General features: G+C 58.4%; 49 protein-coding genes (2 of these 49 only partly in view). 32 read left to right on the forward strand and 17 right to left on the reverse strand.

The features are described from left to right. The 20 genes from U9R25_07630 to U9R25_07725 form a co-directional block, all read left to right on the forward strand. Positions 1 to 348 carry the 3' portion of a four helix bundle protein gene (locus tag U9R25_07630; GenBank protein MEA3335766.1) on the forward strand. It extends 6 nt beyond the left edge of the window, so the window shows 348 of its 354 coding nt (coding positions 7-354); its start codon lies off the left edge, out of view; it ends in the stop codon at positions 346 to 348. Between the two features lie 60 nt (positions 349 to 408). Continuing rightward, entirely contained in the window at positions 409 to 2,652 is a 2,244-nt protein-coding gene (acsB, locus tag U9R25_07635) for an acetyl-CoA decarbonylase/synthase complex subunit alpha/beta (GenBank protein MEA3335767.1), read from the forward strand. A gap of 127 nt (positions 2,653 to 2,779) precedes the next feature. Continuing rightward, complete coding sequence (locus tag U9R25_07640; GenBank protein MEA3335768.1) at positions 2,780 to 3,250, forward strand: CBS domain-containing protein; 471 nt, start codon at positions 2,780 to 2,782, stop codon at positions 3,248 to 3,250. A 79-nt stretch (positions 3,251 to 3,329) separates the two neighbouring features. Next, on the forward strand, positions 3,330 to 4,313 hold the full coding sequence (locus U9R25_07645) for an acetyl-CoA decarbonylase/synthase complex subunit delta (protein MEA3335769.1): 984 nt from the start codon (positions 3,330 to 3,332) through the stop codon (positions 4,311 to 4,313). 111 nt (positions 4,314 to 4,424) lie between these two features. Continuing rightward, a complete protein-coding gene (locus tag U9R25_07650) occupies positions 4,425 to 4,673 on the forward strand; it encodes a NifU family protein (protein ID MEA3335770.1) in 249 nt (82 codons plus the stop codon). 122 nt (positions 4,674 to 4,795) lie between these two features. Then, a complete protein-coding gene (gene acsC / locus U9R25_07655; GenBank protein ID MEA3335771.1) occupies positions 4,796 to 6,142 on the forward strand; it encodes an acetyl-CoA decarbonylase/synthase complex subunit gamma in 1,347 nt (448 codons plus the stop codon). A gap of 58 nt (positions 6,143 to 6,200) precedes the next feature. Next, a complete protein-coding gene (locus U9R25_07660; GenBank protein MEA3335772.1) occupies positions 6,201 to 8,273 on the forward strand; it encodes an ASKHA domain-containing protein in 2,073 nt (690 codons plus the stop codon). A 342-nt stretch (positions 8,274 to 8,615) separates the two neighbouring features. Beyond that, positions 8,616 to 9,398, forward strand: coding sequence for an AAA family ATPase (locus U9R25_07665; GenBank protein ID MEA3335773.1), 783 nt, complete (start codon positions 8,616 to 8,618; stop codon positions 9,396 to 9,398). A gap of 75 nt (positions 9,399 to 9,473) precedes the next feature. Then, the gene (locus tag U9R25_07670) at positions 9,474 to 9,986 is read left to right on the forward strand and encodes a DinB family protein (protein MEA3335774.1); all 513 of its coding nucleotides are present in this window, start codon (positions 9,474 to 9,476) and stop codon (positions 9,984 to 9,986) included. Positions 9,987 to 10,052: 66 nt separating this feature from the next. Continuing rightward, positions 10,053 to 10,979, forward strand: coding sequence for a dihydropteroate synthase (locus tag U9R25_07675; protein ID MEA3335775.1), 927 nt, complete (start codon positions 10,053 to 10,055; stop codon positions 10,977 to 10,979). A gap of 88 nt (positions 10,980 to 11,067) precedes the next feature. After that, positions 11,068 to 11,469, forward strand: coding sequence for a four helix bundle protein (locus tag U9R25_07680; protein ID MEA3335776.1), 402 nt, complete (start codon positions 11,068 to 11,070; stop codon positions 11,467 to 11,469). A 77-nt stretch (positions 11,470 to 11,546) separates the two neighbouring features. Continuing rightward, positions 11,547 to 16,292 (forward strand): FAD-dependent oxidoreductase, encoded by a 4,746-nt coding sequence (locus U9R25_07685; GenBank protein MEA3335777.1) that lies wholly within the window; start codon positions 11,547 to 11,549, stop codon positions 16,290 to 16,292. 42 nt (positions 16,293 to 16,334) lie between these two features. Then, entirely contained in the window at positions 16,335 to 16,835 is a 501-nt protein-coding gene (locus U9R25_07690) for a hydrogenase iron-sulfur subunit (protein ID MEA3335778.1), read from the forward strand. 102 nt (positions 16,836 to 16,937) lie between these two features. Continuing rightward, on the forward strand, positions 16,938 to 17,633 hold the full coding sequence (locus U9R25_07695) for a methylenetetrahydrofolate reductase C-terminal domain-containing protein (GenBank protein ID MEA3335779.1): 696 nt from the start codon (positions 16,938 to 16,940) through the stop codon (positions 17,631 to 17,633). Positions 17,634 to 17,698: 65 nt separating this feature from the next. Further along, positions 17,699 to 18,724: a methylenetetrahydrofolate reductase gene (locus U9R25_07700; protein MEA3335780.1), complete on the forward strand. Its 1,026-nt coding sequence runs from the start codon at positions 17,699 to 17,701 to the stop codon at positions 18,722 to 18,724. A 359-nt stretch (positions 18,725 to 19,083) separates the two neighbouring features. Continuing rightward, complete coding sequence (locus tag U9R25_07705) at positions 19,084 to 19,872, forward strand: carbon monoxide dehydrogenase accessory protein CooC (GenBank protein ID MEA3335781.1); 789 nt, start codon at positions 19,084 to 19,086, stop codon at positions 19,870 to 19,872. 136 nt (positions 19,873 to 20,008) lie between these two features. After that, entirely contained in the window at positions 20,009 to 21,424 is a 1,416-nt protein-coding gene (locus U9R25_07710; GenBank protein ID MEA3335782.1) for a heterodisulfide reductase-related iron-sulfur binding cluster, read from the forward strand. 1 nt (position 21,425) lies between these two features. Next, positions 21,426 to 22,073, forward strand: a complete 648-nt coding sequence (locus U9R25_07715; protein MEA3335783.1) for a CBS and ACT domain-containing protein — start codon at positions 21,426 to 21,428, stop codon at positions 22,071 to 22,073. A gap of 129 nt (positions 22,074 to 22,202) precedes the next feature. Next, complete coding sequence (locus U9R25_07720) at positions 22,203 to 25,352, forward strand: FAD-dependent oxidoreductase (protein ID MEA3335784.1); 3,150 nt, start codon at positions 22,203 to 22,205, stop codon at positions 25,350 to 25,352. Between the two features lie 94 nt (positions 25,353 to 25,446). Beyond that, positions 25,447 to 25,881, forward strand: a complete 435-nt coding sequence (locus tag U9R25_07725) for a hydrogenase iron-sulfur subunit (protein MEA3335785.1) — start codon at positions 25,447 to 25,449, stop codon at positions 25,879 to 25,881. A gap of 83 nt (positions 25,882 to 25,964) precedes the next feature. Here U9R25_07725 and U9R25_07730 read toward each other — a convergent pair whose 3' ends face one another. Then, positions 25,965 to 26,423, reverse strand: a complete 459-nt coding sequence (locus U9R25_07730; protein MEA3335786.1) for a type II toxin-antitoxin system VapC family toxin — start codon at positions 26,421 to 26,423, stop codon at positions 25,965 to 25,967. Beyond that, positions 26,401 to 26,718, reverse strand: a complete 318-nt coding sequence (locus tag U9R25_07735) for a hypothetical protein (protein ID MEA3335787.1) — start codon at positions 26,716 to 26,718, stop codon at positions 26,401 to 26,403. Before U9R25_07735 ends, U9R25_07730 begins: the two co-directional genes overlap by 23 nt. 345 nt (positions 26,719 to 27,063) lie before the next feature. Here U9R25_07735 and U9R25_07740 point away from each other — a divergent pair, with 345 nt between their 5' ends. After that, positions 27,064 to 27,555 carry a hypothetical protein gene (locus U9R25_07740; GenBank protein ID MEA3335788.1) on the forward strand — a complete coding sequence of 164 codons (492 nt, stop codon included), beginning with the start codon at positions 27,064 to 27,066 and terminating at the stop codon, positions 27,553 to 27,555. A 99-nt stretch (positions 27,556 to 27,654) separates the two neighbouring features. Here the strand turns inward: U9R25_07740 and mgrA are convergent, their stop codons facing one another. From mgrA to U9R25_07755, 3 genes are all read right to left on the reverse strand, one after another. Continuing rightward, positions 27,655 to 28,650, reverse strand: a complete 996-nt coding sequence (mgrA, locus tag U9R25_07745) for an L-glyceraldehyde 3-phosphate reductase (protein MEA3335789.1) — start codon at positions 28,648 to 28,650, stop codon at positions 27,655 to 27,657. Positions 28,651 to 28,710: 60 nt separating this feature from the next. Beyond that, the gene (locus U9R25_07750) at positions 28,711 to 28,947 is read right to left on the reverse strand and encodes a MarR family transcriptional regulator (protein ID MEA3335790.1); all 237 of its coding nucleotides are present in this window, start codon (positions 28,945 to 28,947) and stop codon (positions 28,711 to 28,713) included. 261 nt (positions 28,948 to 29,208) lie between these two features. Beyond that, positions 29,209 to 31,053, reverse strand: a complete 1,845-nt coding sequence (locus U9R25_07755; protein ID MEA3335791.1) for a MutS family DNA mismatch repair protein — start codon at positions 31,051 to 31,053, stop codon at positions 29,209 to 29,211. Between the two features lie 165 nt (positions 31,054 to 31,218). Between U9R25_07755 and U9R25_07760 the strand changes: the two genes are divergently transcribed. The 6 genes from U9R25_07760 (at position 31,219) to U9R25_07785 (ending at position 35,760) form a co-directional block, all read left to right on the forward strand. Continuing rightward, a complete protein-coding gene (locus U9R25_07760) occupies positions 31,219 to 31,464 on the forward strand; it encodes a CopG family transcriptional regulator (GenBank protein MEA3335792.1) in 246 nt (81 codons plus the stop codon). Beyond that, entirely contained in the window at positions 31,451 to 31,876 is a 426-nt protein-coding gene (locus U9R25_07765) for a PIN domain-containing protein (protein MEA3335793.1), read from the forward strand. The genes U9R25_07760 and U9R25_07765 overlap by 14 nt, the downstream gene beginning before the upstream one ends. Positions 31,877 to 31,894: 18 nt before the next feature. Next, positions 31,895 to 32,821, forward strand: a complete 927-nt coding sequence (gene cysK, locus U9R25_07770) for a cysteine synthase A (protein ID MEA3335794.1) — start codon at positions 31,895 to 31,897, stop codon at positions 32,819 to 32,821. Positions 32,822 to 32,828: 7 nt separating this feature from the next. Continuing rightward, positions 32,829 to 33,797, forward strand: a complete 969-nt coding sequence (locus U9R25_07775; protein ID MEA3335795.1) for a threonine/serine dehydratase — start codon at positions 32,829 to 32,831, stop codon at positions 33,795 to 33,797. After that, on the forward strand, positions 33,794 to 34,579 hold the full coding sequence (locus tag U9R25_07780; protein MEA3335796.1) for a class I SAM-dependent methyltransferase: 786 nt from the start codon (positions 33,794 to 33,796) through the stop codon (positions 34,577 to 34,579). Before U9R25_07775 ends, U9R25_07780 begins: the two co-directional genes overlap by 4 nt. Positions 34,580 to 35,052: 473 nt before the next feature. Beyond that, positions 35,053 to 35,760: a metallophosphoesterase family protein gene (locus U9R25_07785; GenBank protein MEA3335797.1), complete on the forward strand. Its 708-nt coding sequence runs from the start codon at positions 35,053 to 35,055 to the stop codon at positions 35,758 to 35,760. A gap of 179 nt (positions 35,761 to 35,939) precedes the next feature. On the opposite strand, the gene U9R25_07790 is transcribed toward U9R25_07785, so the two are convergent. From U9R25_07790 to U9R25_07815, 6 genes are all read right to left on the reverse strand, one after another. Beyond that, positions 35,940 to 36,590: a hypothetical protein gene (locus tag U9R25_07790; protein MEA3335798.1), complete on the reverse strand. Its 651-nt coding sequence runs from the start codon at positions 36,588 to 36,590 to the stop codon at positions 35,940 to 35,942. A gap of 2 nt (positions 36,591 to 36,592) precedes the next feature. Further along, positions 36,593 to 38,404 carry a glycerol-3-phosphate dehydrogenase/oxidase gene (locus U9R25_07795; protein MEA3335799.1) on the reverse strand — a complete coding sequence of 604 codons (1,812 nt, stop codon included), beginning with the start codon at positions 38,402 to 38,404 and terminating at the stop codon, positions 36,593 to 36,595. Positions 38,405 to 38,414: 10 nt separating this feature from the next. Further along, a complete protein-coding gene (locus tag U9R25_07800) occupies positions 38,415 to 40,034 on the reverse strand; it encodes an FAD-binding oxidoreductase (GenBank protein MEA3335800.1) in 1,620 nt (539 codons plus the stop codon). Next, complete coding sequence (gene fadR, locus U9R25_07805) at positions 39,998 to 40,744, reverse strand: fatty acid metabolism transcriptional regulator FadR (protein MEA3335801.1); 747 nt, start codon at positions 40,742 to 40,744, stop codon at positions 39,998 to 40,000. Before fadR ends, U9R25_07800 begins: the two co-directional genes overlap by 37 nt. Before the next feature lie 98 nt (positions 40,745 to 40,842). Further along, a complete protein-coding gene (locus tag U9R25_07810; GenBank protein ID MEA3335802.1) occupies positions 40,843 to 42,114 on the reverse strand; it encodes an MFS transporter in 1,272 nt (423 codons plus the stop codon). A gap of 22 nt (positions 42,115 to 42,136) precedes the next feature. Then, positions 42,137 to 44,602 carry an endonuclease MutS2 gene (locus U9R25_07815; protein MEA3335803.1) on the reverse strand — a complete coding sequence of 822 codons (2,466 nt, stop codon included), beginning with the start codon at positions 44,600 to 44,602 and terminating at the stop codon, positions 42,137 to 42,139. 507 nt (positions 44,603 to 45,109) lie between these two features. On the opposite strand from U9R25_07815, the gene proB reads away from it, so the two are divergent. The 4 genes from proB to U9R25_07835 all read left to right on the forward strand — a co-directional run bounded on the left by proB (position 45,110) and on the right by U9R25_07835 (position 50,459). Further along, positions 45,110 to 46,234, forward strand: a complete 1,125-nt coding sequence (proB, locus tag U9R25_07820) for a glutamate 5-kinase (protein ID MEA3335804.1) — start codon at positions 45,110 to 45,112, stop codon at positions 46,232 to 46,234. 172 nt (positions 46,235 to 46,406) lie between these two features. Next, positions 46,407 to 47,684 carry a glutamate-5-semialdehyde dehydrogenase gene (locus U9R25_07825; protein ID MEA3335805.1) on the forward strand — a complete coding sequence of 426 codons (1,278 nt, stop codon included), beginning with the start codon at positions 46,407 to 46,409 and terminating at the stop codon, positions 47,682 to 47,684. Between the two features lie 37 nt (positions 47,685 to 47,721). After that, a complete protein-coding gene (locus U9R25_07830) occupies positions 47,722 to 48,711 on the forward strand; it encodes a metallophosphoesterase (GenBank protein ID MEA3335806.1) in 990 nt (329 codons plus the stop codon). 575 nt (positions 48,712 to 49,286) lie between these two features. After that, positions 49,287 to 50,459, forward strand: coding sequence for an N-acetyltransferase (locus U9R25_07835; protein MEA3335807.1), 1,173 nt, complete (start codon positions 49,287 to 49,289; stop codon positions 50,457 to 50,459). 20 nt (positions 50,460 to 50,479) lie between these two features. On the opposite strand, the gene thpR is transcribed toward U9R25_07835, so the two are convergent. The 6 genes from thpR to U9R25_07865 all read right to left on the reverse strand — a co-directional run bounded on the left by thpR (position 50,480) and on the right by U9R25_07865 (position 56,621). Continuing rightward, entirely contained in the window at positions 50,480 to 51,079 is a 600-nt protein-coding gene (gene thpR / locus U9R25_07840; GenBank protein MEA3335808.1) for an RNA 2',3'-cyclic phosphodiesterase, read from the reverse strand. A 36-nt stretch (positions 51,080 to 51,115) separates the two neighbouring features. Then, a complete protein-coding gene (locus tag U9R25_07845) occupies positions 51,116 to 52,450 on the reverse strand; it encodes a UbiD family decarboxylase (protein MEA3335809.1) in 1,335 nt (444 codons plus the stop codon). Positions 52,451 to 52,462: 12 nt separating this feature from the next. Further along, positions 52,463 to 53,425, reverse strand: coding sequence for a mevalonate kinase (mvk, locus tag U9R25_07850; protein MEA3335810.1), 963 nt, complete (start codon positions 53,423 to 53,425; stop codon positions 52,463 to 52,465). A gap of 77 nt (positions 53,426 to 53,502) precedes the next feature. After that, positions 53,503 to 54,339 (reverse strand): hypothetical protein, encoded by an 837-nt coding sequence (locus U9R25_07855; GenBank protein ID MEA3335811.1) that lies wholly within the window; start codon positions 54,337 to 54,339, stop codon positions 53,503 to 53,505. A gap of 18 nt (positions 54,340 to 54,357) precedes the next feature. Next, positions 54,358 to 55,833, reverse strand: a complete 1,476-nt coding sequence (locus U9R25_07860) for a glycoside hydrolase family 13 protein (GenBank protein ID MEA3335812.1) — start codon at positions 55,831 to 55,833, stop codon at positions 54,358 to 54,360. Between the two features lie 17 nt (positions 55,834 to 55,850). Continuing rightward, positions 55,851 to 56,621 (reverse strand): alpha/beta fold hydrolase, encoded by a 771-nt coding sequence (locus U9R25_07865; protein ID MEA3335813.1) that lies wholly within the window; start codon positions 56,619 to 56,621, stop codon positions 55,851 to 55,853. A 249-nt stretch (positions 56,622 to 56,870) separates the two neighbouring features. On the opposite strand from U9R25_07865, the gene U9R25_07870 reads away from it, so the two are divergent. After that, positions 56,871 to 57,671, forward strand: the 5' portion of a protein-coding gene (locus U9R25_07870) for a hypothetical protein (protein MEA3335814.1). Its footprint extends 204 nt past the window's final position; 801 of the gene's 1,005 nt are visible here — the first part of the coding sequence; the start codon lies at positions 56,871 to 56,873; the stop codon falls past the right edge of the window.

Consider the following 57,671-nt stretch of genomic DNA (forward strand, 5'->3'; position numbering starts at 1 on the left):
AGGAAGGCGTACCAATTGGCAATGGAGATATTCGACATCAGCAAGCAGTGGCCACTCGATGAGTGCTATGCTTTGACCGGGCAGGTCCGACGATCATTCCGGTCAGTGTGCAGCAATATGCGAGAAGCCTGGGCAAAACGCTTTTACCCAGCGCATTTCGTTAGCAAGCTGACCGATGCTGATGGCGAAAATGCCGAGACAGAGACCTGGCTCGATTTCGCACAAGACAGTGGGTATCTGTCAGCAACTGATCATGATCGTCTGATCAGTGAAACCAGGCAGATCGGCGCAATGCTCGGATCGATGATTCACAAACCCGAGCCGTTTCTCCTGCGCAAACGTTTCTAGCCATTGCGCCACTCTGACACTCTGACACTCTGGTACTCCGGCAACAAGGAGAACAAACAAATGTCCCGATATATCGCAACCCGAGCGATCCGAGGCGCGAACCTGCTGGTTAACGAGGCCGATGAGTTGCTGGCGAAGACCATCGCCGAGTACGGCCCCGACGCGCCGGTTGCTTTTCCCAATACAGCCTACCACCTGCCCACCATCAACGGCATGCTGGACGTACAGGTAGAGACGCTGGGGCAGCTCGAGCCGGTGCTGAAACAAGCCCGCGGCCTGCTCCATCCCATGCCCGCCGACTGTCGCTGGATGCCTTACCTGGGCGAAACGCTGGACAGCGGCATGGCAACGCTGTTTGCTGCTGAGGCTATCGAAGCGATGCGCTTTGTCAAGGGTGAGGAACCCCAGCGCATCCCTGACTTCTCTGCCAATGGGGACAACGGCTATCTCAACGGCCCGATCGACGACGTGCAGCTACGCACATGGGGCATCGCTTTGGTGGATGGTCGTATGCCCGGCTTTGCAGCCATAGTTGGCTGCGCGAAAAGCAACGAGGTAGCGGTCAAGATCGTGCGCGAGCTGCAGCAGCGCAGCATCCTGATCTTCCTCAGCGGCAACGTCAACGGTCGTAGTATCATCCATCAGCTCCAGGAGGAAGGGGTGGAGATGGGCTACGACACCTACATCGTTCCCTTTGGCCTGGATACCCTGAGCGCTATCTACGCGCTGGGCTTTGCTACTCGCTCGGCGCTGACCTTTGGCGGCCTCAAACCAGGCCAGGCCCGCGAAATCCTTCTCTACAATCGGGCTCGCGTCTTTGCCTTCGTGCTTGCACTGGGCGAGGTGGACGATCTGAAGTACGCGGCCGCGGCCGGTGCCCTCAACTACGGCTTCCCGGTGATCGCCGACACGGTGATTCCCCAGATCTTGCCAACCGGTGTGACCCAGTACGAACATGTCATCTCAATGCCCTTCAACACTGTTCCGGGCAAGGATGACCTGGAGCGCGCCGAAAAAATCGTCCAGAAGGCCATCGAGACTCGTGGTGTTAAGATCCAGATCACCGAGGTACCGGTACCCGTGCCCTACGGCTCTGCGTTCGAGGGGGAGGTTGTGCGCAAAAAGGATATGCGCGTTGAGTTTGGCGGCAAGTACAGCCGGGCCTTCGAGTATCTGCGCATGGTCGACATGGATGAGGTTGAAGATGGAAAGATCGAGGTCATCGGCCCCGGCTTCGATGAGCTGGATGCAGGCAGCGCCACCGACCTGGCTATCATCGTCGAGGTGGCCGGCCGCAAGATGCAAACCGACTTCGAACCGGTGCTGGAACGCCAGGTGCACTATTTCGTCAATGGTGCCAGCGGAATCCAGCACATTGGCCAGCGGGATATCGCCTGGATTCGCATCAGCAAGACGGCTGCAGAAAAGGGCTTTGACCTGAAACACTTTGGCGACATCTTGTACGCGCGTCTCCACGGCGAGTTCGGTGCCATTGTAGACAAGGTACAGGTCAAGATCATCACCGATCCCGCACTGCACGCCGAGTGGCTCGATCGGGCCCGCACTGCCTATGTCGAGCGCAACGAGCGCATGGGCTCCCTCAAGGACGACAGTGTGGGTGAATTCTACACCTGCACCTTATGCCAGAGCTTCGCTCCCACCCATGTATGCATCGTTAGCCCGGAACGACTGGGCCTGTGTGGTGCCTACAACTGGCTGGACTGCAAAGCCAGCCACGAGATCAACCCCACCGGCCCCAACCAGCCTATCCCACTGGGCGATACCATCGACCCGGTCAAGGGCTACTGGACCGGCACCAATGATACAGCGGTATCGATGAGCCAGGGCACCGTCGATACCGTGGCCATGTACTCGATCATGGAGAATCCCATGACCGCCTGCGGTTGCTTCGAGTGCATCGTCATGCTCATTCCCGAGGCCAACGGCGTCATGGTCGTCAGCCGCGAGGATACCAGCATGACCCCGGCGGGTATGACCTTTAGCACCATGGCCGGCATGGCCGGCGGTGGCCTGCAGACGCCGGGTGTGATGGGCGTGGGCAAGTTCTACCTGACCAGCCCCAAGTTCATCTCTTCCGACGGCGGCTTCAAGCGGGTGGTGTGGATGAGCAGCGTGCTCAAAAAGACCATGGCCGATGAGTTCAAGGCCGTGGCCGAGCGCGAGGGTGAGCCCGATCTGATGGACAAGATCGCCGACGAAACCAAATGTTCCGAGGTGGACGGTCTGCTCGAGTGGATGGAAGAGGTCGAACACCCGGCCCTGTTCATGGATCCGATTTTCTAGGTCAGAGGATCGGAATATCAGAGTCTCAGAGCGTCAGATTACCAGGGAAACGCCGATAGCAAGGATATTCGACACTCTGAGACTCCGAAACTCTGACACTCCGGTCCCCGGTCAACCATGATCTAACATGCCTACACCCATCCTCGTTCGCGACATCATGCGAGTCGGCGTACCCACCTGTAGCGAGAAGTCGCCTCTGAGCGAGGCGGCCCGGCTGCTGGTGGCGCGCAACGTCAGCGCATTGATCGTGTTGGATGAGGATGGCAATATGGTCGGATGGGTTGGCGAGCAGCATGTGGCAGGGGCGATCGACCGTGACTACAGCACCCTGACAGCTGCCGATGTCATGGATGAAGCGATTCCTGAGGTGCCGCCCGACGTGCCGGCTGCTGCCGCGGCCCACTTCATGATGGACCGGGGCCTGCGCCAGGTCTTTCTGAGCCACAACGCCGCGGGCGTCCGCTATCCGGCAGCGGTGTTGACTCTGCAGGATGTGGTACGCATCGTGGGAGGCCTGGATCGGGCACCGGGCGTTGGTGTTGGCGCCGAGAGGCCCTCTCCCATCGATCTATTCAAACACCGCTATGGGTTGGCGTAACAATCCATTCAAGAATGATTGCGACACCACGCAACCATGAAAAATCCGCTGGTTCTCCCGAAAGGAGCTGTGCAGCAAGATGGCTGTGACTATTCCTAAACAGAAGTATACTGGTGCGGTGAGAGAAGTTGTCATCGGCGCTACAGAGGAGGAAGGTGGCACGCGCTCCCATACCGTCACCGTGGGTGGCGAGACGACGCTGCCCTTCCTGTTTCACGAGGGCGACATGCCCAATCCACCGCGCATCGCGGTTGAAATCGCCGATCGCCGGCCCAAGGATTGGTCCCCTCTTCTATTCGATGCCTGGGGCGACGTGGTCGATGATCTGGCTGCCTGGGCCAAGGCTGCCGAGGCCACCGGAGCCGACCTGATTCTGCTCAAATTGACCGGACCTGTGCAGCGCGCTGACGGCAGTACCCCCACAATCGACGAGGCCCGCGAGGCCGTTCGCACCGTCCTGGAGGCCACCGGACTGCCATTGATGGTATTTGGACCGGGCCAGGTGGACCTGGATAACGAATTGCTGGTGGCTGTGGCCGAGGAGGGGGATGGCGAACGGCTGGTTCTGGGTGTCTGCGAGGATAAAAACTATCGTACCATCGTGGCAGCGGCTATCGCCCACGGGCATCTGGTGGACAGCCGGACACCTATGGATGTCAACCTGTCCAAGCAGCTGGTGATCCTGGTCCGGGATGTGGGCCTTTCTCAGGAACGCATTTTGATGGATCCCAGTACCGGCGCTCTGGGCTATGGTATCGAGTATGGCTACAGCGTTATGGAACGCCTGCGCCTGGCTGCATTGAGCGGTGATGCCATGACCCAGCAGCCTATGCTGGTTACCCCGGGCGAAGAAGCCTGGAAGCTCAAGGAGTCCAAGGTTGGCGAGGGAGTTCCTGAAGCCTGGGGCGACTGGGCCGAACGGTCCGTCACCTGGGAGGTGCTCACCGCGACAACCTTACTGCAATCGGGTGCCGACATTGTGGTGCTACGGCATCCCGAAAGCGTGAAACAGGTTCATGCGACGATCGAGCGCCTGATGACACCGGCAGCCAATGGCACATGATCAGAGGATCAGAATGCCAGAGGGCAATCGTTCTTGTGAATTTCTGACATTCTGAGACTCCGACACCCTGAGACTCCGACACTCTGAAACCCTGCCCCAAGGAGAACCCACGTGACCGAAGAAACCACCCCCCAACCGGAATACACTGTCGAACAGATCGTTGCTGCCATTAGCCAGCAGATCGAAGTGAGTCATGGTGGGTGGGTTGAGTTCGTCGATTATGACGGCAAGGTATTAAGCGTACGCCTGCAAGGCAACTGCGTTGGATGTCCCATGTCCCAGTACACGCTGGCCATGGGCATCGGCGAGACCGTAAAACAGTTCTTTCCGGAACTGGAGTCGGTGCAGGCGGTCCCGTAGACAGAGGATCAGAAGCCAGAAAGTCAGAGGGCCAGAAATGGGCTCGATTTGAGACTCTGGGACTCTGGAACTCCGATACTCCGATACTCCGATACTCTGCACAGATTGAGAGGAGACCACCCATGGCCCTATCCGGCCTTCAGATTTACAAACTACTGCCCAGGACCAACTGCAAGGATTGTGGTTTTCCTACCTGTCTGGCCTTTTCTATGAAACTGGCCCAGAAGCAGGTGGAACTGGCTGCTTGCCCTCATGTGAGCGATGACGCCAAGGCTGCCCTTTCCGAGGCGGCAGCACCGCCTATTCGCCTGATCACGGTAAGCAGTAATGGCCACAAGTTGGAAGTGGGCAACGAGACGGCGCTTTTCCGCCATGAGAAAAGATTCTTCCACCAACCAGGTCTCTTTGTCCGGGTGAAGGATGGCGATCCGCTGGATGAGGTGAAATCGACGGTTGCCGAGGTGGATGATTACATGGTCGACTACGTTGGCATTGAGTTGAGATTCGACGGCATTGCTGTGGAATGCACTTCAGGGGATCCTGAAACCTACGGCAGTGTGGTGGGTGCCATTTGCGATGCAACCGACAAACTGCTGATCCTGATGGCGGACGATCCAAAGGTCATCAAAGCCGGACTGGCGGCTGCTGGTGAGGAGCGGAAACCGCTGATCTACAGTGCTGATGGCGACAACTGGCGGCGGATTGCCCTTCAGGCCAAAAAGGTTGGCGCGCCCCTGGTCGTGCGGGTTGACGACGGCGATCTCGATGCGCTGGCAGAGCTCACCGAGCAGGTCGTCAATTTTGGAGTCGACGACATCGTATTGGATCCCGGTGTACGCGATTTCAATGAGTCGCTGGCGACCCTGACGGCTGTGCGTCGTCTGGCCCTGAAGGAAAACTTCCGGCCGCTGGGATACCCGGTTATCACCTTCCCTGGCGAGGGAGCCAACGATGCCTCGAGCGAAGTGGTTCTGGCAAGCCAGCAGATTGCCAAGTACAGCGGCTTCGTGGTTGTGGATCACTTCACACCCGCGTCTGCTTATGCGCTTCTGGTGCTGCGGGCCAACATCTTCACCGATCCCCAGAAGCCGATCCAGGTTGAACCGGGCATCTACGAGATCAATAATCCCGGCCCCGATGATCCGGTGATGGTTACCACCAATTTCAGTATTACCTACTTCAGTGTGGCCAACGAGTTGGAGAGCAGCGGAAAGCCTGGCTGGCTGATGGTCGCCGACGCCGAGGGCATGAGCGTACTCACCGCCTGGGCCGCCGGTAAATTTGATGCAGAACGCATCGCCAAGGGTGTCAAGGAATTCGGCATCGAGGACAAGATCAATCACAACAGTTTGATCTTGCCCGGGCATGTGGCCGTACTTATGGGTGAACTGGAAGAAGAACTGCCCGGCTGGAAGATCATGGTCGGCCCGCGCGAGGCGGTTGATCTGCCGGGCTTCCTGAAGATGTAGCGACAGTAATCGGTGATCGGCTATCAGTAATCCGATTGCCGATCACCGGACCAACCATATGACACATACAATTCACACGGTTCAGTTCGAGCCGGCTGGAGCGACGATTGCTGTTCCGGCCGGTACGACGATCGTCGACGCGGCTCAAGCCGCCGGTATTGACCTGAACATCCCCTGCGGTGGGCAAGGTCGGTGCGGGCGATGCGCCGTTAACGTTCGCGCGAACAACGGTGGTGACCCGGTGCGACGCCGCTCTACCTTGCGGCTGTCGGCCGACGACATCGCGGCTGGCTACGCGCTGGCCTGCCAGACGGTGATCACCGGTGATGCGACGATCACGGTGCCTCCGCAAGAGCGCATCGCCCGCATTCTGACCACCGACAAGACGGTTCGCAAGATCGAACTGCCCTTCGATTACAGCATCGAGCGGCAGCCGCTGCGAGCCTGTTTCCTACAGCTCGACCCGCCCAGCCTGGAGGATCAAACCGATGACTGGAGTCGGGTGCAGGCAGCACTGCATCGGCAGACAGGTGGGGATGGCACCGGATTCCTGATCGATCTGCCAACATTGCGAAAACTGGGATCGGTCCTGCGCCAGGCCGACTGGCAAGTAACGGCGATCCTTGAGAACACCACATGGGATCGCCCCACAGGACCGCCGCGTGTCGTCGATGTTCTGCCGGGTGATCAGACCGGGCACCTTTGGGCAGCAGCGTTGGACATCGGCACAACAACCGTTTCCCTTTTTCTGGTGGACCTGGCGACCGGCCGGGTTGTGGCACAGGCTGCCGACTATAACGGACAGATCCGGCGGGGCGAGGATGTTATCAGCAGGATCATCTATGCCAACAAAAGAGGACGCGGCGACGAGGCGACACGGCGACACGGCGACACGGAAACGCGAAGGCGCGGGCAGGGCATGACGGGCGGGCAGGCTGAGTTGCAGCAGTTGGTATTGGAGACGATCAACGGCCTGATCGGGCAGGTGTGCGGCTTTCGGGGCATCGAGCCGGAACAGATCGTTAAAATGGTGGTCTCCGGAAATCCCACCATGCACCATCTGTTCCTGGGACTGCCTCCTGAACCCATTCGACTGGATCCATACATCCCGGCGGCCAACCACTATCCCGCCATCTCGGCCAGCGAACTGGGGCTCGCCATCAATGGGCAGGCAACCGTCGACTGTCTGCCGGGCGTGGCAAGCTACGTGGGTGCCGATATCAGTGCCGGCATTCTGGGATCAGGGCTCTGTCGGATCATCGAAAAGACCGGCGATGGCCTGCCCATTCTCTTTCTGGACATCGGTACCAACGGAGAGATGGTGCTGGGCGACTGCGACTGGCTTGTGACCTGTGCCTGCTCTGCTGGTCCTGCCTTCGAGGGGGCCGGCGTGCACAATGGCATGCGAGCCACCCTGGGTGCCATCGACGAGGTGTGGATTAACACCCAGACCTATGAGCCGACCATCAGCGTCATTGGTGAGGAGGAGGGGGAGAAGCCCAGAGGCCTCTGCGGCTCGGCGTTGATTTCGCTGGTTGCGGAGTTATTCATCACCGGCGTGATCGACAGAAGCGGCAACCTGAACTTTGATTTGTATGACCTGGACGCCGGGGACTCGGTCGGGGACCGTCCCCAGTTTCGTCCCAGGGTTCGTGAGGGAGAACACGGCGGCGAATATGTGGTGGTCTGGGCAGAAGAAAGTGGCACTGGCGAGGATATCGTCATCACCGCGGTCGATATCGACAACCTGTTGAGGGCCAAGGCCGCGATCTACGCCGGCTGTTCGGTTTTGGCGGGCAGCGTGGGACTCACGATGGATGTGGTGAGCCAGGTGCTGGTCGGCGGTTCCTTTGGCAAACATATCAATGTTGAGAAGGCGGTGCAGCTGGGCTTGTTACCCGATGTTCCCTGGGAGAAGTTCCGGTTCCTTGGCAACACGTCGATCCAGGGCGCCTACATGGCGCTGTTGGATAGCGACCTGCGCCAACGGGTGGCTGAGATCGCCGGAAACATGACCTATCTCGAGTTGTCCTGCGACAACCAGTTCTACGATCAATTCATGTCTGCACTGTTTCTGCCCCATACCGATATGAGCCAGTTTCCGTCGGTGGCGGCATTGCTGGCAGAATAGCCACGAATTACACGAATTTGATCAGAAAACAAATTGATAATGACACAGTACATCTGTCATTGCGAGGAAGCCGAGTGTTACGCTATCGAGAGATGCGAAAGCTGTATCAGCGAGGCTGACGTGGCAATCTCAATATGACTTTACTTCACGATGAACATAATTGACTTGTAGGCTACTCTGAGATTGCTTCGGCCCGATGGAGTGGCTGAGATTACGGGATTTCGGGACCGGGCCTCGCAATGACAAACTGCAATATCTGGAATAACTGAGCAGTAGTTCGGTGAGACACAGTTTCTGCCGAAAAACAATTTGTCAAATTCGTGGCAAAGATTGGAGCCTATATTGACCACAACAATCGCATTAGCCGGCAAGGGAGGTACGGGAAAAACCACCATTGCTGCTCTCTTGATCGATATACTGGCAGCTCGAGGCGCCGGGCCCATCATGGCGATCGATGCTGATCCCAGCAGCAACCTTAACCTGGCGCTGGGTATTCCCCTCAATCGGACCATCGGCGACATCCGAGAGGACCTGCTGGAGGATGTTCAGCGCACACAGATGGCTTTGGGAGTTTCCCAGCGGGAAGTACTCGACGTAGAAATTCGTATGGCCGTCGAGGAGGCAGAGGATTTCGACCTGTTGGTAATGGGTCGCCCCGAGGGGCCAGGCTGCTACTGCCCGGTCAACCATACGCTGCGTCAGGTAGTTGACCTGATGGAGGAAAGCTACAACTACGTGGTGATGGACAACGAGGCAGGAATGGAGCATCTGAGCCGCAGGACCACCCGGGACGTGGACTGGCTCCTTTTGGTCAGCGACCCCAGCGTGCGCGGCATGACTGCGATAGGTCACATGATCAAGATGGCTGATGCGCTGAACATCAACGTAAAGAACAAGGCCATCGTCATCAACCGGGTGCCCACTTCAAGCAATGGAAACAACGAGATTCCACCGGCCGTCCAGGCCATGATCGACGAGTTTGACGCACCTCTGTTGGGGGTGATAGCGGCCGACCTGATGGTGAACCAGTACGACGCCGAGGGCAAACCGTTGGTACAGTTGCCGCCAGATAGTCCAGCTCGCCAGGGAGTCGCGGCACTCGTGGATAGAATCGTGTTTGGATAGGTGAAGAAGGCACAAAGGTTGCACTTCGGTAACTCTGCGACTCTGCCCCTCTGTCACTCTTGAACTGGAACACTCATGACTCACCCACTGGTCACCCAACTCCGTTTCGCCCGCAGTGAGTTCGTGCGCTGTCTGGATGGCGTGTCCGATGAGGATTCCCGCAAGCGATACCTACCCATGAACGGCATCAGCTGGATGATCGGCCATCTGGCCAACCAGGAGCAGTGGTACTGGCTGATCCTGGCTGAAGGCAGGTCTGTTGTTCCAGGACTCAACGACCTGGTAGGCTATGGCAAGCCTGCCAGCACGCCACCCCTGGCAGAGATGTGGACCGCGTGGCGTGAGGTGACTGCCGCGGCCGACGAGTATCTGGACACGGTGACCGGCGAGACTCTGTTGTCCCATTTCGACTGGGAAGGAGAGCCGGTCGGGGAGAGCGTCGGCACCTTGTTGCAGCGCAACCTCTATCACTACTGGTTCCATACTGGTGAGGCCCACGCCGTGCGCCAGATGCTGGGCCATCCCGATCTGCCCCAGTTCGTAGGCGGGTTTGGCGAGGCGGTGTATCGTCCCGAAAGGCCTGCCTGATAAGGGTCTCTGCCGATCAATTGACACCACCCACCATACATTTGTTAGGAGAGGAGACACGCTCCAATGCAATTCAACATCATCGGCGAGAACATTCACATTATCTCGCCCAAGGTCAAGGCAGCAGTACGGGATCGTAACGTCAAGTTCTTCCAGGACCTGGCCGTCGCTCAGGTGGAAGCTGGCGCGGTAGCGCTGGACCTGAATATCGGGCCGCAGAAGAAACATGGTCATGAGATCATGCCATGGCTTGTGGAGATCGTCCAGGAAGTGGTGGATGTCCCTCTCAGTTTCGACACCATGAACCTGGCTGCCATCGAGGCAGGCTGCAAGGTGGCCAGGGTGCAGCCTATCATCAACTCCACCTCGGCCGACCCTGAGCGTCTGGAAACAGTAACGCCCCTGGCAAAAAAGTACAACACCAAGCTCGTCGCCCTCACCATGGGCACCGGCATGATCCCCGTTGGCGCCGACGAGCGGGTCAACATCGCGCTGGAGACCCTGATCCCCAAGGCGCTGGAACTTGAGATTCCCGTCGAGGACCTGATCATCGACCCGCTCTCCCTGACCGTGGTGGGCTGCCAGGAATACGCGCCCGAGTGCGTCGAGGCGGTGCGCATGCTCAAATTTGCCTGGGACCCGCCGCCGGCGGTATCGGTGGGCCTGTCCAACACATCCAACCGGGTGCCCCACGCCTTGCGCCCGCTGATCAACCAGACCTACCTGATCATGCTCATGGGCGCAGGCCTGGACACCGCCATTGCTGACCCTCTGGACGAGGGCGTGGTCGAAACGATCCGCATCGTCGAGCAGCGGGACGAAAGCACAGCGCTAAACCAGCTCAAGCTGCGCCTCTTCGACGCCACCATGGAGATGGACACCCTTCAGCCCGAGGATGTGGACTTCGACGATCCCGACCAGGTGGCATTCTGGAAGACGGTGCAGATCCTGCGGAACGACGTGATCTACACCGACTCGTATCTGGATTTGTAGCATGGTTGCTGAAGGCGCAGAGTCGCAGGGCTCCAAATGTCCCAATAGCACATAGGACGCAGGGGCGCAAAGTCTCAGTGTGCCTGCAATGAAAGGATTACCGGCATTGCCGGATTCTTGGGGGAACATGAACGGAAAGGATGAAAGGCAAAGAAGACCTCGCGGATACGAGAACACGGAAATCTTCAGGCTGAGCAAACGCCTGGCGGTTGAGATCCACAGGATGACGTTGGCGGAATTGCCAAAGTTCGAGCTGTACGAACAGGGTTCGCAGATCAGACGCTCCAGCAAATCTGTTGTCGCCAACTTCGTTGAAGGCTATGGCATGCGTCGATACAAAGGCCAGCACAGCGTATACGTCAACCGGTCAATTGCGTCCAATGACGAGACCAAGGCGCACCTGGAAATGCTCCACGAGACCGGCTCTCTCAACGCCAACCGCTACAGGCATTTCTACAACAACTACCGTCGCCTTGGTGCTATGCTCTAGAACTGCTTGAAGTCACTCGACGCCTAACCCGCGACCTTGCGACCTTGCGACCCTGCGACATCTGAAGGAGTTGTAACATGACCACAAACGGACAACGCAACGGACACAACGGCTCCGCCGCGCCCGTCGGTGCTGTCATGGTTGTCGGCGGCGGCATTGCCGGCATGCAATCGTCGCTGGACCTGGCCGATGCTGGCTACAAGGTCTACCTGGTGGAAACCCAGTCCGCCATTGGCGGGCACATGGCCCAGTTGGACAAAACCTTCCCCACCAACGACTGTGCCATGTGTACCATCAGCCCCAAACTGGTGGAGGTGGGTCGCCATCCCAATATCCATGTCATGGTGGACAGCGAAGTCACGGGCATCGACGGACAGGCCGGAAACTTTCATGTCGAGGTGAAACGCAAAGCACGCTACGTTGACGTGGACAAGTGCACCGGCTGTGGGGAGTGCCTGGACGTCTGTCCCGTAGTCCTGCCGCCACTGTCCAACGTCTTCGACGAGGCGCTGCTTGATCGCCGGGCTGTCTACCGGCTCTATCCCCAGGCCGTGCCCAGTGCGGTTACCATCGATAAGCTGGGCGTTTCACCCTGCCGGGATGCCTGCCCCATCAGCCAGCGGGCCCAGGGCTATATCGCCTTGATCCGGGAGGGACGCTACGCCGACGCTCTGCGGGTCATCCTGGAGGACAATCCCTTTCCGGGCATCTGTGGGCGCATATGCAACCACCGCTGCGAGGATGCCTGCAACCGCGGCCTGGTGGATGACCCCATCGCCATTGCCTCGCTAAAACGCTTCGTCACCGACATGGTTTATAAGGCGCCGCGGGAGCCGCTGCCGCGGCGCGAGCGCACGAAGCAGGAAGAGATCGCCATTATTGGCGCGGGGCCGTGCGGCCTCACCGCTGCCCGCGACCTGGTGCGCGATGGCTACGGCGTGACCGTGTTCGAGACGCTGCCCGTGGCCGGTGGCATGTTGCGCGTCGGCGTGCCCGAATACCGCCTGCCCTCCTGGATCATCGAGCGGGAGGTGCAGAACATCCTGGACGAGGGGGTGACGCTCAAGCTCAACCATCGGGTCGAGGACATCGACTCGCTGTTCGATCAGGGCTTTGACTCCGTGATCATCGCCGTGGGCGCGCACGTGGGTAAGAAGCTGCCGATCCCCGGCTCGGATCTGGAGGGTGTACTGCTCAACACCGTTTTTTTGCGGGATGTGCGCCTGGGCAACCTGCCAAAGCTGGGAAAAAGAGTCGTAGTGCTCGGCGGCGGCAACGTGGCTATTGATGTGGCGCGCACGGTCGTCCGGCTGGGCGTGCCCGAGGTGCACCTGGCCTGTCTGGAAAGCCGGGAAAAGATGCCCTCCCACCAGTGGGAGATCGAGGATGCCGAGGCGGAGGGGGTGATCATGCACCCCGCGCACGCCTTCAACCGCATCCTCGACGACGGCAGCGGGCACGTGGCCGGCATCGACGTCAGCGATGTCAGTTTCATGGAGTTCGACGCCGAAGGCCGGTTGGTTCTGGAGACAGTGCCCGACTCAGAACACGTCATCGACGGCGATACCATCATATTCTCCATCGGTCAGGCAGCAGGTTTGGCCTTCATTCCCGAGGATAGCGGCGTTGGCACCACGCGGCAGGGCCTGGTGGCGGTCAATCCCAATACGCTGGCGGCGACCCGACCGGGCGTCTTCGCCGCGGGCGATGCTGTGACCGGCACCGCATTCGTGGTGGACGGCATCGCAGCCGGCCACCAGGCCGCCGAGTCGGTGAAGAAGTTCCTGCAGGGTGAGGAGTTGGAGCCGAAGCCCAGGCCTGACCTGCCGGTGGTCACGTTGACGGAGGAGGAAGTTCAGGCCACGGTGGAGAGTGGCCTGGTGAGCCGCACGGGCCGCATCAAGATGCCCGAGCTGGACGTGGATGCCCGCCGCAACAGTTTCGCCGAGGTCGATCTGGGCTACAACGAGGCCCTTGCTCAGGAGGAGGCGGCCCGCTGCCTGGCCTGTGGCCATTGTTCCGAGTGTCTGAGCTGCTGGTACATCTGCGGTGTGGACGCCATCGACCACGACATGGTCGAGACCCACGAGCAGGTCAACGTCGGTGCCGTGATCCTGGCGCCTGGCTACACGGCCTACAATCCCGCCTTTGACGAGGAATATGGCTTCGGTCGTTATCCCAATGTGGTTACTTCGCTTCAGTTGGAGCGGTTATTAAGTGCCAGCGGACCCACCTTCGGTCATGTCAATCGCCCTTCCGATGGCAAACCGGCCCACAAGATTGCTTTTCTACAATGCATCGGTTCACGCGATCAGAATCACGACTACTGCTCTGCTGTATGTTGCATGTATGCTACCAAGGAAGCCATCATGTGCCGCGAGCACGATCCGGAGGTGGCGTGCCATGTGTTCATGATGGATATGCGGGCCTACAGCAAGGGCTATTACGAGTATTACAAACGAGCCGAGGATCGTTACGACATTCAATATACTCGCTGTCGTGTGTCGGAACTCAAACATGACCTGGCAACGGACGACCTGATCCTGCGCTATCAGACCGACGATGGCAAGCTGGTGGCTGAAGCATTCGACATGGTGGTGCTCTCGGTTGGCATGGAGATGTCGCAAGAAGTCAAAACGCTGGGACGCGACCTTGGCATTCAGCTTGACGATTACGGTTTTTGTACCACCGTGCCCTTCAAACCACTGGGAACCAGCAAGGCGGGCATTTTTGCCTGTGGACCCTTTGTGGAGCCCAAGGATATTCCCGAGACGGTGGTGGAGGCCAGTGGGGCTGCCGCCATGGCCGAACGATTGTTGGCTCCTGCCCGCGGCACGCTGATCACGCCGGTGGAATACCCACCCGAACGGGATATTGTCGAAGAAGAACCCCGGGTCGGCGTATTTGTTTGCCACTGCGGTTCCAATATTGGCGGCTTTCTGGACGTGCCTGATGTGGCTGAGTATGCAAAAGACCTGCCTGGTGTGGTCCACTCTGAGCACAACCTCTACACCTGCTCCCAGGACAGCATCGTTCACATCACCGAGCAGACCAAGGCGCTGGGGCTGAACCGAGTTGTGGTCGCCTCCTGCACGCCCCGTACCCACGAAGGGTTATTCCAGGACAGCATTCGCCAGGCCGGGCTCAACCCCTACCTGTTCGACATGGCCAACATCCGCAACCAGGTGTCGTGGGTGCACTCAGACAACTGGGGCGAGTCCACAGAGAAGGCCAAGGACCTGGTGCGCATGGCCGTGGCCCGGGCCACCCACCTGAACCCGCTGCACAAGGAAACGCTGCAGGTGCAGCAGAAAGCCCTGGTGGTCGGAGGCGGCGTGGCCGGCATGAGCGCTGCACTGACCCTCAGCGAGCAGGGCTTTCCTGTTGATCTGGTGGAGCGGACGGGGGAGTTGGGGGGGAATCTGCGGCATTTGCATTTCATGCCGGATGAAATGGCCAATGATCAACAATCAATGGTCAATGATCAATTGCCAATTGCTAATAGTCAACGGTCAGCGGTCAAGGATCAAACGTCGTCCGAAGCCTCGTTAACCATTGACAATTATTCTCCTCAGGCTTTCCTCGCCGACCTGCTGGCAAGCGTCAAAGGCGACGACCGCATCACTGTGCACCTCAACACCGAGTTGGCCGACACGACCGGCTTTACGGGTAATTTCACCAGTAGGCTGCGGAGGAACCCCCCTTCAGTTCCATCCTCTCCGGAGGATGGCCGGAATGGCCAGGCGGTCGAGACAATCACGATCCAGCATGGCGTCACCATCGTTGCCACCGGCGGTCAGGAGTACCGCGGCAATGAGTATGGCCTCGGCCAGGATTCCCGGGTGGTGACTGGCCTGGAGTTCGAGGTGCTGTTGGCCGAGTGGTCGGGGGAGCAGAGGATCAGAGGGGCAGAGGATCAGTGGGTCAGAGAATCGGGTGATCAGATTCCACATTCCGCCGCCTTCCTGCTCTGCGTCGGCCCGGCCGAGAACTACTGCGGTCGCACCTGCTGCACCTCGGCGTTGAAGCAGGCTATCAAGTTGAAGGAACTGAATCCGGCTGTGCGCATTACGGTGCTGTATAAGGATATCCGCACCTATGGATTCAAGGAGCGGCTGTACACGCGCGCGCGCGAGCTGGGCGTGGTGTTCATGCGCTATGATGAGCAGCACAGGCCGGAGGTCGGAGGGCCGGGGGATCAGAGGAACGGAGGGACGGAAGGTCAGCGGATGGGCGTGCCGGTTGAGATTCGGGCCTGGGAGCCGGCGTTTGATGAGTGGATTACGTTGACGGCAGATCTGTTGGTGCTGAGTGTGCCGATGGTGCCGGCTGAGGGCACGCACGAGCTGGGCATGAAGCTGAAGCTGCCGATTGACCTGAACGGCTGGTTCCTGGAGGCCCACCCCAAGCTACGGCCGGTGGATTTCGCCTCCGATGGGTTTTATATGGCAGGCGCCGCGCATTTTCCCAAGTTCGTCGACGAGGCGATTGCCCAGGCGCAGGCGGCTGCGGCTCGCGCGGCCACGGTGCTCAGCCATGAGACCATGACGGTCGGTGGCGCTATCGCGCAGGTAGACCCGCAACTGTGCGTCGGCTGCCTGACCTGTGTACGTGTTTGTCCCTATGGCGTGCCGACGGTCGATGGCGCGCAGTCGGGCATTGGCGGCATTTTGGGCGCGGCGTTGATCAATCCGGCCATGTGCCACGGTTGTGGCGTCTGTATGGCGGAGTGTCCGGCGCGGGCGATCCAGCTCATGCACTATCGGGACGATCAGGTGGAGATTAAGATTGATGCGTTGTTTGGGTTGGAGAGGCTGGATTGATTGCCAATTGATCATTGACCATTTCCAATCCCGGAGCACCCCATGAGCACTGAAAACAGCTCAGAACTGAACGTCAACAGTGATTCCTTCCAGCCCCGGATCGTTTCCTTCTGCTGCAACTACTGCGCCTATGCGGCGGCGGATCTGGCCGGTTCGCTGCGTTTGAGCTACCCGCCCAACATTCGCGTCGTGTTGTTACCTTGCACCGGCCGGTTGGACTTGCTGGAGGTGTTGCACACTTTCGAGCGCGGTGCAGATGCGGTGATGGTGGCCGGATGCCTGGAGGGCGACTGCCATTTTCAGGAAGGCAACCTCAACGCCCGGCGTCGTGTCGAGTACATGCAAAGCTTGTTGGCAGAGATCGGGCTGGAGCCGGAACGCATCCGAATGTTCAATATGTCCTCGGCCATGGCCGCCGCCTTCGCCGAGGCCAGCACCGAATTCACGGTGGCTATTCAGAGCCTTGGTCCCAGTCCGCTGGGCAAACAGCCTGTCGCAGAAGCTGAGGCCAGCGAACCAGAGGTGGCTGCCGTGGCAACGTGATCTATATCCTACCCAAGTCCATCAATCCAAGCTACAATACCAGTAGCCGAGCCAAATTCACACCTTTTCTGATTTCTCATTCTCTCCTCCCGGAGGTGTTAGATGATCGTAGCTGAACAGAAGCCGCTGGATGAAATCAAGGAGATGCTGTCACCCTACGACAAAGTGCTCGTAATGGGCTGCGGCACCTGCGTTACCGTCTGTTTTAGTGGCGGGACGAAGGAGGCAAGTGTGCTGGCGTCCATGTTGCGCATGTCTGCCAGGCTCGATGGCGCGCCCAAGCAGGTGGACGAAGTCACCGTGCAGCGCCAGTGCGAGTGGGAGTACCTGGACACCGTCAAGGACCAGGTCGCAGCCTACGATGCCGTGCTTTCATTAGGCTGCGGCATCGGCGTTCAGGCCATTGCCGAGCATTTCAAGGCCACCCACGTTCTGCCGGGCCAGAACACGGCCTTCCTGGGCCTGCCCACGGAGCAGGGGGTCTGGGAGGAGCGCTGCGCGGCCTGTGGCGACTGTATCCTGGATGTGACCGGCGGTATCTGTCCCATCGCTCGATGCGCCAAGCAGTTGCTGAACGGACCATGTGGCGGCTCGCAAGCAGGCGAGTGCGAGATCGACCCAGACGTGCCCTGTGTCTGGCAGCTTATTTGGGAACGAGCCACGGAACTGGGCCAGGTCGAGCGGTTGCTGGAGGTTCAGCCTGCCAAGGATTGGAAGACCAGCCGCGACGGCGGCCCTCGAAAGATCGTGCGCGAGGACCTGAGACAGGTCTCGCTTGACCTGGATGAGCATCTGTAGCGGCACCTTTGTTTTCGACACTTGCCCACGAGCTCCCATAAGCTCCCATCTCTAGGAGAACCAACATGACCGAAACTGCCGTCATGGAAGAAACAACCGATTTTGCCCTTAAATCGAACAGCAACCTGGAGCGCGTGCTGGATGCCGGCCATTTCGCCGTTACCGGTGAGCTGGGTCCGCCAAAGAATGCCAACGCCGATGTGATTCGGCGCAAAGTGGAACTGTTGCGCGGGCTGGTCGATGCAGTTAACATAACAGATAATCAAACTGCCATCGTAAGAATGTCCAGCATCGGCGCCGGCGCTATTCTGGTGCAGGAAGGATTGGAGCCGGTGATCCAGATGACCTGCCGCGATCGCAACCGGCTGGCCATTCAGGCTGACCTGCTGGGCGCGTACGCGCTGGGTATGCGTAACTTGCTCTGCCTGACCGGCGATCACCAGACTTTTGGCAACGAGCCGGGTGCCAAAAACGTGCATGACGTCGACTCGATGCAGCTTGTGAATATGGTCAAAAACCTGCGCGATGAAAAGCATTTTCAGGGAGGAGAGGCCATCAAGGCCAACGAGCCCCGCTTTTTCATCGGTGCTGCGGCCAACCCTTTTGGTGATCCCTTTGAGTGGCGGCCCTATCGGCTGGCGAAAAAGGTTTCAGCAGGTGCAGACTTCATCCAGACTCAGCTCATCTATGACCTCCCGAAGTTCAAGGAATATATGCAACGGGTTCGGGATCTTGGCCTGCACGAGAAGGTCTATATTCTGGCCGGCGTGGGTCCTCTCAAATCGCCTGGCATGGCCCGTTACATGGCCAACAATGTGCCGGGCATGGACGTTGAGCCCTGGTATGGCGAGCGCATGCAGGCGGCCGGCAAGGGCATCGAGGACAAAAAAGAGCGTGGCAAGGCGTGGCGAGCTGAGGGTATTCAGATCTGTATCGAACAGATTCAGGAGTTGCGTGAGATGGAAGGGGTTGCCGGTGTTCATGTCATGGCTATCGAGTGGGAACGCGCCGTGCGGCCCATCGTCGAGGGCGCGGGGTTGTTGCCTCGCCCGACCTTCGAAGATGTTGGCAGCAACGGGACCGGTGACTAGCGCTGGGTTTTCAGAGCCCCTGTCGAGTCATTGCGAGGAGATCGAGCGTAGCGGCCGCGCGAACGAGTCCATGGCTCGCCACAAGCGAGATCGACGTGGCAATCTCTCATTGTGAGCGGCACAACCCAGTCTGACCTTCAGATCGGCATCGAGATTGCTTCGGCCCATTCGGAGATTCGGCGTTCGAACAATCTGACGCTGGGCCTCGCAACGACATGATCAATCCATTGTTTAGCAATACACTTGGTTTTTCGATCCGAATCTGTCACGAATTGTATGAATTAAGCGAATTAGGTTTCTATCATTCGGTATTCGAGCAATTCGCCCAATTGGTGGCCAACTGATCATTTGGAGCAACAATGAACAAAATCGCAATCACTGGCAAGGGCGGCGTTGGCAAGACCACCCTTTCATCCGTGCTGGCCTACCTGTACGCGGAGCAGGGCATCGAGGTGTTGGCTGTAGACGCCGATCCTGCCTCCGGGTTGGCCGTGTCACTGGGATTCCCACCCGACATGGTCGAGTCCATCGAGCCGATTTCCGAGATGGGTGACCTGATCTACGAACGCACTGGCGCCAAACCGGGCACCCTCGGCGGTTTTTTCAGCCTGACGCCCAAGGTAGATGACATCCCGGAGCGTTTCAGCGCCACCTGTCGCGGCATACGCCTGCTGCGCCTGGGCACCATCAAGATCGGCGGCACCGGCTGCCTTTGTCCCGAGAACGCCCTGCTCAAAGCCCTGACGACCCACCTGTTGATGCGCCGCAATGAGGTGCTGATCCTGGACATGGAAGCGGGCGTGGAGCATCTGGGCCGGGGCACCTCGCAGGCCGTAGACGCCATGATCATCGTCATCGAGCCGGGCCGGCGTAGTGTGGGCGTTATGGAAGATATCAAACGTTTGGCCACCGACCTGGGAATGAAGAACCTCTACCTGGTGGCCAATCGCATCCGGGGCGAAGCCGACAAGGAATTCATCCGCAAGATGGCCGGTGATCTCCCTGTGCTGGGCTTTCTTCCCTACGATCCCCAGGTTATCGAGGCCGACTTGACCGGCCAGGCCGTTTACGACATCGCGCCTGAAACAGTGGTGGCAGCGCGGGAGATGTTACAGAACCTCAACTCGAGCGACGGCTCGACATCTTAAGGAATGGTCAATTGTCAACGCGAGAGATTGCCACGTCAGCCTCCCCGAGCCTCGGCTTCCTCTCAATGACCAACCAGGAATCTAGGTCAGCCGGGCATAGGTTGACCATTAACCATTGACAATCAGGGAGCAGCCCATGAGCGGCACCACAACACGAGAAACATCATCCACCGGCATTCGCCTGATCGACATCGTGCAGGAAGCGACGGGCAGCAACGTCTTCCTCTGCTACCAGTGTGTCAAATGCACCAGCGGTTGCCCGTTGGCCGAGTATTTTGACCTTACGCCAAACCAGGTGATGCGGGCGGTGCAGCTGGGCATGGATGAACAGGCCTTGAGCAGCAAGGCCATCTGGCTGTGCGCTGCCTGCCAGACCTGCACGACCCGCTGTCCCCAGGGCCTGGATATCGCCGGCACCATGGACGTCCTGCGCATGGAGTCGCGGAAAAGAGGCTATGAGCCGGCTGTGCCCGAGGTTGCCGCCTTCAATGACGTCTTTTTGCGCAACATCAAGTTGCTGGGGCGCTCCTACGAAGCCGGCCTGATGGCTGAACTGAATCTGCGCAAGCACAAGCCAATGGATGATATGGACCTGGGTGTGGAGATGATCTTCAAGCGCAAGATCGCTCTGCTTCCCCATTTCGTACGGCCTCCCAAGAATCCAAAGAGGGAGGAACGGGCCGAGAACGAGGTAGCCTACTTCCCTGGCTGTTCATTGCACTCCACCGCGCCGGAGTTGAATCGCTCGACCCTGGGCGTGGCCGAAGCACTGGGAATCACGCTGACGGAGCCCAAGGGATGGCTATGCTGTGGCAGCAGCCCTGCCCATGCCGCCGACCCCTTGCTGGCCGACTCTCTGCCGATTACCAACCTGTCCTTGATCGAACGCAGTGGTTTCGATGAGATGGTAGCGCCCTGCGTGGCCTGCTATGGCCGTTTCAAGACCGCGGTGCACCACACCAGCCACGATCCCCAGTGGAAGGCCGAGGTCGAAGAGGCCGTGGGCCAAAGCTACGAAGAGGAAAGCGTCAAGGTCTGGTCGTTGGTGGATCTGATCCTGGAAAAGGTGGGCATCGAAGCCATCCAGGAGCAGATGGTCAAGCCGTTGGAGGGGCTGAAAGTGGTCAACTACTACGGCTGCCTGATGACCCGGCCGCCGGAGATCATGCAGGCCCCCAATCCGGAGAACCCCCGCACCCTGGACCGGCTGATGGAGGCGCTGGGCGCGGAGAGCCTGGACTGGAGCTACAAGACCGATTGCTGCGGCGCCAGCCTGAGCCTGAGCGATGCCGGCATCGTCCTGGAGCTATCCGAGAAGATCCTGCGGGCGGCGCAAGCACGCGGCGCCGACGCCGTGGTCGTGGCCTGCTCCCTGTGCCATGCCAACCTGGATGCCAGGCAAAAGCAGATGAGCCTGGAGCAGCCGATCCCCATCATCTACTTCACGCAGTTGATGGCCCTGGCCCTGGGCCTGGATGAGAAGGCCATGGCGCTGAACAAAAACCTGATCGATCCACGACCCTTATTGGCGGAGAAGGGATTGCTGAATTAACATGCTAGTCAAAGATCGAATGACGCCTGATCCTTTCTGCGGGACGCCGGAGATGCCCGTCACCGAGGCCCAGGCGCTAATGCGAGAGAAGCGGATCCGGCACCTGCCCATCGTGGATGACGCCGGCAAGCTGATCGGCCTGGTGACGCAGCGAGCCCTCATGAAGGCCCTGCCCTCGGATGTGAGCCACTTCAGCAAGTTCGAGATCAGCTACGTGCTGGCCAAGATCACAGTCAAGGACGTGATGGTCACCGACGTCGTGACCATCGACGAGGACACAGCTATCGAGGAAGCAGCCCGCATCATGGCCGACCGGCGGTTGGGCTGTCTGCCCGTCATGCGCGACGGTGAGCTTATCGGCATCATCACCGACAACGACCTTTTTACCCTGATGGTAGACGTGCTGGGTGCCCGCAACGAGGGGCTGAGAGTCACCGTGTCGCAGCCTGATCGGGCCGGCGAGGTGGCTCGCATCTCTTCAACCATCGCCAGCGCCGGCGGTTATCTGTTGGCCTACATCACCTATCCCACCCGGGACCCGGCGGTCTGGTCGTCGGTGCTCAAGGTCACGAACCTTTCGCAGGACAAGTTGGTGGATGCCCTGGGGAGGTTGGAGGGGATAGTCGTTGAGGATGTCAGGGTGATGTAGGGTTGGAGAAGTGGGAAGTTGGAAAATGAGTAAGTGTATACAGTAAATGAGTATACAAGTACATAAGTACATAAGTAAAAAAAAGTAGGCTATCCTACTTGTCTACTTGCTTGTAGTTTAGGAGAATTTATGACGATCGGACGAAGTAAGCCTGATGGCGCAGTGCTCGTCGTCGGTGGCGGTGTGGGAGGCATGCGCGCCGCCGTCGATCTGGCCGAGGCTGGGCTCAAAGTATTTCTGATCGAACGGGAAGCCACTCTGGGCGGCCGGGTGGCACAATTGGGCTATATGTTTCCTACCCACGACTGCGTGCTCTGTCGTGGCACCTCAGACCATGGCTATGGTTGTACCAGGCCTGCCATCTCGCCCGCCTTCATGGACAACAATGTCCACCCCAATATCGAGATCATGACCCTGACCGAAATCCTGGCTGCCAGCGGATCTGCCGGCGATTTCGCTATCGACCTCCGGCACCATCCTCGCTACGTGGCGATTGACAAGTGTACCAACTGTGGCTTGTGTGCTGTTGTCTGCCCTGTGCATTTGCCCAGTGAGTTTGAGGAGTCCATCGTCACACAGATGGCCGTGCACAAAAGTGCGCCTCGCTCTCTGCCCGACGCCTACTTTATCGACAAGGGCGATTACTGCGAGGATTGCGGGCGGTGTGTCGAGGTCTGTCCCACCGATGCTATCGATCTGGATGAAACGATTCAAGATGAGACGATTCGGGTCTCTGCGATTATCCTGGCTCTGGGCTACAATCTGTCGGATGCCTCTGTGCTGGAGGAGTACGGCTACGGTCGTTATCCCAATGTTATCCATAGCATGCAGTACGAGCGCTATGTCAGCCGCTCCGGGCCCACCGAGGGCATGGTGATGCGGCCATCGGACAACCAGTCGCCGAAACGGATCGCCTGGCTTCAGTGCATCGGCTCGCGCGATCAGGAGCATCCCTACTGCTCTTCGATCTGCTGCATGTACGCCACAAAGGAAGCAGTGCTGGCCAAGCAGCGCCTCGATGGCGTGGATTGCCGCGTGTTCATGATGGACGAGCGGGCCTTCAACAAGGAATTCAACGCCTATTTTCACCGTTCCAGGGATGAGTTTGGCGTTGATTACGTGCGCTGCCGCATCTCCGGGTTGAAGGAAGACCCGTTGACCAGCGACCTGATTCTGCGCTACCCATCCGATGGTAACGGCACCATGGTGGAAGAGCGCTTCGACATGGTGGTGCTGTCGGTGGGCGTTCAGCCACCTGGAAGCGCCGAGTCCCTGGCCGGCATGATGGGCTTCGATCTCAACGACTATGGTTTCTGCGCCACCGATAAGTTTGCACCCCTGGAGACCAGCCAGCCGGGCATTTACGTCTGCGGGGCCTTTGCCTCGCCCAAGGAGATCGCCGAGACGATCATCGATGCCTCAGGCGCGGCCGGTGACGTTATGCGTCTATTCCACGGTGAACTGGGCCAGAATCCTTCCAGCCGCGAGTTTCCCTTCCTGAGCAAAGGAGCGGCTGAGTTTCCGCCTGAGCGGGACGTTTCCGGCGAACCACCCAGGGTAGGTGTCTTCGTCTGTGAGTGTGGACCCTCCATCGGCGGCGTTGTCGACGTCAATCGCGTTGTGGATCAGGCCCAAAGATTTCCCAACGTGGTTCATGCAGCCAACGTGGACTACGGTTGTTTTCCCGCCGGCATGGATGCCATCAAGGACGCGATTGCCGAGCATAGTTTGAACCGGGTTGTGATCGGCGCCTGCAGCCACCGCACTCATGAGCCCCTCTTTCAGAGAACGGTGCGTCAGGCAGGGCTTAACGCCTATCTGATGGAGATGGCCAACATCCGGGAGCAGTGTGCCTGGGTGCATCCTCATGAGCCTGAGAAGGCAACACGCAAGGCCCTGGAACTGATCCGCATGGCAACCGCACGGGCCAGCGTTCTGGAGCCAGTTCACAAAGCGGTGGTGGAACCGGCCCGGCGGGCGCTGGTGGTTGGTGGTGGTGTGTCCGGAATGACCGCGGCCCTGGCCATCGCCGACGGTGGGTTTGAAGTGGTCCTGGTGGAACGCAGCGAGACGCTGGGTGGCAATCTCCAAAACATTCACTTCGTGGTGGAGGGTTACAATCCCCGGCGGCTCAGGCGCGATCTGGTCAACCGCGTGCGCTCCCACGAGCGAATTTCCGTGCATAGCAGCACCGAATTGGCGATGCATGCCGGGCATGTGGGCAACTATCGGGCTATCCTGCGAAGCCGGGATGGCAGTGAACAGGTTGTGGCTCACGGTGTGACCATCGTGGCAACCGGCGGACAGGAGGCTCGTGGCAGGCGATATCTGCTGGCAGAACATGAAAAGGTCATCACACAGCTTGAATTGGAAGAGGCTATTGCCTATCGCCTGGACGAGATCGCCAGGCTTAAACATGTGGTGATGATCCAGTGCGTAAAACCCGATAATGTTGAGCACGACTACTGTTCCCGGGTTTGCTGCACCAGCACCATTAAAAACGCCATGCGTATCAAGGTGGCCAACCCCGATTGCCAGGTGACGGTGCTCTACAAGGATATCATTACCTACGGTTTTCGCGAGCAATACTATACAGAAGCCCGACGGCGGGGTGTGGTCTTTGTGCGCTACGACGACGAGCATGAGCCGGTGGTCGAGGACGCAGGGACGCAGGGAGGTGGGGACGCTGAGATTAGTGTCCGCGTGTACGAACCTACATTCGATCAGTGGATGACGCTGAACCCCGATCTGCTGGTCCTCAGCATGGCTATCCAGCCCTCGGATGGCACCGATGCGCTGGCCGATCTGCTGGGCGTTCCTCTCTCGGTTGAGGGATTCTATCAGGAGGCCCATGTCAAGATGCGGCCCATGGACTTCACCGACGAAGGAATCTTTGTCGCCGGCATGGCCCACTATCCCAAGTTCATCGAGGAGAGCATCAGCCACGCCCTCGCGACAGCCGGGCGGGCCATGACTATTCTCTCCAAACAACCGCTCTTTATGGGCGGGACCATTGCCATCGTCGATCAGGATAAATGTGTGGGCTGTCTGACCTGCGTGCGCACCTGTCCCTTCAATGTTCCGAAGATCGACTACGAGAAGGCGGGTGTTGGAGGGATCATCGGTGCCGCCTATATCGAGCCTGCCCTGTGTCAGGGGTGTGGAACCTGTACCGCGGATTGCCCGGCTTCGGCTATCCAGGTGTTGCCCTACGCCGACGACCTGATGCTGCAGTCGCTGAGCGGCGTTTTGGGCAGTTGGGTGCCGGTGGTGCCGTAACCAGTAATCAGTATGCGGTAAGCCTAAGGCCCTTTTCCAAAAACTGATCACCGATCAGCAATTGCGGATCGGAACTTGCAGGAAGAGTGAATAAATGACGGACAACGGCTTCGAACCGGAAATCACAGCATTCATGTGCAACTACTGCGCCTATATGGCAGCGGATACGGCTGGGTCGCTCCGCATCCTCTATCCTGCCAACGTAAAACTGGTCAAGCTGCCCTGCACCGGCAAGACTGACCCGCGCTTTATTCTTCGTGCTTTTGAGGAAGGTGCCGATGGCGTTTATGTAGTGGCCTGTCCCATCGGAAACTGCCATCACGTGCGAGGCAACGAGCGGGGCCTGGCCCGGGTGAAATATACGCGACAGCTCCTGGAGCAGGTGGGCCTCGAGCCAGAGCGACTGGAAATGTATTTTCTGTCGGGCGGACAAGGCGGCGCCTTTGCCGATGCAGCCAAGGAGATGACGGAACGAATCAGGACATTAGGACCGAATCCGTTGAAGGGGGTCGTTTCGGAGAAGGATTGATCCCTTGAAGATCCATTTAACCGCTGCTCCTTAAGCGGTGCCGAAGATGCCTATGAAACAGGGTCCCTTGGCGGTGCTGACAGCTATCTATCTTCGCTAATCGCCTCGCGGGAAAAGTCGCCAATCCAATTTACCCACGTGAGGTCGTGGCGTACAGCGTTGTACAACCGCTGATCTGTAGTCCAGAACTCACAGCCACGTAGTTGCGCCAGGGCAAGGTAGGCGGTATCGTAGGCCCGGGGGCGATTGTACTGTTTGGCAAGTTGCCAGGCCAGAGGAAAGATGGCGCGCCGGTGGGAGAGACGCACGTTGATCTTGAGGAACTGTTCAAAGGCCGTCTCGCCTTGTTCGGGCGTAATCTCCCGCAAGTGCACGAGACGCCGCAACGTCGAAGTTACTTCGAAAGCAAACAGCGCCGGCGCAATGAGGGTCTTCTCCTCTCGGCGCCAGCGTGCCAGCAATGCCTCGGCCTGATCGCTTAAGGGGAAGGGCAGAAGCGCCCAAATGATGATATCTGCATCAACGCAGACCAAGGAGTTCATCGTCCCTTTCTTCGCTCACCAGTGCCACAATATCTAGTTCGATCGGCTTTCCGCCTCTGCTGAGCAGGATCTCTTCTCGCAGCGCGCGCAGATCGCGCATGAGATGATTATCCTGTTTTCTCTGCACAACCGGTATCTCGATCTGTTCTATCTCCAGCATATCATCTTCAGCCAACTGCTGCATAATCGCTTCAAGGCAGTATTGGGTTACAGCGACGTCACGTCTAACCGCAGCCAGTACAATCCGCCGCTTGAGTCCTTCATCGGTATAGACTTGGATTCGTTTGTTGGCCATTGACTCACCTCCGCACCTATCATACCATTTTAACACCATGGTGTCAATATCGGTACACAATTTCCATGCCCTATGGCTTACCAGTTCTTTCCTTTTTACGCCTCTTTTCGCCCTCCTCGTAATTGCTTTCACTATCCATTTTTCAGTACGGAATGTGGGATGGAAGGTCCAACCACGCACAATTACGTGTCTGTCCAGGCGGTGCTATAATCCTCCCATCACGTTGGCAACGATTGCTTTCTTTGTCTATGCGGCTGTGAGCCAGTATCACCGGGGAGAACGACGAGAGGCGTTGCTCATTGGGCTGGCAACAGGATCCGACAACAATAAGGAGTATGAAACCCGATGACTGAAACAGGAAAGACCAGGCCCGATTATGTGATCGAACTGGAAGAAGCCTATGGTGCTCCGAGCCAGGAAGGCTTTGGCAGCGCTGTGTTCTTTGAACGGTTGAAGGAAAACGACGAACTGGCGGAGGCTGCGCTGAAAGAATATCAGTTTTTCGTCGGCGACCTCTGGCAGCGCTATGGAGAGGATGCCTGGATGGGGCCCTGGAAAGAGGTCTATTCGCGGCAACCTGACACCATCCACGATATCCTGGCTGAACTGCGCGGCATGGCGGACCCGGACGCGGCGATGGCGGTGGAGATGATCCTGGAAAACGTGGATAATCCCGAGCAGGCGCGCCTGGCGCTGGTGGACGCCTTTGATGACCCGGCCGTGACCGAGCTGAAAGCCTTCAATCTGGGCGACGGGGAAGCGATGGCGGGCATCCTCGTCGCCGGACGGCGCCCGGCACAGGGTGAGGGAACCTTTCTGGTGTTTCTGATGGACTAACGCGCCATCTTCCGAATCCTCTGAATTCGAATAGGTACCTTCATTTCAGGGAACATTTCCAGGTCATTGTGGAGATGTGCGGCGGCATCGGTGTCCCGACTATTCGGCCAGTATGGTATCGATAGCCGCCAACTCTTCAGCCTCGAAGTGAAGATTGTCGAGGGCCGCTACTGCTTCCTCTACGTGACCGACCCGGCTGGCACCGATAAGCGCCGATGTCATGGTCTCGTGTCGCAGCACCCAGGCGATGGCCATCTGGGCCATGGATTGGCCTCGCTCGCGTGCCAGGTCATTGAGCCTGTCCACTTTGGCGATGCGAACCTGGCTGATGCTGTCACCCCAGTGCAGGTCCCCGGCCCACTTGCCCGCTCGGGAATCGGACGGAATACCCTTCAGGTATTTGTCGGTCAGGATGCCCTGGCACAAGGGCGAGAAGCCGATACAACCGATTCCCTCCTCCTGCAACACATCCAGAAGACCGTTTTCGATCCAGCGGTCAAACATGTTGTAACGGGGTTGATGGATTAAACAGGGCGTGCCCAGGTCGCGCAATATGGCGGCAGCCTGGCGAGTCTGATCTGGATCGTAGGTGGAGATACCCGCATACAGGGCCCGACCGCTGCGCACGATGAAATCCAACGCGCTCATGGTCTCTTCCAGAGGGGTATCGGGATCGGGACGATGGCTGTAGAAGATGTCCACGTAGTCCAGCCCCATCCGTTTCAGGCTTTGATCCAGGCTGGCAACCAGGTATTTGCGCGAGCCCCATTCGCCATAGGGCCCCGGCCACATGTAGTACCCAGCCTTGGAGGAGATGACCAACTCATCGCGATACCGCCTCAGATCTTCGGCCAGAATCCGGCCGAAATTCTCCTCAGCCGAACCAGGCGGCGGACCATAGTTGTTGGCCAGGTCAAAGTGGGTGATCCCCAGGTCGAACGCTCGATGGATCGTCTGACGGCCTGTCTCAAGCGGGTCAACACCGCCAAAATTGTACCAGAGGCCCAGGGTGATGGCTGGTAGCTTGAGCCCGCTGCGGCCGGAGCGGCGGTATTGCATATTGTCATAACGTGACGGATTGGGTAGGTAAGCCATGATGTCCCTCTTGTTCTCGCGCTCTTGCGCGGCTTGCGATATTCTAAACGTGATCGGCAGTTAGTCCAGTAATGGTAGCTCTTCAGGCAACACCAGTACTTGAATACTGCGTGCCTGACCAGGTACACGTGTTATCAGACCCTTATCGTCTAATTTAAGGATCATTTGGTGAACAGTTGGGGGAGTCACACGAAAGTAGTGCTGAATATCAGCTTCTGCTGGGGAGCGTCCATTTATTTTTGTGTAGTAGTAGATAAAGGCCAGGTATTGGCCTTGCTTCGGCGTGAATTTCATCATAAGCTAGACCTTCGTTGGTATCTAAGCTAATCCAACTATGTCGCCCAACGAGTACATCAGCAGCCGGGCGTTGTCATTCTTGACATGTCTTTGCGTGAAACGAATTGCAAAAAGTCGCGCTGCTTACCTTCCGTATGTAGTACGGTCGGCAGCACTCGTGGATTATGCTGCCGGGCATGCCAAACCAGTCCGTAGATATTCGGGAAAACGGACAATCATGCTCTCATTATACCACATACCACATCAGTGCCTAGCGAATTGTCAATTGTCAGTGGTCAATCCCACCAGCGCCATCAGCTTAAGCGCGTTGGTGGAGGTAGCGATGCCTGGCCGTAGCGTGTAATCGAAGGTCATGGTTGGCCCATCGGCGCCGTCGATGAACGACTCGGTAAAGTGCACAGGTACGCTGGCAACCGTCAGCTCCGGAGAATCGGCCAGGGTCAAATCATGGGTGGAAACCACACCGATAGCGCCCGTTGCCAGTAGATGGTTGATCACTTGTCGGGCAGCCACCCGGCGCTCGCTGGTGTTGGTGCCTTGCAGTATCTCGTCCAGAAGGTAGAGTAACGGGCGCCCTTGCCGTTCTTCCTGGCGGTCGGCCATATCGACGATGGCCTTGAGACGGCGCAGTTCGGCCATGAAATAGGAGACACCCTGCTCCAGCGAGTCCTGCACCCTCATGCTGGTGGCGATGGCAAGTGGCGGTAGACGCAGCTGGCTGGCGCTGACGGGCCCGCCCATCTGCGCCAGGACCATGTTGACGCCAATGGCTCTCAGCAAGGTGCTCTTGCCAGACATATTGGAGCCGGTGACCAGTAAAAAGCTGCCAGGCGGACCCACGACTACGTCATTGGGCACGGCCTCAGCCGGGGGTAACAACGGGTGGGCCAGGGCTTTTACCGTCAGACGAGCAGCACCATGTTCGACGATTTCAGGGAATACCCAATCAGGGTGGTCGTGGCGCAGGGTTGCCAGGGCGATCAAGGCCTCGACCTCACCCAGAACCGCCAACCAGCTGCTCACCTGATGGCCCGCACTGCGCTGCCAACGCTCCAGCAACCAGAGCAGGTGAAAACTCCAGAGGGTAAAAATCTCGACGATAAAAAAGAACATCCAGCGACGTATGTCGGCCAGGGGCATCAACCTGCCCAGGCGCCGCATCTGGTCGGCCGCGCTGAGATCGCCCGCGGCGAGCTGTTGTTGCAGATCGCGTAGTGCTGGTGATTTGAACGGCTGATCGCTGATGAGTTCGAACATCCCGGCATACGCCCGAAAGACGTTCTGGCGAGCCGCCACCCGTTCCACATCGCTCTTTGCGCGCACACCCAGCGTGAAGGTTAGCAGCATGTTCACCAGCAACACGGCCAGCAGCGCCGGCACGGTGGGGACTCCCAAGAGCAGGGCGATGCCAAGGCCGATCACAAGCAGCGTCAACAGGCGGACCATCCAGATCAACCAGGGCCGCTGGTCCAGCCAGTTCGAGCCACCGGCCCAGTCCATAAACTGCTCGTAGTCTCCCTGGCTTGGACCCAGTAGTCTGCCATGCAGGCCTACCTCATCGCGGAATTCGATCAAAGGGGCCAGTTCTGTTACAGCGGCCTGGCGCTGCCTGACCGTTTCAGGCCCGGCAGGGGTCAGTATCCACTGGCGCAGGGTTGCTTTTCCCACCGGGGTATTGGGCGTGGCAAGCAGGTGTTCCAGGGACGCGTAGCCCAGCAGGTCCAGATCGTCGGCGGTGCCAGAATCGAGTAGTGCTGGCTGCTGCGCGGTTGGGAAAGGCCCCGGGCGTCGCATCTTGTTCCATGTGCGCTGAAGCCGGAATATACCCTGTTCGTTGATGTCAGCCAGGATGCGGTAGCGCGAAACAAGACGATTGACCCGGGCATGAAACGAGAAGGAGACCACAAACCCGACGGCGAGCGCGCCGGTTGCCAGGTAAAGGCCAGGGTTGCCACGCCATATCGCCAGTCCCAGGCAGATCATGGTGGCGATCGCCAGGATCAAGTTTAAATTGCCGTTGCGCCGGCTGCGTTGTTCGTAGAGCGAACGTTGCTGGTCGAACTTGTCGCAGCGCTGCTGGTAAACCTGTTCAGGTGGAAATATCATACCGGCAGTATACCATTACTTCGGCAATAGGGCAGGGCTATATCGGGAATGGCAGTGTCCTCTCCACGGACATGGGCATCTGGGTTGGAAGTCGGAGCAGATATTCCTTGCTGTTTGCTTGCGTTGCACGTGTTTTCGTGCTACACTGATTTTGTGGAGGTATTAATGGATACGCAGAACATAACCTTATCGCTTCCCAAAGCGATCCTGATGAAGGTAAAAGTCATCGCGGTACAACAACAAATATCTGTATCCGGTCTATTGACCAGGGAGTTGCAACGATTGGTTCGGCAAGAGGAAGCCTATGGGCATGCCCATAGGCGTCACATGCAATTGCTTGACCGCGCCAGTGATTTAGGCACCAATGGCGAGATCAAAACGAGTCGGGATGAACTACATGAGCGACGCTGACCGATACCAGTTGGTTGACACGAACATTCTCATTTTTGCTCACGATAGTTCGGCCGGGGAAAAAAACAGACGGGCAAACGCCCTTCTTCGCCGGTTGTGGCAGGAACGCAACGGATGTCTGAGTGTTCAAGTGCTTCAGGAGTTCTACGTAAACGTCACGCAGAAGGTTGCTCAACCATTGAATCCCGCGTTGGCTGCCCAGATCATTGCCGATCTTTCAGTCTGGCGAGTACACCAGCCTGGTGTGGAGGATGTACTCGATGCCATTCAGATTCAGAGCCGATACCAACTCTCCTTTTGGGACGCGATGATTGTTAACAGTGCCCTCCAGCTCGGTTGCCAAACCATCTGGACTGAGGATATGAACACCGGACAGAGCTACGATGGCGTCATTGCGGAAAACCCGTTTTAGCGGCTGGTCAACCCCGATATGCGATTCGCCCGCGACCTGACCGAACTGATCGGCAACACCCCCTTGTTGCGCCTGGCCCGGCTGGCGCCGGACTCCCTTATCTACGGCAAGTGCGAACACCTCAACCCCCTTAGCCTGAAGGATCGACCCGTTCTTCAGATCATCCAGGATGCGGAGGAAAAGGGCTTGCTGAGGCCAGGGGACACTTTGATCGAGGCCACCAGCGGCAATACCGGCATGGCTGTCGCAGCTATCGCGGCTGTCAGGGGTTATCGTTCGCTGCTGGTCATGTCGGAGATTCAGAGCCTCGAGCGGCGGCAGGTGTTGCAGGCCCTGGGCGCCGAACTGGTTCTAACGCCAGCGTCGGATGGCACCAAGGGCGCGCGGGAGAGGTTGAAAAAAATCCTGGCGCAACATCCTGAATACTTCTACGTCGGCCAACATGTCAATCCTTCCAATCCCAGGGCTCACTATCTGACCACCGGGCCGGAAATCTGGCGAGACTCCGCCGGCCAGGTGGCGGTTTTGGTCGCGGCCCTGGGTACAGGAGGCACGATCTGTGGCGCGGGCCGTTATCTGAAGGAAGAAAACCCCGCCGTGCAACTGATTGCCGTCGAGCCGCAGGAGGCCCCATTTATCTCGCAGGGCAAGTTTCAGCCCCACCGGATGATGGGCACCGCTCCTGGTTTTGTGCCCGATACCCTGGACCGCGGGATCATCGACGAGATCTTTCTGGTGAGCGAGGCGCAGGCCTTTGAGACCTGTCGCCGGATCGCCCGTCGCGAGGGGCTGCTGGTCGGTATTTCGTCCGGCGCAGCTGCATTTGCGGCGACCCAGGTGGCTATCCGGCCGGAATATCAGGGCAAGGTAATCGTCTGTGTTTTGGCCGATACCGGCCAGCGCTATCTGAGCGTGGAAGGGCTTTTTGTGCCCCAAAGGACTTGATGGAATCATGACGGAACACCTGCTGCCAACACTTCAGGATGTGCTAAAAGCCCGGACTCACGTCTATCGCTATCTCAAGCCCACGCCCCTGACCCACTACGCAGGCCTGAGCCAGCTTGTCGGCGCCCAGGTCTGGGTCAAACATGAGAACCACCAGCCGGTCGGTGCCTTCAAAGTGCGCGGCGGGCTGAACCTGGTTGCCAACCTCAGCTCGGAAGAGCGCAAAGGGGGCCTCTTCACTGCGTCGACAGGCAATCACGGCCAGAGTATCGCCTTTGCTGCCCGGGCCAACGGGGTACAGGCAACCATAGCCATGCCGGAGCAGTCCAATCCTGGCAAGGTGGCTGCCATGCAGGGGCTGGGGGCCACGGTAGTCTTTCACGGCAAGGACTTCGACACGGCCCGCGAGTGGATCGCCAGGGTGGCGGAGGAGCGGGGCGGTCGTTTCCTTGGCCCCACCGATGAGCCACTGATCCACGGCGTTGGCACCTATGCCCTGGAGATTCTCGAAGACCTGCCCGATGCAGATGCGATCATCGTGCCGGTAGGAGCGGGTAGCGGCGTGTCTGCCACCAGCATCGTTGCCAGGAGTATCAATGCAGCTATCCAGGTCATTGGCGCCCAATCGGCCCAGGCGCCTGCCATGCAGTTGAGCTGGGCGGCTGCTGAACCTGTCACGGCGCCCACTACGACCTTTGCCGAAGGGGTGGCGACCCGGGTGCCCTTCGAGAACACGCGGCGTATCATGCGCGCCTTCCTGGATGATTTTGTGCTGGTGGAGGACCGCGATATCGAAGACGCCATTGTCCTGCTCCTGGAGCACACCCATAATCTGGCCGAAGGAGCGGGTGCGATTCCGCTGGCCGCTGCATTGAACCTGAAGGATCGACTGGCTGGCAAAAAGGTCGTCCTGGTACAGAGTGGTGGCAACCTGTCCATCGAGAATCTTCGACGGATCCTGGACGCCAGAAAGTGAAGCGAGTGGAGACTGCATCGGAATCGAGCAACAGGTCGTTCGACGAATTAATTGCTGAGGCGCTGGAGGCCGACTTCTCCGGCTGGGACTTTTCCTGGTTGGATGGTCGCTGGATCGACGGTCCTCTGCCCTGGAATTTCCGGGAACGGATCGAACGCTATCTGCCAGATGTCAATTCGTTGTACGACATGGGAACGGGCGGCGGGGAGTTCCTGGCATCGCTGGCCCCCCTGCCTCCCGACACCTGGGCCTCGGAGAACTGGTCGCGCAATCTGCCCATCGCCAGGGCCAGGCTGGAACCCCTGGGTGTGACGATGGTCAGTTTTGACTCCATTGACCAGTTGCCCTTTCCAGATGACGCCTTCGACCTGGTCATCAACCGCCACGAGGGCTATGCTCCGGCAGAGGTCTTGCGGATTCTCAAACCGGGTGGTCGCTTCATCACCCAGCAGGTGGGTGGGCGCAACGAATTCAGGCTCAACGAACTGCTGCAGGAGGATCCCTATTTCAAGTATGAGGACTGGGTGCTGGCCAACGCGGTAGCCGACCTGGAGGAGGGGAGTTTCCAGGTCACCAAGAAGCAGGAGGCCTTTCCGGAAGCCCGGGTGACCGATATCGGGGCCGTAGTCTACTACCTGCGGGCCATTCCCTGGCAGATCGAGGATTTCTCCGTGGAACGCTACCGGGAGCGGCTTCTCGCGGTGCATAACATGATCCAGGAAGAGGGATATTTGTCGGTTCACAGCCACCGTTTCTATGTGGAGGCGGTCAAGCCGGTCTGAGAACTCGTGCGCCCGTGCCGGAACTTGTCAGGAGTTCATTGGCAGGCGATCGGGTGTGAGGAGTGACAGGCTATTTGGCCACGTCACTCCCGCTGTCATCCCCGCGAAGGCGGGGAACCAGAGCGTGAATTCCTGGGCACTCGCTCGAACTCACGCCAGGACGACCAATTTTGGCACGCGATGTCGATGGACTCCCGCGTGCGCGGGAGTGACGCAAGCGCGAGTTTCTCGCATGGGCGCATCCCGCGACCACCGTGGGATGGATCACTTGCTCCCTCATCGCTCGCTACCTCACGGATCGGCTGCTGCCGTAGCGTCGCAATGATAATCTGCAAAATCCAGCCTAACAGAGCACTGGTACAGCTGGGTGGAAATCCGTGAGCAGTAATTGTAGTGCGATTTGGAAAATCGTTCTACGGAACCACCAAAGAATTTCTGCCGCGCAGTACCAGAGCGACCTCGAGGAGAATCTTTTGAAGATCATTATCTTTTCAGACCTGCATGCCAATTGGCAAGCCCTGTCAGCCCTGCAGCAAGCCGAGAGTCGGCCTGACGCTATCCTCTTTACCGGGGATATCGTCAACTTCGGCCCTGAGCCGCAACGATGTCTGGATTGGGTCCGGTCAAACGCAACTGCCATCGTGCGGGGAAACCATGACCATGGTGTGGCGTTCGGCGGAGAGCTGGGTGTCAATCCTGGACTCCTTACCGAATACCAGGCGATGCGCGACTATACCCAGTCGATCCTGCCGCCAACGGAGCGGGCCTGGTTGGGCGATTTGCCCCTCAGCCAGACCGTTGCGCTGGACGGGAAACGATTCCACCTGGTGCATGCCATGCCCAGCGATCCGCTGGCGAAGCGATTGTCCCTGGTCACGGCGCGCGAGGAGGTTCTGGAGGCGGAACTGGATGGCCTGGATGTGGATGTGCTGCTTGTCGGCCATACCCATTTGCCGGGTATTCGCAAGGTCGGCGATACCTTCATCGTCAATCCAGGCAGCCTCGGTCAGCCGCGCAACGGCACGCCCGATGCTACCTATGCCGTCTGGCGCGATGGCGAGCTGCAGATCCATCACCTGCATTACGACTATCCAACGACCATGCGCAAGCTGATGATGCTGCCAGTGGATCCTGATATCATCGACCGTTTGCAGGGTATTCTGGAGACGGGTACGGCCTAGTACAGGGGTTCGATCAATCGTCATGCTGAGCGGGTCTGACACGAGACCTGAACAGGAGACGAACAGTGGTTGGCAATCCGATGTCGGTTCGAGCGGGCATCACCAGCCGAAGCATCTCGCGGTGCTGTCTGGGTCTTCACTGCACCGGAATGAGAGGTTTGTTCGGTGGATGAGGTTGCTCACTGGAAATCGCCCCCTGAAAAGAAATCGACAGTGGCTTGACCTCCGGCGATCTTCAGGTCCCGCAGCAGATATTCCAACTCGACACTGGTGTGCTTGGTGGCTGCGGCCACGGCAAAATCGAATAAAGGGCCCTGCCCCGGGCCGTCGAGATTCATGATTTCGTGGGAGTCGGCCGGGATCAGATGGCGTCGTATCAGGGAACCAAAGAGGGGAATCCGCACGCCGATAAAGTGCCAGGGACTGCCAGTGCCGGAGATGAGACCGGGCACGTTCAGGGGATCAGCACATATCTCAATGTCCTCGGGGGAGCAGTTTTCCCAGCCACCGTGTTGGTCTGTCCAAAGCATGACCCAATTGGAGTGCGCGTAAAAATCCTGCCTGCCATGCAGCAAGCGTCCGAAGGCCTGCAGGGCCGCTCTCCGGTCCTTGAGTCGCACCACGGCATCCGCTGCTTCCTGGCGTTGCAGGTCGATATACCGTTGGCCTGCCTCGAAGGCGCTATCGTCGAAGTGAATCTCCGGATGGCCGATCAGATTGGATAACCGATCCTGGTTCTGGTTGGCCTGGACTATCGTCTCCAGATCCTGGGGGCTGAAGCGATCTGCCAGACCATCAGCAGTCATCTTCCGGTGGGCTTCGCTGTTCATGTTCAGACTGTCTGATCGCCCGGTCTTCCAAGGCCAAGCAGGGACCACGCCCTGGACTGGAGCTTCCACAAGGTCAGCAGAATAAGGGTTAAAACGCCGGCCATCAGCGGCGCACGAAGCGTCTGGCGCCGGCCGCGGGGACGAGTTGCCTGGCGCAAAAAGCGGGCTTTGGCCAGCAGGACGTGCCAATCAGGGATTTCATGGGCTTCGGGCAGGCTATAAGATTCCCGCCAGCCAGTCAGATATCTGGATTCTTCCTCCTGCCAACGAGAATCGCTCCAGTTCAGTTCCTCCTGGCAAATGGCCCGAATGCCGGGCAGATGATCGCGTCCGCCGTTGGGCAGCAACAGACCCAAACGGACGCGCCGCAACAGGAGATCGTCGAGGTGAATGACGGACTCGATTCTGGCTGCCCAGCGCAGTTCTGCCCAGAGGATATCGGTGCCCGAGATTCGCTGTAATTCCTCGGGGTTGGCAGTCTCCACCAACTCATAGGCCCGGAGGCCGTAGTGGCCCAGCAGGCGCCTCCGGGCGCGTTCATCCAGGGAGTGTCCAGGCCACAGGTCCACATCGACCGAATCCAGGACCGGCCGGTCACGATCGGGCTCCGATGTCTGCGGCAAACGATCCCGCACCGCCTTGAGCGCATCCAGGGCAATCAAACGAAAGGTGGTGAGCTTGCCCCCGGTGACGGTCAGCATACCCCTCTCGTCCCACACCACATGGTCACGGGATTCCCTGGAAGGATCGGCCTGGCCGGTGGCGACTACTGGGCGCACGCCGGAGAAGGTGGAGATGACATCCTTCAGGCCTATGTTGAGCGACGGAAACTGTCCCTCTACGGCGGCCATCAGGTAGGCGACCTCATTGGGACTGATGCGAGGTTCGTCATCCATTGACTGATCGTGGTCCAGATCGGTGGTGCCCACCAGCGTGATTCCCTCCCACGGGAAGATAAACACCGGGCGCCGGTCAATGGGGTGCAGAAAGCTGATGGCCTGGGCTACTGGAAGACGCCAGGTCGGAAAAATCAGATGACTGCCCCGCAGTGCGCGGATCTTCGGCTCCTGGCCGATCTCCCTGCGCAGCCTGTCGGCCCAGGCGCCTGTGGCGTTGATGACAATCGTTGCTGTGACCATGGCAGTTCGGCCACCACTGTCGAGAGGCAATTCATCCGATCCATCGCCGGCAAGGTCCCGAACAATCACACCGGTGACCTGTCCATCATCATCCTGGAGCAGCGACTCGACTCGTGCGTAGTTGATCGCCCTGCCGCCATCGGCCATCGCTTCCTGTATCACACGAAGTACCAGCCGGGCGTCGTCGGTCTGAGCATCGCCATATTGGAGCCCTCCCTGGAGTTTATCCTGGGTGATGTGAGGCGCCAGCATCTGCATCTCCTGGGGCTCGTAACGTCTGTGGCTCCACTGGAGGGCCAGCAGATCGTAGATTGAAAGCCCGGCGCGAAAGGTCCATGATCCCGGATTGTCGCCCTCGTAGGAGGTCAACAGGAAGCCCAGCGGATCGATCAATCCCGGGCCCTCACTGAGAAGCCGCTGGCGCTCGCGCACCGATGCTCGAGTGAGCCTGATTTTGCCCTGCTTCAGATAGCGAAGCCCACCGTGCACCAATTTGGATGATCGGCTTGATGTGCCCCAGGCGAAGTCTCGCTGTTCCAATAAGAGCGCTTTCAGGCCCAGCCGGCTGGCCTCGCGCAGAATACCGGCGCCGGTGATCCCGCCTCCCACGATGATGATGTCCCATGCCTGATCCAGCCGGGACCAGGTAGTGTCCCGATTTTCCTGAGTACCCATGCCCTTCTCCTCAGCCGGCTTCGCTTGCCCGGTGGCCTTCTGCTGGCAACAATGTGCCAGGATTCAAAATACCGGCGGGATCGAATTGATGATAGAGCTCGCGTATGGTTCTCATGCCCAGTGCACCCTTCTCAGCTGCCAGGTAGGGAGCGTGATCTTTTCCCACACCGTGCTGGTGGCTGATGGTGCCACCTCGTACGACGATAGCCTCGCTCGCGGCGGCCTTGAGACAACGCCAACGCTCCAGATTTTCATCAGGATCGGGCGACAACCTGAACAGGTAGGTCACGTAGATGCTGGATCCAGTGGGGTAAAGGTGGGACAGGTGGGTGAAGACATGCACGCGCTCGCCTGTTTCCTCCAGGGCCGCGTGCAAAGCGTTTTCGATGCCAGTCACCATGTCAGGGACAGCGGTCCAGGCGGTGGCGGTTTCCAGGGTGTCCACAGCATAACCTCGCTGCCACAGTGTATTGCGTAAGTAAGGAGTGCGGAACCTGCCCTTGTGCCACTGGTCCCCGAAACGGCGCCCGATGTGCACGCCACCGAACCGCCCCGAAATGGCTACGGCCTGCTGGCGGGAAATCTTGACGACATTGCTGTTGCCGGTGAAACCCATCAGCAGCATGCATTTCTCTTTTCCAATCCGTCGCACCGAGAGAAGGCGCTCGAGCGCCGCAATCAATCGTTCATGTCCGGCCAGCGCCAACATCGTTTCTGTTTCAACGGGTGTACTGAGTCTCAGCATGGAAAGGGGAAGACGGGCCTGGATGACCGCCCGGGCTGCTGCCACTGCCCGTTCCCAATCGGGCAAAAAGATCGCGTGAAACTCCTCTCGCTCAGCCAGTGGCGTCGTTCGAACCGTTGCCTCGGTGAGGATGCCCATGCGACCTTCCGAACCCAAAAACAGCTCGCGAAGATCGGGGCCGGCAGCTGATGCGGGAAACGGTGGCAGGGTCATTGTTCCAGCCGGGCTTTCCACCACGCCCCCGGCAAAGAGTGCCTCGATGCGGCCGTAGCCCAGCGACTGTTGTCCACTTGAGCGAGTTGCAATCCAGCCGCCCAGCGTGGAGTATTCAAAGGATTGTGGAAAATGGCCCAGCGTGACTCCCTGTGCCCGCAGCAGTGCCTCAAGATCAGGTCCGGCGACACCGGCTCCAAAGGTGGCAAGCTGGCTGGTGCTGTCATACTGGAGCAATCGATTCAGGCGGCTCAAATCGATCGTGAGGGTGGGCTGGTCCATCTGCGGGTTGATATGCCCGACAACTGACGTGCCACCGCCGTAGGGGATGATCCTGGCACCAACTTGCCCTGCAAAATCCATCAACTCCCGGACATCCTGGTTGGAAAGCGGATAAGCAACCCCATCAGGAAAGGTGGCGATTCGGCCACTGCGCAGGGCAATCCAGTCTGGCAGGCTCTGGCCGCGTGCATGGCGCAACCGGTCTTCTGCATCCAGGGAGACCAGTGCATGATAGGGAAGTCGGCCTGGCGGCACGGCACTGAGGACACTTGCCAGAGAAGCATCGGCCGGTCGCGTGCCCGGCCCGACAAACTCCTCCAGGAAACCGGCCGCCCGCGCTGGCAATGGGTAGATTATCGAGTTATCACCCCAGCCGTTCCACCGCTGCATGGTACTACCTCAAGTTGTTCAGGCGTCGCCTGTTGCCAGAGCAGAATAGTCTGTTGCATGACCTGCCGGGAGATCTCTTCAGCGGAATCGGCATCCTGGTTTATGGCTATCGCCTGAAACGATTCGTAGAACGATCGTGATATGGCTCGCGCCTCGGGCAAGGCAAAGTACTGGCATGCCATCTGCTCGTAGAAGCCGGCGAAACCGTTTAGAATCAGCGTGTAAATGGGATTGCCGGACTCGATTGTCAGGAGATGGTGGAGTTCCCAATCGAAGCGCGCGAAGGCGACAGGGTTGTCGTCCAGCTGGATGCCTTCGCTGAGTTTTCTGGTTATCGTGCCGGGCGCTCGGGAGACAGCCGCTCGCGAGTAGGCTGGCGCCAGATGTAGCCGTACCTTCAATAAGTTGGGTACGAAATCGGGTGGCAGCTCTCTACCGTATCTCACCATGGCGCCGAGCACATTGAGACCACCTTCGCGCCAGAAGTCATTGACAGTGGTAGGTTTGCCTTGTTGAATGGTGAGCCAGCCATCCCGGGCCAGCCGCTGCAATGCCTCACGAAGGGTGGGGCGAGTGACTCCCAGGCTCGCAGCCAGGTCGCGTTCGCCAGGAAGTGCCGTGCCGGGCGCATAGGTGTCGTCGAGAATTGCGTTTACCAGCGCCTGTTCGGCGTACTGTGCCGGGCGTTGGGGAGGTTTCCAGGATCTCAAAGCGTGCCTCGCAAAACTTGATTAACTGGTAAGTGGTCTGACCAGTTGTTATCAATATAGCATGGGGACAACGGAATGTCAAGGGAGTGGTGGCATTCTCAGGCCGCAGACTGAGCGGATGCCTCTTGGCCTTCAGTGGTCGAGTAGGTGATCTGGCTGTTGCGTATGGTGGAGCTGGACAGTGCGAAGAGCGCCGTTCCAAAGTACAACATGCCACCGATCAGGTAGACCCAGCGAACGTTAGTTTGATCGGCCATCCACGCGAAGCTCAAACCTGCCAGCATGAAAGCCAGGTTGGAAAACATATTTCGAGTTGCGTAAACCCTGCCCATCACCATCGGGTCGACCTGAGATTGCAGCAGGGAATCTTGTGAAACATCCCGGATGGCAGAGGTCGGGCCGAAAAAGAAACAGAGGAACAGGGTGAAGGTCAGCGAGGGGCTGAGTGCGTAGCCGATCGTTAAGCCACTGAAGAGAAAGGCATTGCCAATGATGGCCCAGCCAGGCCGCCGGGAGAGTCGAGTCGACATGGCTGCCGCCAGGAGCGCGCCTACAAACATGCCTCCGAAATAGATGGAACTCTGGAATCCCCAAAACTCCGGACCGGCATTCAGCGCTTCGGTGGTGAATACCAGCATCAAGGCAGATGACCAGATTGCGTGGGGAAAGTGCTCCAGAATCTCCATCGTGACCAACGGCCGGGCAAGCTTGTGATTCCGCAGGTAGCTGAGACCATCGGCAACGGCGCGGTGCATCGGCAGTCGCTGGGTCTGCTTCTGTTTTTCCCTCTCACGCTCGGGAACAGCAATGAAGGCGACAGCCAGGGCGGCCAGCAGGAAACTGACAAAATCGACCGCTATCATGGTTTGAAATTCGATGGCGAGAACCATCACACCGCCAAGCGCATAGCCCAGTGCATAAGTGGCCTGGTTGGTGCTCATTACCAAACCATTGGCCCGCACCAGGTCATCTTTCGAAACAAGCGAGGGCAAGATCGCCAGGCGCGCCGGCTCAAAGAAGGTGCTGGCAATCGAGAGCCCCGCCACGATCAGATAGATGATCCAGATGTTCAGGTCACCCCGGGTGGAGGTGATCAAGAGGATGCCCACCAGCGCTGCGCGCACCATATCCATGGTAATCATTACCTGTTTGCGCGGGTAACGATCGACCAACACGCCGGCGACGGGCCCCAGGAAGAAGGCCGGCAGAGCCGCTGCCACCATGACCCCAACCGTCTGCAGGGCAGAGCCGGTCCGCGCGAAGATGGTGACCATGATGGCGACGCTCCAGAAGATGTCGCCCAGCTTTGAGATGATCTGGGACAACCACAGAAGAGCGAAATTGCGGTTGTGAAGCAGCAGGTCGGTCATGGGAACTATCGGGAAATGGGGCTTATTGGCCGACCAGGTAGGCCACGGTTACGCCATCCCCGCCCTCGCCCGATTCGCCTTCGCGGAAGCGAGTCACCAGGGGATGTTTGCTCAGTTCCCTGCGCACAGCGGTTCGCAGCACGCCGGTGCCCTTGCCGTGGATGACCCGCACCCAGGGTTTCATGGCCAGGTAGGCGTCGTCCAGGTATTTCTCCAGCCGGGGCAGCATCTCTGCTACACTGGCACCACGGATATCCAGCTCTATGCCGACGGAGGGTGATGGGCCGCTGCTGCCCACACTGCTGCCGGGAAGCATTTGTGGCATAGAAATGCCCGCCGCGGCGGCCTTGCTGACGTCTCGTCGTTCAAGGCGATCCAGGGGTAAGCGCAGACGGAACGAGCCGATCTGCAACTCCGCTTCGTTTTCATCCTCCGCCAGAGTCACGATCTGTCCGCTGGCCTGCAGGCTGGGAATCCAGACGGTGTCGCCGACTGAAAGAGGCAATTCCGAGATTGCAGTCGGTATGGCCTCTTCGACCTCTTCAGGCACTTGCTCTGCCGCCCTTTGTCGTTCTGCCAGGACCCGCTTTGCCTCTTCAAGCAACTGTTGATGGGTGCTGGCACTGCCTCCCGCCGATGCACCGGTCAACTGACGCCGCAAATTTCCGATCTCGCCAGATAGTTCAGCCAATTCCTCTTGCGCCTGCTCGCGGGCTTCGTTCAGGACCTGCCTGCGCGCCTCCTCGATCTGGCTCAAGCGGTAGCGTAGTTCCTTTTCCTGGGATTCGGTCTGGCGTCGTACGGCTTCCGCTTGGGCACGTTCAGCCTCCAGGGACAGACGCGTTTCCTTGATTTCCTGTAACAGGCTATCGGCTTCCAGCGATTCGGGACGGACCAGGGTTTCGGCGGCGCTGGTGATCGCACGGTCAAGCCCGAGCCGGGTTGCGATGGCCAGCGCATTGGAACGACCTGGCAGGCCTATGCTCAGTTCAAAGGTCGGTGCCAGGCTTTTCAGGTCGAATTCAACGTTGGCATTGCGGACGCCTGGCGTGCTGTGGGCGTAGACCTTGAGTTCGGAATAATGGGTAGTGGCAAGAGTCGTAATCCGTTGCTGCACCAGGTGATCCAGCAGGGCTCGCGCCAGCGCTGACCCTTCCTCCGGATCGGTGCCGGCACCCAATTCGTCCAACAATACCAGACTCTGCTCATCGGCTTTCGCCAGGATGGCGATGATATTGGTCATGTGACTGGAGAAGGTCGACAGGCTCTGCTCGATGCTTTGCTCGTCGCCAATATCTGCAAAGATGGTGTGGAAACAGGAAATGCTTGATCCTTCGTCGGCCGGGATGTGAAGGCCTGATTGGGCCATCAAAGCCAGGAGGCCAACCGTCTTGAGCGTAACGGTCTTGCCGCCCGTATTGGGCCCCGTGATGAGCAGGACAAAAAAGTCGTCGTCGATATAGACGTCGATCGGTACGACTGTCTCCGGATCCAGCAACGGGTGCCGCGCTCGTTTGAGGTCGATGACGGAACCAGGGTGTCTGGCCGGCGAAGATGTCTGGTCCGTCGGGTTCTTGGCGGTCTGTCGCAGCTTGTCCGAGAAGGGCACCAGTTCTGGCAAGGTGGCGTTCAGGTCGTTGGAATAGCGGGCTCTGGCAAAAATCAGATCGAGCAAGGCCAGGGCTTCAACCGTCTGTCGGATATAGGGTGACTCCTCGGCCACCAGATCGGTAAGCTCGGCCAGCAGGCGACGAACCTCATCCTGTTCGTCCAACTGCAGCTTGCGCCACTCGTTGTTCAGCTCGACCACAGCAAATGGTTCGATGAACAGGGTAGCGCCGCTGGATGACTGGTCATGGATGAGGCCGCGGATCCGACCCTTGAACTCTGCCTTCACCGGAACGACGTAGCGTCCCTGCCGTTGCGTTACGATCGCTTCCTGCAGGTACTTGACGGTATCGGAAGAGCTAACCATGCGGTTCAGGCGTTCCGTCAGGCGTCCCTGCACCACCTTGATCTGACTCCGCAAACGAGCCAACGTCGGGCTGGCACTGTCCAGCAGGTCACCCCGCTCGTCGACTACCTGCCCAATCTGTTTGATTACGTGAGGCACCGGTTCCATGCGGAAACTGATGTCTGCCAGGTTGGGAAAACGCTGTTCCTGGCGCGTCAGGATGTCCTGCAACGACCGGGCTCGCATGAGCGTACTGCGGATTTCCAGCAGATCAGGAGGCAGCAACAGACTGCCACGCTCTGCCTGGGGCAGAAGAGGTCGCACGTCGAATACGCCGCCCAAGTGTACCCTGGTGTTTTCATCGAGCAGACGGCGAGCCTCGGAAGTTTCCGCGAGCCACTGCCGGGCGAGACGAAGGTCATTGCTAGGCTCGCTTTCCAGAGCCAGCTTGTGACCAGCGGAAAAACTGGTGTGTTCGGCGACCTTTTTCAGTATTTTCGGGTATTCCAGAACCTGACGCGTCTTCTTGTTCATACGGTGGGAAGTATAACACAGGCCCCTGGTTAGCCGAAAATGGGTTCTTCCGCACTTTCCGTGATTGAGGCTACGGGCAGGGTGGAAATGAATGAGAAGAAATCTCACGGCGGTGCGCAGCAACACGCACTGGAATGTGGAGTTTGAGCGGCTGGAGCGGCGCATCGGCCGCAGGAAGGCCATCGTTGCTGTGTACGTATTCCTGCAACCTCCCAGATCCTACCACAGATCGCCGGCGGTGACCATGATCTGGATCATACAGGGGATCCCTGGCGCTGTTGCTGAATTGTCCCTGGCGGCAATGGCCATACCGTCTCGGCTGCATCCTCATCCGGTTCCGCTCCCCAGTCGCCAGCTTGATGGCGGACCAACAACTCTTGTGAACGGCGCAAATTGGGACCAGCTTGCCTGGCCGGTCCCTTGGCGGTACAATGCACAGATCCTTGGTCGTTTGATCCCACAGCAACCTGTGTAACCCATGTCCTGAAGTCAACGAGGTATTTCTCCATGGCCCACGTCGCCGACCAGCACGCCTATCGCCGGATTGTTCTCAAACTGGGTACCAGCGTGCTTACCGCCGGCTCGCCCCGGTTGAATCGACCGCGCCTGGTGGAACTGGCCCGCCAATGCGCCCGACTACACGAGTCGAGTGTGGAAATCATCATCGTCAGTTCCGGTGCCATTGGAGTTGGGCGGGAGAGCCTCGGTTTCCGAAAATTGCAGCAGGCGGTTCCTGTCAAGCAGATGTTGGCAGCCGTTGGCCAGAGTCGACTGATGCACCACTACGAGCAGCTTTTTTCCATCTACGACATCGTTGTGGGGCAGGTTCTGCTGACCCGGGCGGACCTGGACAATCGCAGCCGTTATCTCAACGCCCGTGACACGTTTCAGGCGCTTCTCCAGGAAGGGATCGTGCCTATCACCAATGAAAATGACGCAGTGGCGACGGAGGAGATCAAACTGGGTGACAACGACACGCTGTCGGCGCTGGTTGCCAACCTGGTAGAGGCGGACCTGTTGTTGATCCTGACCGATCAGCCCGGGCTGTTAACAGCGGATCCCCGGATCGATCCTGGCGCCCAGTTGATTCACGAGGTGATGACCGTTGACGATGATCTGCGGGCGCGGGCCGGTGGCACCGGCACCGATCTGGGTGTGGGCGGCATGTCCACCAAGCTGGCGGCGGCGGAGCTGGCCCGACGCGGCGGAGTCGATGTTGTGGTGGCATCAGGAAATGTCGAAGATGTGGTGCTGCGGGTGTGCAAGGGGGAACGAATCGGTACCCGATTTCCCGCGCTGGCCGGTAAGTTGGAGAGCCGAAAGCGCTGGCTGTTGGGAGGCCTGATCCCCAGTGGGCGTATCTTTGTCGACGCCGGGGCGGTCGCTGCATTGCTTGATCACGACCGAAGTCTCCTGCCGGTTGGAGTGATTTCCGTCGAAGGTCAGTTCAGCCGCGGCGACACTGTCAGAATCTGCCATGCCGATGGTTCAGAAATTGCTCGTGGCCTGTCTCGCTACGGCGCCCATTCGCTGGACCGCATCAAGGGCCGTAAATCGGAGGAAATCGAAGCGATTCTGGGCTATGAGTATGGTGCCGAGGTTGTCCACCGGGACGATCTGGTGGTGTTATAGTCATGCTAATATGTCAATATATCACCATGTCAAGATCCAATGCGCGCCAAAACAATATTGACATAATGACATCCTGGCATGGTGATATCCCCCCCTATTTTTGACGCGATCGACCGATCGGCTATAATGGCCTGAAGGTTTGATAACCATGGCTTTTTCACTGGAGTAGCTTATGACTGAATCTCAACTCCTGTCCCTGGGACAGCGAGCCAAAGACGCCAGCCGGGTTCTTGGCAGCGTCTCCACCGATCACAAGAACGCGGCTCTTCTGGCAGTTGCCGATGGCCTTGACGGGAACCAGAAACAGATCCTGGCGGCTAATGCCCAGGACATCGCCGATGGCCGCCAGGCCGGCTTGACTGATGCTCTGATAGATCGCCTGACATTGACGCAAGAACGATTGGCGGGCATGGCCGCCGACACCCGCTCGGTGGCTGCTCTTCCCGATCCGGTAGGCCAGGAGTTTGCCGGCAGGGTATTACCCAATGGCTTGCGGGTTGCCAAACGGCGAACGCCCCTGGGCGTCCTCGGTGTCATCTACGAGGCCCGACCCAATGTGACAATCGATATCACGGCACTGAGTCTCAAGACCGGCAACGCAGCCATCCTTCGCGGCGGCAAGGAGACCTTGCGCAGCAACCTGGCACTGATCGAGGTGATCCACGGCGCTCTGGAGAAAGCGGGCTTGCCCAAAGACTCGATCCAATACATCGATAACACTGACCGGGCCCTGGTAACCGAGTTGTTACGCATGGACCAGTACGTGGATATGATCATCCCCCGCGGTGGCAACGCCCTGCACAAACTGTGCAGGGAACGAGCTACCATTCCTGTAATGACCGGTGGGATCGGCATTTGTCATCTGTTTGTGGATGATACTGCCGATCTTTCCGTGGCGGCAGAGATCATTCACAATGCAAAAACCCAACGGCCGACGGTTTGCAACGCCCTGGATACCGTTCTGGTCCATCGCTCCCTCATCGATGATTTCCTATTACCGATGGCTGAGCGGCTGGCGAGCAGTGGTGTAGAACTGCTCGCAGATCCCACCGCCAAGCTGGTGCTTGATCGGGCAACGAGCAGTCAGGCATGGTCGGTCGTTGCTGCGGGACCCGAGGACTTCGATCAGGAGTGGTTGAGTCTGGTCCTTGGGATCAAGGTGGTGAATGGCATCGACGACGCCATCGATCATATTCAGCAGCACAGCACCGGGCATTCCGATGGTATCCTGACCAACAGCTATGATCACGCCATGCGTTTTGTCAACGAGGTCGATTCCGCGGCAGTTTATGTTAACGCCAGCACACGGTTTACCGATGGTGCTCAGTTTGGGCTTGGCGCGGAGGTTGCCATCAGCACACAGAAACTGCATGCCCGGGGTCCAATGGGTCTGGAAGAATTGACTACTTACAAATGGGTCATTTTCGGCGACGGTCACGTGCGCCCCTGAGCGGGGTTATCATGGCCCTGTTTGAACCGGTGATCTGATGACTTCAACCTGGAAAGATGGATTGCTCACGGCAGGGGCGGCTGTTGGTATGGCCGGACTTGGTACCCTGGCCTACTCCCGCTGGATTGAAAGACTGCGTATCGAAGTGAAACGGATGCGGGTCGTGGTCGACTCGCCCGCGGTACCATCTCAAGGGCTGCGTATTTTGCATCTATCCGACCTGCACTTCACCGATCATGGTCTGATCGAACGTTTGAAGATCAGGCGTACGCAAGAACTCCTGGCAGACGAAACGTATGACCTGCTGCTGATCACCGGCGACCTGATCCACGATGACGAGGGTTTGCCGGCGACGTTGAGTTTTATCGACGGCCTGCCGGAGCCACGGCTGGGTGCTTTCGCCTGCCTTGGCAATCATGATTATGCCGGATACAGTTGGTTTGGGCCTGCTCACGTGGCGTGGCGGGAGGCTGAACCGGGCCAGGAGCTTCAAGCCGCTATCGAGCGCACCGTCGAAATGTGCGTTAGGATCGTGAAGAATGACCGTCTCTATCTCGGCCACGTTCGCAATGATGTTCCCCTGTTGAAGCAGAAACTCGAGATGCACGGTGTGCATGTATTGGACAATGACAGCCTGACCATTCAAAGCGATGGCGTTGAACTCTGGTTGGCAGGCCTGGACGATCTCATGGAAGGGCAACCGGATGTGGAGCAGATCACGAAAGCGATGCCGGGAAATGGCACCCTTCGCATCCTTCTGGCTCACAACCCGGACTATATGCTGGACCCGGCCCTGCAGGCTTTTGATCTCGCCTTTAGCGGACATGTACACGGCGGCCAGGTACGGTTGCCGTTCATCGGGTCACCGCACACCCAGGGAACACATCTGTCGCGACGCCTCTCTTCCGGCTGGTTTCGTTATGGCAAAACCAAGACCTACATCAGCCGCGGCCTTGGCGAGGGTGTGCGACTGCGCTTCAACTGCCGTCCCGAAGTAGCCTTGATAGAAGTGGTGCCAGCCAGGTAGATTGTCATTGAGCTGAGGCTGACCAGTCCACGGAGGTGCTGCGATGGTCAATCGTCCATTGCTATCAGCAATTGACCATTCCAGTTCACGCGGTCAGGGTAGGATCGCCGACATCGGGTGGCGGCAGTGACGAATCCCCCCGTTGCCAGCGGGAGCAGAGGCGCTCTGACGGCGCGGGCCGGTCAAAATGAGAAGAGTGGGGCGCTCTGCAGAAGGTGTGAAGCCGGGCGACCTGTCCATCGCCGTTGCTTCGAAAGAGGTCCGCATAGCGGCAGGAATCGCACGAGCGGCCCCTGAGTTTTAGCCAGAATAGCCGTGTGTTTGACATAAGAATTGCTTAATGCCTATCCGAAAATCGCCACATCTCCCGGGTCGCGGAGTGAGTATCCTGTGCGAAGCCTCCCGCAGGGGCAGATGCGACCGGTGGTAGCAAGAAGCCTGGAGGCTTATTGGAGATTGTTTGGACAGGTTATTGCCATGATCTTTTCGGCGCCATTATAACGTCCCAAGTCTGGATTGTCCAGCTTTTTTGCCAGAGATGGCGGAACCAGTATCCGTTTCCCCAGGAGAGTGTCATGCCCTATATCAATCTTCGGGTGCATCAGGTGGACTCAGATTCCGACCGGAAAAAGCTGGTCAAGTTCCCCTTTCGGCTTTACAAAGACGATCCTTGCTGGGTGGCGCCTTTGATCGCCGACCGTGAGAAGGAACTCGACCCTGCCCATAACCCCTCTTTTGAATACCTGGAAGTAGCCTATTTTGTTGCGGAAGCTGTGCCAGTGTCGGAACCTAAATCTGGTGGCACGGAGCAGATCGTTGGCACCATTGCGGCAATCTACAATCCAAACCACATGGAAACCCACAATGATCGAACTGGATTCTTTGGGCTGTTTGAGGTGGTCAACGACTATGAGATTGCCGAGGCACTTCTGGATGCAGCATCTGATTGGCTGCGCCAGAAGGACTGTAACGCTATCCGGGGCCCCATAACATTCACCATGAACGATGTCGTCGGTATGCTTGTGGATGGCTTCGACGACTCTCCTCGTATTCTGATGCCCTACAACATGCCCTATTATCCTGAATTCGTCGAGGCTTATGGCTTTGAGCGCGAAATGGATCTCCTGGCCTACAAGTTTGATCTGGTGGAAGAGTTTAGCTCGGTTGAGAAGTTTCCTCCAAAGTTGCTCCGGGTCGTGGAGAAACTCAAGGCAAAGAGTAACATGACACTGCGCACGGCCGACATGGACGACCTCGACAACGAGGTCCTGTTGCTCAAGGATATCTACAACCAGGCCTGGGAACTCAACTGGGGAGCAGTGCCGATCACCGATGCCGAGCTAATGCATACGGCCGCGGCGTTGAAACCGATTCTCGATCCCGATCTTCTTATGTTCGTCGAGGTTGACGGCAAACAGGTAGGCGTGGCCCTGACGCTGCCCGACTTCAATTTCGTTCTGCAAAAGATGGGCGGGCACCTGTTCCCCTTCGGGGTCTTCAAGGCGCTCTGGTATCAGAACAAGATTCCCTGGGCCAGGGTGTGGGCACTGGGCGTCATTCCCGAATACCGCAAGCGCGGGGTCGATGCCGTCCTGTTCTTCGAGACGGCTAAAGAGACTGTTCGCAAGGGCTACCATAATGTCGAGGCCAGCTGGATTCTGGAAACCAACGATCCCATGAATCTTCTGTTGCGCAATTTCGGCGGCGTGGTCTACAAACGTTATCGGGCCTACCAGAAGGATATTTAGCTAATCGTCAATTATTCTCCTCAACCACGGGAAGCGAAGATAGGGGCGCGAGCCAACACAGTGTAAACAGCGCCACCTGGCTGCAACTGGCTACGAAAGAGCACCAGCTCCCCGACTGGAATGTTGCCCAGTTGCCCGGCGCTTGTCCTCGAAAGCACCTTTTCCAGCACACGAAGGTCCTGACTGGAAACCCGTTTATTGACGCGGCCCAGCGTGAGATGGGGAGTGAATGCCCGGCGCTCGCGGCTCCAACCCAGCTTCGCCATCTGCAGATCGGTCGTCCTGTGCAGGCCCGTTAGTCCTTTTGGTACCTGGGGCACACCAGCCCACAATACCCGTGCCCTTCTTGGATTGGGAAAGCAACCGAATCCGGCAACGGCAAGGCTGAATGGAGTGAACCCGCGGGTCGCCGATTTCATACCGTCGATAACGGCGTCGACCCGCTCGCTCGGCGTGTCCCCCAGGAATCTCAACGAAAGATGCATGGCCCCGGGTCTGACCCAACGTACGACCTTGGGAGGAAGGTCGCGTTGCAGGCGATTCTGCAATTCGGCCAGAGCCTGTTTGACTTCCCCTGGTAATTCGATGGCGATGAAAAGGCGTAGCAATTGGGAGGTCATGGCCGATTCATCCGAGGGTCATCGCCACTGCACCGATCAGTCGAGATAGCGGTTGAGATCGGTTTTTGGAAATGGCACTCGCACGAAATCCTCCAGTTTGCCGGGACCGTCCTCCGAATCCCAGGGAATGGTGGCATCCAGGGCCATCTTGGCAGTGCGACTTTTTTCCCCTGGGTTGTGGGCTGCCGACGGGTCCAGGGAGGAGGAGGGTTGATCGTGCCAGACCATCAGGTCCCGGTCGGCCTGGAAACGGGTAGCGATGGCCCACTCGACATCGTTGGTGTCGTGCAGGTCGATATCATCATCGACGACGACCACATGTTTCAGCGACCCATGACCCTGGAAGGCAGCGCTGGCGGCCTTGCGACCGTCGTCGGGATGCCGTTTTTTTATCTGGACGACAGCGTGCAGCCAGGATGCGCCGCCCGGTGTGATGCTGACACTGAGGCAACGACAGACCTGGTTGACCGCGGTGAAGATGCCTGGTTCACGCGGCATTCCCATCAACATCTTGTGTTCCAATTGTCCCGGAAGCAGCGCGTGATAGATCGCGTCTGGCCGGTGGGTGATACGATCTATCTCGATAACCGGCTGCTGGCGAACGATATCCCACGTTTCCGTCAGATCAACGAAGGGGCCTTCCTCGACAGTCCGGTGGCTGATCCTGCCCTCCAGCACAAACTCTGCTTCGACAGGTACCAGGAGATCACTGGACAGGCAGCGGACCACCGGCGTCGGCGCGAGGGCGTGGGCGATGGCAAGTTCGTTCACCCCGGGTGCTGGTGCCATGCTTGCGGCCAGCAGCACGTGCAAGGGAAGGCCGATGCAGATGGCGACGGGCAGATCGCCAGAGGTTTTTTTGAGGGCTGTGTCCAAACCCCGCCGCTCCACGACGCGGGCAGTCAGGTGAGTGGCGTCGAGCCGGAGCAACCTGTGAAAACTGACGTTGGGGCCGGTATCTGGATCGTCGACAATGACGATAGCAGCTGTTGCGTAAGGGCCGGCATCGCCGGCATAGTGGGTCAGAAAGGGAAGGCGTTGCAGATCCACCTGCTCCATTTCCACCTCCTGACAGGGCGCCCCTCCCTTTTGCACAACCGGCGGCTTGCGGGGGGACTCGAACGCATCGATGAGCCTCGGGATCAGTTGGTTCACCGGGCAATCCTGGGCCATGGCAAAATAGCGCCGGTCGGAGCATTGTCCGGACATGATGCGGAAGTCGCTGCCAACAACTTGGTGAAACAAAACGGGACGCCCGTCCAGGGCAGCGATGATGGGCGCCATTTCCAGGTATGGATCGACCGGTTTTTCAATCTGGATCAATAGATCGGCCTGTTCGGCCTGTTGAATGAAACTGCGTAATGTCGACATAATGACCTGATCCTAAAGAGAAGGCCGGGTGACTGGCTCCGGGACAGATTCAACCACGGTGGTGATGGTTCGCACTGCGCCAGCTTTTCTCAGGGCACGGACTACAGAATCCTCCTGCCCGGATTGCACGAGAGCGATCATATTGCCGCCGCGACCACCTCCGCTGAGTTTTGCACCAAGGGCGCCTGCCGCGCGGGCTGCATCGCAGAGGATGTTCAGCTCGGGACTGGAAACCTTCAAACGCTGCAGAAGGCGGTGGTTCAGGTCCATCAAGTTTCCCAGGGTCGCCATGTCACCGTTCTCCATGGCGGTGCGGGCAGCGTGGACGATGTCGCTAATGGCATCAAAGATCGTATCATGGAACTCCTGGTCGTTCTGCCAGGCTTGCCGGACATCACCCACAGCAACGCTGGTTGGGCTTGCGATTCCACTATCGCCAATGACAATAGAAAGGCTGGCGGCAATGGGGAAGGGCTGCGCCGATTCAGTCCGTATGAACCACACCGGTTGTTCGAAGGCAACTACCGTATTGTCGATTCCACTTGGCGTGCCATGAAACAGCTTCTCTCCCTCGAAGACTATCGCCGACACCTGGTCTGGTGATAGCTTCCGGTCGGCTGCTGCCGCCATGGCGCGCACAATAGCGGTGGCTACGGCGGCACCGCTTCCGAGGCCACTGGCAACCGGAATATCGGAGTGAACCGTGATGGTCCAGTCGGGAGTGGGAGAGAGTTCCAGCGCTTTTACCGTGTGCTGGATTACCTGGGCCAGGGGTCTTTCGGTGGCCAGTCCGGTCACCGGCACATGATCGCCAATATCGGGCAGATGCAAAGCGATGCCATAACCCGGAGACGCTGGTGTGACAGTCGCGGTTGCCTGCAATTGGGCTACGGGTACGGCAATAGCAGGCCGGCCATAAACCACCGCGTGTTCGCCGAAAAGTATTACTTTGCCTGAGGCACTTCCTGTAACCATAGACCGAGTATAACACAAGGAAATTGGGGTAGCAAGGCCCCATCCGGCGGTTGAAGTGCCAGCGGGTGAACACCTTGCTATTCGTCGAATAGGAAGGTGCTTTCGGCGTAGAAGCGAATGGCGTTACGATCGAGCTGGTCTCGCCACCACTGCTGCATCCAGGCCTGCTTTTCCTCAAGGTTCCCCTCTGCTTCCAGGATACTCAGGGGGACGTTGATCCGTAAGGCCCGTTCGGGGATGATGTGACGGGTGATTCCGCTGGGCACCACCTCGCCTCGCCGGACAAGGCCAATCAAGTCAGCAGGGCGATAGGCGGGAAACACTACCAGGGCATTGATATCGGGATAGGTCGGCGCCTGCTTCTGGAAGTCGTCGTTGCTTGCCCGGTAGATATTGGCCTTGCCTTTGTAGGCGCCAACCAGATCATTGAGCAATCGGATCTCGCTTCCTGTCTCGGGATCATGATTTCGTACCAGATACACAGCATCGGCACAGATGATATAGGCGATTGCATCGCCAAGCGCGACTGTCTGCCGGGCCCCTTCAATGGTACATGTCTCGAGTTGTAGATTGGGAACTGCATCGAGCGCTGCAGAAAATGTCCTCTGTGGCATGCCGGCCACGACATGATACCAGGTGTTGAGTTCGATACCTGGGTCGTCGTAGGAGACCACCTGTACCACGATGTGGGGGATTTTCAGCCTGGCAAAGGTCGATACCCGGTTGGCGCCGTCGAGCACCATGAAATCATTGCTGTCGGGCAGAGGGGTTACGACAGGAGGATTCTTCAGTCTCTTTTCCTCCAGCAGTCGTTTTGCCAGCGCATCTACGCGCCGCTCATCGCAGCTCTCGTGCAGGCGCAACCGGTTCACCGGCAGAATGCTGAGATTGGGAAGATGGGTAGAACCTCGCATCGGTGATTTCTTTCTAGCTCATTTTGCCAAAAGAACCAGCCCACTGCGGGCCGGCACCTGAATGCCATCCAGATACCCGCCATCAACTCTGGCGCGGCCGTTTCCCCAGACCGCTTCCAGAACAGTGCCATCGGCGATCAGCGATGAGACGGGTACATGCAACGAGGCGCTGCTCCGTGCGGCGTTCAGGGCCACGATCAGGCATTCGGTGTCAGAGCAACGGGCGTAAACGTAGTGATCTTTTTCCGCCTGCAGCCTCGTGTAGCTACCACAGCACAGAGCGGAATATGCATTTCGCAGTCTGATGGCGTTACGTGTGAATTCAAGTAGATCGGTGTTCCACGTAACCTGTGAGTCAGCGTGGAACGGGTCCTGCCAGGGGAACCCGCCGCGGCATCCGGGATCTCGTCCACCGGTCATGCCGATTTCATCCCCGTAGTAGATGCAGGGAGCGCCAGGATAGGTCATCAGAAAGAGCAACGCGAGGCGATAGGCACTCTCGTCACCACCGGCAACTGAGAGAAAGCGGGGGGTGTCGTGGCTGCCAAGTAGATTGAGTTGTGCCTGGGTAATCTCCGCGGGGTAAAGGCCGAGAATGCCATCGATGCGTTCGGCGAAGCTCGCAGCATCCAGTGCCTGGATATGACCATATCCGGTGCCGGATACCAGGTCGTGTTGCACCGAATCGCGGGCAAAAAAGCCAATGCAGACTTTGGTGACCTGGTAGTTCATCACTGCGTCAAACTGGTCTCCGCGCAACCACCGGTTGGCGTCGTGCCATATCTCTCCCACGATATAGGCATCGGGGTTGGCTGACTTCACCTGTTGTCGGAATTCCTGCCAGAAAGCATCGTCGTCGATCTCGCCTGGCACGTCGAGCCGCCAGCCGTCGATCCCCTGTTCAATCCAATAGCGTCCCACATCCAACAGAAACTCGCGCACTGTCCTTGTATCAGTATTGAACTTGGGCAGCGCATGGAGGTTCCACCAGGCTGCGTAATTTGGCGGCTGGCTTCCCTCGTAGGCATGTAAGGGCCACCCATTGACGATGAACCAATCCAGGTAGGGCGAGGAAGGGCCATTTTCCAGCAGGTGGTTAAACTGAAAGAAACCGCGGCTTGCATGGTTGAATACACCATCGAGGACAATGCGGATTCCCCTGCGATGAGCCTGGTTGATCAAAGAAAAAAGTGCGTCATTTCCGCCCAGTATGGGATCGACCTGGTAGTAGTCGTAGGTGTGATAACGGTGGTTGGCGGTTGACTGGAAAACGGGGCAGAAGTAGATGGCGGATATTCCCAAATCCTGCAGGTAGTCCAGGTGTTCTACAACGCCCATCAAATCGCCCCCTTTGAAACCCCCGTGGGTTGGGGCAGCAAGCCAGGGTTCCAGGTTGTGGGGCTTCAGTACCGATTGGCTGCGGGCAAAACGGTCGGGAAAGATCTGGTAGAAGATTGCTTCTTTCACCCAGGCGGGAGTGTGTGCTGAAGTCATAAATCAATAACGAATCCTTATTCGGGGTCGCCGTGTTGCCGGATCCACCTTAGACACTGTTCAAAAACCATCTGCCGTTCCACGTCCACCAGCAGGTTATGCCCGGAGTTCTCCAACCAAACTATCCTGGTGTCCAGGGAACTTACACCCTCTACGATCTTCGACGGGTTGTCCGAACGGATCGTCGTGTCTTCTTTTCCCTGGAACAGGATGAGCGGTTGCGTGACCCGGCGTAACTCGGGGCGAACCGTTCGCTGTAATCGCCAGACCTCATTGGCGCCCGCAACTGGAATGACATCATAACACCAATAGAGGTTGGATCCCTCCTCATCCTGCGCGGCGACAGGTAATGGATCTTCTTGGGGAAGAAAGGCTAAGAAATAGCGCCCGATTGAAGTTAATGGCAATTTCCGGTCGCTGATGCGAAGACCGGGTGCAAAGAGCAGCAAGCCCTGAATGTCCGGTTGGTTAGCAGCCAGGTGAAGAGTCAGCAAGCCTCCAAGGGAAAGGCCGGCCACGAAGACCCGGTCAACCTGCGAGGCTAATTCCTCGAAGGACCGGGTCACTACAGCGAACCAATCCTGCCATCGCACCTGGTTCAGGTCGGCCGGCTCCGTGCCATGACCCGGAAGAAGTGGACATAATACGGTGTACCCATCTTCTGCAAGATTCTCGCCCAATTGACGCATTTCTGTGGGGGCACCGGTGAAACCGTGGATTAGCAAGACGCCGGTGGGGCCTCCGGAAAAGTGAAAGGGAGATGGATCAAGATATGCGCGTTGTGCCATAATTTCTGTTCTCGTGCGAGGCGACAAGTCCTGTGAAAGAGTACCAGCCGATGGTACCTCAACCCCGGCAAAACAGCAAAGAAACCGGCCTCTGATTCGGGCACCATTCATTTGCCGATTCATGGTCGTGCAGGTATCATTTCTGGTGGTTGGTACGTTGCAATGCCTTGCGTTGTATGTTATAATTGTCGATGTAATCTTTTATTCACCCCCAACTTCTTTTCGGTTCGCAACGAAGCGAGGTAACAAGTGAGTTTTTCCAGATCCAAATCCCGCTGGTTTTATGTTGTTCTCGTTGCCATCATGCTTGCATCGCTGCTCGCCGCCTGTGGATCCACCAAGAAAGAGGAGGTTGTCGAAGACAAGGCACCGCCCCTTCTGCCCAGGCTCACGGTGCAGCTTGCCGAAGATGGTTCACCAACTGTCGCTGGCATTCCGGTAGCGACATTGGCTGGTATGTTCGGTCAACAGGTCGCTGTCTCTCCTGATACCGTGCAGCAATTTACCAGTGCAGATATCCAAAACTTGGAGGCAGTCATCACCAAGGAGGGGATTTTCCTCTTCGAAAACGGCGAGCCGCTGCCCTACCTCGCCCTGGATGACGAGTCGCGCGGCAATCTCGGCGGTCTCGTCGAGAAATTTGGCCTGGTGGATGCCACCAACGCCAAGCGCCTTCAGTGGGCCGTCGACAACATCGTCTCCCGCCTGGGCGTGCCCGTTGTCGTGAAATTCCCTGTTGCAGCAGGTGAGGAGGAGGCACCTCTTCGCGAGGAGGGTGTCTTACCCAGGGTTCATCCGGAGGATGCCGCAGCTGAGGCCGGCGAACGCTCCATGGTAATGTACGCAGACGTGGAGGCGGCTTCCGATGGGAGTTTGACCGTTGGTGGGTTAAGCCTTAAGAATCTGGAGGACAGTTTGAAGACGGCTGGTTTTGCAGCGGATCTCAGTGGAGCAAGCCTGGATCCTGCATTGCTGGCAACTTTGGCTGCGGCAGACGTGCAACATCTTCAGATCGAGACTGAGCCCGATGGCTTGTACCTTTATATGGAC

This window comes from Chloroflexota bacterium (genome assembly GCA_034717495.1).
GTDB lineage: Bacteria > Chloroflexota > Anaerolineae > JAAEKA01 > JAAEKA01 > JAYELL01.

Excerpts from the sequence above, each read along its gene's own strand:
- acsB (MEA3335767.1), top strand. The coding sequence starts at position 409 with ATGTCCCGATATATCGCAACCCGAGCGATCCGAGGCGCGAACCTGCTG.
- U9R25_07640 (MEA3335768.1), top strand. The coding sequence starts at position 2,780 with ATGCCTACACCCATCCTCGTTCGCGACATCATGCGAGTCGGCGTACCC.
- U9R25_07645 (MEA3335769.1), top strand. The coding sequence starts at position 3,330 with ATGGCTGTGACTATTCCTAAACAGAAGTATACTGGTGCGGTGAGAGAA.
- acsC (MEA3335771.1), top strand. The coding sequence starts at position 4,796 with ATGGCCCTATCCGGCCTTCAGATTTACAAACTACTGCCCAGGACCAAC.
- U9R25_07660 (MEA3335772.1), top strand. The coding sequence starts at position 6,201 with ATGACACATACAATTCACACGGTTCAGTTCGAGCCGGCTGGAGCGACG.
- U9R25_07670 (MEA3335774.1), top strand. The coding sequence starts at position 9,474 with ATGACTCACCCACTGGTCACCCAACTCCGTTTCGCCCGCAGTGAGTTC.
- U9R25_07675 (MEA3335775.1), top strand. The coding sequence starts at position 10,053 with ATGCAATTCAACATCATCGGCGAGAACATTCACATTATCTCGCCCAAG.
- U9R25_07680 (MEA3335776.1), top strand. The coding sequence starts at position 11,068 with ATGAAAGGATTACCGGCATTGCCGGATTCTTGGGGGAACATGAACGGA.
- U9R25_07685 (MEA3335777.1), top strand. The coding sequence starts at position 11,547 with ATGACCACAAACGGACAACGCAACGGACACAACGGCTCCGCCGCGCCC.
- U9R25_07690 (MEA3335778.1), top strand. The coding sequence starts at position 16,335 with ATGAGCACTGAAAACAGCTCAGAACTGAACGTCAACAGTGATTCCTTC.
- U9R25_07695 (MEA3335779.1), top strand. The coding sequence starts at position 16,938 with ATGATCGTAGCTGAACAGAAGCCGCTGGATGAAATCAAGGAGATGCTG.
- U9R25_07700 (MEA3335780.1), top strand. The coding sequence starts at position 17,699 with ATGACCGAAACTGCCGTCATGGAAGAAACAACCGATTTTGCCCTTAAA.
- U9R25_07705 (MEA3335781.1), top strand. The coding sequence starts at position 19,084 with ATGAACAAAATCGCAATCACTGGCAAGGGCGGCGTTGGCAAGACCACC.
- U9R25_07710 (MEA3335782.1), top strand. The coding sequence starts at position 20,009 with ATGAGCGGCACCACAACACGAGAAACATCATCCACCGGCATTCGCCTG.
- U9R25_07715 (MEA3335783.1), top strand. The coding sequence starts at position 21,426 with ATGCTAGTCAAAGATCGAATGACGCCTGATCCTTTCTGCGGGACGCCG.
- U9R25_07720 (MEA3335784.1), top strand. The coding sequence starts at position 22,203 with ATGACGATCGGACGAAGTAAGCCTGATGGCGCAGTGCTCGTCGTCGGT.
- U9R25_07725 (MEA3335785.1), top strand. The coding sequence starts at position 25,447 with ATGACGGACAACGGCTTCGAACCGGAAATCACAGCATTCATGTGCAAC.
- U9R25_07730 (MEA3335786.1), bottom strand. The coding sequence starts at position 26,423 with ATGAACTCCTTGGTCTGCGTTGATGCAGATATCATCATTTGGGCGCTT.
- U9R25_07735 (MEA3335787.1), bottom strand. The coding sequence starts at position 26,718 with ATGGCCAACAAACGAATCCAAGTCTATACCGATGAAGGACTCAAGCGG.
- U9R25_07740 (MEA3335788.1), top strand. The coding sequence starts at position 27,064 with ATGACTGAAACAGGAAAGACCAGGCCCGATTATGTGATCGAACTGGAA.
- mgrA (MEA3335789.1), bottom strand. The coding sequence starts at position 28,650 with ATGGCTTACCTACCCAATCCGTCACGTTATGACAATATGCAATACCGC.
- U9R25_07750 (MEA3335790.1), bottom strand. The coding sequence starts at position 28,947 with ATGATGAAATTCACGCCGAAGCAAGGCCAATACCTGGCCTTTATCTAC.
- U9R25_07755 (MEA3335791.1), bottom strand. The coding sequence starts at position 31,053 with ATGATATTTCCACCTGAACAGGTTTACCAGCAGCGCTGCGACAAGTTC.
- U9R25_07760 (MEA3335792.1), top strand. The coding sequence starts at position 31,219 with ATGGATACGCAGAACATAACCTTATCGCTTCCCAAAGCGATCCTGATG.
- U9R25_07765 (MEA3335793.1), top strand. The coding sequence starts at position 31,451 with ATGAGCGACGCTGACCGATACCAGTTGGTTGACACGAACATTCTCATT.
- cysK (MEA3335794.1), top strand. The coding sequence starts at position 31,895 with ATGCGATTCGCCCGCGACCTGACCGAACTGATCGGCAACACCCCCTTG.
- U9R25_07775 (MEA3335795.1), top strand. The coding sequence starts at position 32,829 with ATGACGGAACACCTGCTGCCAACACTTCAGGATGTGCTAAAAGCCCGG.
- U9R25_07790 (MEA3335798.1), bottom strand. The coding sequence starts at position 36,590 with ATGAACAGCGAAGCCCACCGGAAGATGACTGCTGATGGTCTGGCAGAT.
- U9R25_07795 (MEA3335799.1), bottom strand. The coding sequence starts at position 38,404 with ATGGGTACTCAGGAAAATCGGGACACTACCTGGTCCCGGCTGGATCAG.
- U9R25_07800 (MEA3335800.1), bottom strand. The coding sequence starts at position 40,034 with ATGCAGCGGTGGAACGGCTGGGGTGATAACTCGATAATCTACCCATTG.
- U9R25_07810 (MEA3335802.1), bottom strand. The coding sequence starts at position 42,114 with ATGACCGACCTGCTGCTTCACAACCGCAATTTCGCTCTTCTGTGGTTG.
- U9R25_07815 (MEA3335803.1), bottom strand. The coding sequence starts at position 44,602 with ATGAACAAGAAGACGCGTCAGGTTCTGGAATACCCGAAAATACTGAAA.
- proB (MEA3335804.1), top strand. The coding sequence starts at position 45,110 with ATGGCCCACGTCGCCGACCAGCACGCCTATCGCCGGATTGTTCTCAAA.
- U9R25_07825 (MEA3335805.1), top strand. The coding sequence starts at position 46,407 with ATGACTGAATCTCAACTCCTGTCCCTGGGACAGCGAGCCAAAGACGCC.
- U9R25_07830 (MEA3335806.1), top strand. The coding sequence starts at position 47,722 with ATGACTTCAACCTGGAAAGATGGATTGCTCACGGCAGGGGCGGCTGTT.
- U9R25_07835 (MEA3335807.1), top strand. The coding sequence starts at position 49,287 with ATGCCCTATATCAATCTTCGGGTGCATCAGGTGGACTCAGATTCCGAC.
- thpR (MEA3335808.1), bottom strand. The coding sequence starts at position 51,079 with ATGACCTCCCAATTGCTACGCCTTTTCATCGCCATCGAATTACCAGGG.
- U9R25_07845 (MEA3335809.1), bottom strand. The coding sequence starts at position 52,450 with ATGTCGACATTACGCAGTTTCATTCAACAGGCCGAACAGGCCGATCTA.
- mvk (MEA3335810.1), bottom strand. The coding sequence starts at position 53,425 with ATGGTTACAGGAAGTGCCTCAGGCAAAGTAATACTTTTCGGCGAACAC.
- U9R25_07855 (MEA3335811.1), bottom strand. The coding sequence starts at position 54,339 with ATGCGAGGTTCTACCCATCTTCCCAATCTCAGCATTCTGCCGGTGAAC.
- U9R25_07860 (MEA3335812.1), bottom strand. The coding sequence starts at position 55,833 with ATGACTTCAGCACACACTCCCGCCTGGGTGAAAGAAGCAATCTTCTAC.
- U9R25_07865 (MEA3335813.1), bottom strand. The coding sequence starts at position 56,621 with ATGGCACAACGCGCATATCTTGATCCATCTCCCTTTCACTTTTCCGGA.